Below are 40,858 nucleotides of genomic sequence, written 5' to 3' on the forward strand. Positions count from 1 at the left end.
ATTTCGGTGGCAAATAGCGTTGAAAAGGATCCCCCGTTCCTACCGTTATTTTCCTTCAACCGAACTTGTTGATATCACTCTGAATCCTGCATCTTTAACTAGTTTTGATATATATACCCAGTAAGCTCTCACTGAACTCAGACTATTGAGAAGGCTTGAAGGAAATATAACCAACCAAAAACAAACTAGCCCTTTAGTATTACCTCCAGTGCTTATCAACAAATACGCAAACAATATAATTAGCGACTCACATCTTGCAAAAAAAACCGCAGCAAAATCTGAACAACAATGAAACAAAAGCTAAATGACATTAGAGCATTACATCTATAAATCAAGCATCGAACGATATATATGCTTTAAATCACCATAACTGCAGTCAAATAAACCCTCCAACACTGCGTACTTGAGATCCAGATCACACAATCAACAGAAACAAAGAATAACTCTCCAAATGAAAAAGTATTTATTACATAATGTCTAAGTCGTCAATACGAAGGTATTTATTCATTAAGAAAGGATTTTTATGAGAAATATTACCGAATTTATTGAACAACTTGAAAGTGGAAAACACCATTTCAGCATCTGGGCATATTCCAGTAAAGGTCATTACTGTCGATTTGGCCCTCAAAGTAATAAATGGCATACACCTCAACTACTAAAAGCAATTGAACAGCATTTACAAGTTATTGTAGAAATGCATAACGATGAAATTGATGATGCTTTTCTCTTGTTACCTGAAGTACATATGGCAATACCAGTCAATTTCCATGATGGTCATATTTCCTCAATAGATATGACACAGGCAGCATAATAAGTGCGCTTCTATGCGATCTTTATTGGTTTAGGTATCAAAAACGATTAAGAAAAAACTATGGCTAGGTTATTTCTGAATTGCCCTAATCAATAAATATGTAAAAAACAGACCTCTTGGGTCTGTTTTTTTACAAGCATTTTATATAAACCTTATTAACAAGGTGTTAAACAGCAACCTGAACGTTACTTATTATCACATATAAAACACGTTTTATATGGGTGAGGGTTTTAGATTTTATAATATTTTACATGCATTTGTTCTATCATTTTAAAATGATGAGTTATTATTGTTTTTTATCACCGAGACGATGAAAACAATATTGGGTAACTATTGAGTTCTCAAAAAAAGCTTACCGATGTCACATATTTTGAATAACGATAATGAATTAAAATTGTAATATATTCCTATCCTTCCATAATAGTAATACGTCAATACAAAGATATTGATTTAATAAAAAGGACTTTTTATGAAAAATATTACTGATTTTATCGAGCAGCTTGAAAGTGGAAAACACCATTTCAGCATCTGGGTATATTCTAGTAAAGGTCATTATAGTCAGTTTGGCACTCAAGTAAGTAAACAATGTACAACCCAACTACAAGAAGCAATTGTTCAGCGCTTGCAAGTCATTGTAAAAATGCATAATGATAGCGCTTTTCTTTTGTTACCTGAAGTACAGATGGTAGTACCAGTAAATTTTCATGATAGTCAAATTTTCTCAATGGATATGATACAAGCCGCATAATCAATATGCTCGCTTTCTTTATATTTTTAGGTATCAATAACGATTAAGAAAAAAACAGGCTAGGTTTTTTCTGAGTTTCCTAATAATAGAGATTATAAATAAACAGACCCTTCGGGGTCTGTTTTTATTAACAAGCAATTTACATATTCTCATTCGAGAGCAATTTATAAATAATCAATTGTCATTATATTGGTAATTAGTTTTCACATATTCATTCACTTTTCATTATGAGAAATTTAATTCGCCAAATTGAAAACTATTTCCTAAGATTCATATAACTTCTTACAGTGGATATGCACGCTTACGCACAGCCACTGAATTTATATAGCCAGGCAAAAAAGCTACCATTCAGGTAGCTTGATTTGATTCCAATATTTCCAGTTGTATTCACACCAAACGGCATTATCCATCGTTCATTTTGCTAGTAACGACTGAAACTGAGTATCTAACTGTCTGAGTTTGAGGGTTGCAAAATGTATATCACGCTGCGAACACCTTCTTTGCAAGCTTTATTTCCTGCATCCCAGCCTTCGTTAAATCGGGTGTCACTGCCATCGAACGTCTCATCTTTCAGGAAATCCATTCCCGCCTGCCCTTTGGCGTTCAAGGCACTTTCACAGCCCTGGTTATAACCGTAATGATAGATACTGTCATATTCCACATTACTCACATATTCTCTAGGGAAGAAACGGTAGTCTTCATAATCCGCACTGGTACAACTGATGGCCGACAATGAGAGCATTGCGATAATGGTCAATCTTGCCTTCATAGTTATTCCTACTCCTGAGTTCTAATTATTATTGTTCGTCTTTAAGTCTAGACAAAGCTGCACCAGTTGTTTGAATCCTTCATGAAAACCCACCACACATTGTAGCTAACCAATTAAAAATAAACACATTTTACCTTATTATGTTCAACTAAAGCGGTTTGCTATATTAATACCGATTTTTGAATTCATTCAGGCATATACCCAAACCACCTCAAGATGCAGAGTTCAGCGAGAATTCATGGGCTTTTAGGCAAGGCAGCCATTTGAGTGAATAGTGGTTCTATTTAGAGAATGGCCAACACAGAATAAAAGCCAATGAAACTCGCCCTTTGGGAGCTCCTCTGGAAAATCACTTCTTCACAAAATGTGTTTGAAAGGGAATGCCATTCCTGCATACATTTCATTCGAATTGAGTTCCCAGAGGAAGCTCTGAATCTCGCATCTTGAGGTAGTTTGGGTATAGACTTGAGCCAGTCACTTAAGTCCAGCAAAATACAATTTTAATGATTGGTTTCCTGAGGAACATGTAACGAATGGAACGTATCGAGCAGTATTTAAAAGAATACGTACAACAGATGATGACAACCGATCCCGCTCATGATCTTAGCCACATTGAGCGGGTTGTACTGGCCGCTAAGCAATTTGCCCATCAGGAAAGTGCCAAGCTTGAAGTTATCATTCCTGCAGCCTGGTTACACGATTGTGTTTCACTGGCAAAGGATCACCCTCAGCGTCATTGTGCATCACGCTTAGCGGCAAAAGAAGCCATCCGATTTTTGCGCTCTGTGGATTATCCAGAACAGTACTATGCTGAGATCGAACACGCCATAGAGGCACATAGCTACAGTGCAAACATTTCGGTAAGAACGTTAGAAGCCGCCATAGTGCAAGATGCTGATCGTATTGATGCCTTAGGAGCGATAGGTATTGCGCGCTGTATTCAGGTCGGTACTTCTTTTAAGGCAAGCCTGTATTCGGATGAGGACCCTTTTTGTGAAACACGTACTTATAACGATAAGCTATTCACGGTTGATCACTTCTACACCAAGCTGTTTAAATTGCAGGATACGATGAACACCCCAGCGGCAAGACAAGAGGCGCTTAAACGAACTGAGTATATGAAAGGCTTTTTGACGCAGTTACGTCATGAAATCCAAGGCTAGAAAAGATAAAGGCCGCAGATACGGCCTCTCTTAACACGAAAACAGTTAATACGAAAACAGCGGCTGTGAAGACATCCTGATTAGTTGTCTAGTACAGCGTTAAAACGCTCGAAGCCTTTTTCAAGATCGCGGATCAGATCTTCAGCGTCTTCTAAACCGATATGAAGACGCAGCATCGGGCCTGCAAAGTCTTTCTTCTTCGCTGTACGCAACGAATTGATATTCTCATTCGCCAGGATCAGGCTTTCAAATCCACCCCATGAGTAACCCATGCTGAAATGTTCCATTCCATCAAGCAAAGCCGTTAAGGCTTGGGTATTTCCTCGTTTTAAAACCAAAGAAAATAGCCCGTTGCAACCTTTGAAGTCACGCTTGTAGAACTCATGCCCTTCACAGCTTTCAAAAGCCGGGTGACGTACGTGATCAACTTCTTCACGTTCTGACAGCCACTGAGCAATCTTAAGACTATTTTGCTCATGTTGCCTCAAGCGTACTCCAAGCGTGCGCAATCCGCGCATGGCGAGATACACGTCATCCGGAGAAGTACACTGCCCCATAAGGTAACTGCCTTCACGCAGCTGATCCCAGCAACGTTCATTGGCAGTCGCTGTACCCAGCATGACATCTGAATGGCCAACGATGTATTTCGTTGCCGCTTGAATTGAAATATCGACACCATGCTCAAAAGGCTGAAAGTTAATTGGAGATGCCCAGGTATTGTCCAACATGACAACCAGATCCTGCTCATGGGCAATGCGTGCAAGCGTCGGTACATCTTGCACTTCCATCGTAATAGAGCAAGGGGATTCAAGAAAGAGTACAGTGGTATTCGGGCGGATCAGATCTCGAATACCTTCGCCGATCATTGGGTCATAATAGGTGGTTTCCACCCCCATTTTATCCAGGATCTTGTCGCAAAAATCACGCGTTGGCTCGTAGGCACCGTCAACCATCAGAATATGATCGCCGGTTTTCACAAATGACAGAATCGCGTTAGAAATCGCCGCGGTACCACATGGATACAAAGCACAACCAACACCACCTTCCAGTTCAACCATCGCATCTTGAAAAGCGAAATGGGTATTGGTGCCCCGGCGACCATAAAACAATTCTTTATTGGCGCGATTGGCCGTTGCATGCTTCATCTCTTTGACAGAATCAAAAACAATCGTCGATGCACGGCTTACGGGGGGGTTGACCAAATGCTGAGTCCACTTCTTCGAGCGCCCAGCGGTGACAATTTTTGTATCTAGTTTTTTTTTATCCATGATAAACCCAAATATCCTTTTAAGTTTTACTTGTACTGCAAAGCATTGCTATGACTGCGACGTTAACATACTTAACCAGCTATTGGGTATATAACCATGTTCTATTTTACTGCGACAAAACTTGTTCTAAATTCACGAGATGTGGCCCCTTCACTCATTGCTTCATAGTCTAACTGAATGGTTTGAGGGTCGATCATCTCTAAATGAGCACGATAATTCAGACAAGCTCGCATGATCTCAGTATCACTGGCTACCTTAGCCGTTAACATGGTGAGTAATAACGCCTTATAGGCATAGTGACGGTGTAACATAAAAGCGAGTTCCACTGAACATGGCTTGCCACCATGCGGCCTTAGTACCTGCAAAGCCTGCTTTTTGGGGTAGAGCTGAAAAACATTATGATTAATACTATTTGCTCGTTTTATCATATTCCGGATCTCACACCGTGAAATCGGGCTATAACACGTACGGCAATCATCACCTGCGACACCTTTAAGATACTCTTTATGCAATGGGGTCAACTGTCCATCCTGACTGGGCAGACTCAAAAAGATGATGTCTTCATAATCATCACCAAGGGTCTGAAAGATGCCTCGGGTCTGCGCGGTAAACCCTTTGCTTAACAGACAATCAATTGCCTTTAAGCCCGCAAGGTATTGGGCCAGTATTGGCATCATGACCAAATGCATATTTTGCTCAGTCATCATGGAGGGTGATTGAAGCGATGTTTGGGACGGTAACAGAAGATGTAATTGTGTTTCGACAAACTGAACAATTTGATGATTTAACTTCATTTCTGCGTCATACATAATGCCGCCCTCATAAGTTATCAATTATATAGTTTTTCCCTACACACAATGAACGCAAGCAATAATAATGCCCATATTTTCAGACCTGCACTGCTGCATTTACGGATAACAAAGCCTTAACCGTCTCATTTTGCGAATACATATGCAAAGCAAATTAAACATCCGCTGATGCCAGTCTTCGTTAATACAAATAAAGACCACCTTAATAGCGGTCCTTTTATGCCGATTATAGACATTCACAACGGGAAGCCGAGCCAATAACAACCAAGGTCATAATGGCAATTAGCTATATTCAGTGGAAGACATGCTTTATCGCATGACTCCCACTGACTGATCGCCTTATGGCTCTTCTGATATCGGTTTTGGCAGGTAATGTTCTGGTCGCAGACCAAACAGTTCAGGTAACGTCGTACCCACGGAAATCGATGACCAGGTACCTGTAACAATTCCGATGAACATAGCAATCGCGAACCCCTCTAACGGCCCGCCACCAAGAAGCCATAATGCACCGACTGTCATTAGTGTTGTCCCCGAGGTCACCATGGTGCGGGAGAATGTTGCCTTAATGGCATGGTTATTAATTTCCTCAATAGAACACTTCGGTTTAGCAATCAGCAATTCGCGAATACGGTCGGCAATGATGATCGAGTCATTCAGCGAATAGCCAAGAATGGCTAATACGGCCGCGAGTACGGTGAGGTTAAACTCCATTTGGGTTGCGGCAAAAAAGCCCAGTACAAACAACACATCATGAGCCAACGCAAACAATGAACCTGAAGCCAGACGCCACTCAAAACGATAACTCAGATAACCTAAAATACACAGCATAGAGACGAGCAAAGCTAAACCGCCCTGCTCTGCCAGTTCTTGACCAACCTGCGGACCCACGATACTGGTATTCAATACCTGGATATCGCTTACTAATGGCGACAGCATCTGCGGGATCGGAGGTAACTCTGCCCCAACGGCGGGAACGGCATAACGCAGCACCCATCGACCGGGTTCGCCTGCCGCAATCACGGTGACATCTTGTTTCAATCCTGCCTTTAACAGCGGCTCGATTTCACTACTGGTAATGTTACTATTCAGCTGAATTTCACTGACCACCCCACCGGTAAAATCAAGGCCCCAGTTCAACCCTTTGCTGGCGATAAGAAAGATAGAAATAACCATAAGCAGTACTGAGACGACACTGGTGAAATGGCGCCATGTTGTTGCGTTTTTCATATTAATAATCATGGCTCTATACCCTAACGTTTCGACGAAGATCACGGCCCCACACCAGATTGATCATGGCGCGAGAAGCAAAAATACCGGTAAACATACTGGTTAACAGACCCAAACCTAAAGTCAACGCAAACCCCTGAATCGGACCGTTACCAATGGCGTAAAGCACGACAGCGGTGATCATGGTCGTAAAATTCGCATCGAAAATTGTGCCGATAGCACTGCTAAAGCCACGGTCAATTGCCTGAGCAAAACTGCGCCCTTCTTTCAACTTATCTTTAATACGTTCAAAAATGAGCACGTTGGTATCAACCGCCATACCGACAGTAAGTACTAACCCCGCGATACCGGGTAAAGTCAGCACTGCGCCTGGGATCAAAGCGAGTAAGCCGAACAACATGATCATATTGGTGATCAACGCCACATTCGCCACCCAACCTAAGCGGCGATACCACACAGCCATAAACAAAAGTGTCACACCTAGCCCCAGCCCCAGAGCAGCAAAGCCATTCTCGATATTTTCAGCACCTAATGTCGGGCCTATGGTACGTTCTTCAACAACCGTAACAGGCGCAGTTAACGAGCCAGCACGAAGTAGCAATGCCAATTCCTGCGCATCTGCCATTGAACCGGCCCCGGTAATACGAAAACGCATACCTAACTGTGACTGAATCGTCGCAACACTGATAATTTCATGGGATTGAGAAGTCTCTCCCTTGCTGTCACGGCTGTATTCACTGTATGACGTCGCCATCGGCTTGCCGATATTATGGCGGGAAAAGTCAGACATTATCTTGCCACCCGAACTATCGAGGGTGATGTTCACCTCAGCCATTCCCATCTCGCCGAAACTAGCACGGGCGTCAATGATATGGTCGCCAGCCAGAATAGGGTTACGTCCCACTCGAACGGGTTGCCCCTGCTGGTTTTTCAGTTCCATGGTACTGCCACTACCTTGCTCTTTCACGGCATAGAACGCCAGACTGGCAGTTGCACCTATCACGTTTTTAGCTGCAGCTGGATCTTGTACACCCGGCAACTCGATACGAATACGGTGCTCACCCTGTCGCTGTACTAACGCTTCGGTGATCCCCAACTCTTCGATACGGCTTCGCATAATTTGCAGGTTCTGTTGAACCGTCAGGTTGCGCAGCGCTGTTTTTTCCGAATCTTTTAGCGACAGATCAATATTGCCATTATTGCCTTTGGTCACTTGCCACTGAGGATATTGAGTCCTAATGAATTTACGAACCGTCTTGTTTACCTCTGAGCTGGCAGTCTCTGAAACCGGCAACCTTACCTGCAACTTTTCTGCTTTTACTTGTTCCACCCGAACGGCACGAATGCTTGCCTGACGGAATAACTGACGCAATTCATCTGTTAGCTGCTCACCTTGTGCCTTGTAGACTTGGTCGACGTCAACATCAAGCAGAAACTGCACACCTCCTCGAAGATCCAACCCCAGCTTGATCGGTTCGAATCCCATATTTTGCAGCCATAACGGTGCAGCCGGTTCCAATGCCAATGTCAAACCAGACGGATCTTGAACCATTTCAGAGAGGGTTGCTTTCGCAGCTGTCTGCTGATTTTCATCTTGCAGCACAACAACCGTTTTATCTGCGCGCTGATCAATGCGCTTAACATTGATCCCTTTTCCTTCTAACTGGTGCTGCATGGCTAAAGGTGATGGGATAACACCGCCTTTAGATCCAATCTGTATGGCAGCATCTTCGCCATACCAGGTCGGAATGGCACTCAGTAGCATTACAAATACCATCACTATCAGCACTGCATATTTCCAGGCCGAATAGTGGTTGAATATCTTGGTGTTTTTCTGTTTTCTCATTATCAAATCGCCATCTAACTCACCCGCTCAATAATGGCTACCAAGCCATTTGTGAACTCGTGATCTATGGATTTAAATACCTAAGCAACATGAACAGAAACGTTAATGCGGGGGAAATAACGTGGTTATTAATTTGCTTTCCCGCATTATTCTGATCTATGTGCCATAAAGATCTGATGATATGTGAGTGCAACATAGAGCAATGCTATATATAAGCAGAGCAGTACAGGGCACAGTCACAGATTTTCAGAGCAGTGATCGATTAGGCGTGAGAAAGCTGATGCTGGTATCGCGTATGGACGAGATTACTCTCTTTCCAGCCGGATATTCGTGAAGAGGGAGGATTCGTGTTCAACATCCAGTTAAGAGACTCACTGAAGCGCTCCGTATAACCAATCATCATAATGGGTGCAGGAGGAACAGGCAGTTCGATTGCTAACTGATAACAAGGCTGTACTTCTTCAGGATCATGACGGCTAAGACTGGCCTGTCTGGAAGAATTTGTCAGTCCTAGATGATAGGTATGTCCTTGTGATGAATGTTGCTCACCTTGCTTTTTTTCAACCGATTGAGAGAGATTCCAGATAAGTGCGTTATTGCCATCATCCTGGATTTTCTGACTCGTCGAAAAATGTGCTTTGGCAAAGAGAGGATGGAGGTTCAGCGATTCATTGATTTGCTGCGTTACCGTGGCAGGTAACACATCTGCTCGTTGTAAATCACCGGCTGTAGATAAAGAACTGATGTCAGCTTTCGTCAGGTGTGCGTCAGCGTGGGCAAAAGAAGCGGCCCCGAGACATATCACCATCATTAATGCACGAAATAAATTTGCCAACATAGTTATCAAATCAACACAAGGTTAAAAAACCAAAACTGAGAGCGATGCATCATAAGGTTCTCTTACAAGCGTTACAAGCGATTATTCCAATAACCTCAGATTTACTGTACTGAATCAAACACGAGACAGCGCTCTAAACCACTATTTATTCAAATGGGTACCTTGATTAAAAGCCGCTGAATTCTCGCTGAACGCTACATCTTGAGATAGATTGGGTATATATTGCTGTAATCAAAATAAATACAAAACAGGGAAGCAATTATAATGACTCAGCAAAATATCGCATTTATCGGACTAGGTACTATGGGCTTCCCAATGGCAGGTCACCTTGCCGACGCTGGCCATAATGTTACTGTCTATAACCGTACGACAGCAACAGCGGAAAAGTGGCTTAAAAGCCATAACGGCCAACTGGCACTGACTCCGGCCGAAGCGGCAAAAGAGGCTGATTTTGTTTTTACCTGTGTCGGTAATGACAGCGATGTTCGCCAGGTGTATACCAGTGAAAATGGTATTCTATCGGCAATTAAATCCGGTACGATCCTGATTGATAACACCACGGCATCCGCAGAAGTTGCACGTGAAGTGGCAGAAGCAGCCAAAGCTATTCAAGCCGATTTCCTTGATGCGCCGGTCTCTGGTGGTGAAGCTGGCGCAGTGAACGGGTGCCTGACGGTAATGATCGGTGGAAACGCTGATGTTTTTGAAAAAGCCAAGCCTGTTATTGATAGCTATGCCAAAGCCAGCACCTTAATGGGTGATGTTGGCTACGGTCAAATTACCAAGATGGCAAATCAACTTTGTATTGCTGGCATACTGCAAGGTCTGTCAGAAGCGATTACTCTGGCAAAGTCTGCCGGATTGGATATTGAAAAGATGACCGATGTACTGAAACACGGTGCGGCAGGATCATGGCAGCTGGAAAATCGTGCCGTCACGATGGCGCAGGACAAGTTTGATTTTGGTTTCGCCATTGATTGGATGCGTAAAGATCTAGGTATCTGCTTTGATGCAGCAGAGAAACTGGGTGTTGAGCTACCACTGGCTAAACAAGTCGATGAAAAGTACGCCGAGCTACAACAACGCGGTCTTAACCGCGCCGATACCTCAGTCTTGATTAAGCAGTTTGATCAACAATAAGCATGGTCAATACCATTATGTTCAAAACAAAGAGGCATTTCTTGCCTCTTTGTTTTCTACTCAGTAAAAAAAACTTGAAATAACCGATCCCAGGCCTCTTGTTTCGCTTCCCTTTCTCGCATGATCTCACTGCTGGGTTCGAACCCGGGATCAACCACTCTTGTCGCCTTATCCTGTTCAGTAGAAGCCTGTAAAATCCACTCATCCATTGTCGTTTGATTTGCCGGAAGCTCCGTAACAGGAATATCTATAGTGTCTGTTCCTGTGGATAGTAAAGGCAGTTGTGATAAAAACAGGGGGTCAGTCTCTGCCTGTAAGCCAAAAGAGCTCCACACAAAAAGCCCGAAAACGAGTATCCGCATATTTATCACTAATCTTGATTGGAGTTTACCGGAAGTATAGCAACAATCGAACACCATTCAATACAAGGGTAATAAAAAGCCGTCATTATAAACGACGGCTTAAATGGCAGTTCATGATCAATAGCTCCTCCGAAGGAGCTATAACAGATGAGTAAAATTATAGCGTAATAAAAATACCTGCTAACGCGGCACTCATTAAGTTAGCCAGGGTTGCAGCCAATACCGCTTTAAAGCCAAGGTTTGCGACATCACCACGACGCTCTGGTGCCATCACCCCGATAGAACCAATCTGAATCGCAATCGAGCCAATATTAGCAAAACCACAAAGAGCAAAAGTAATAATAATCTGGCTCTGGGATGAAAGGGTTTCTTTCACGTTAACGAAATCAAGGAATGCGACAAATTCATTCAGGATCAGTTTCTGACCAATGAACCCACCCGCTTGCAGCATTTCACTCGCAGGTACGCCAATCACGAAGGCTAATGGCGAGAAGATATAACCCAGAACACCTTGCAGTGTCAGGTTGCTCATACCAAACCATTCACCAACCATTTCAAAGCCGGCATTCGCCATTGCGATAACACTGACAAAAGCAATCAGCATAGTACCGATAGCGACCGCAACTTTCATGCCGTTCATGGCACCCGCAGCCAGTGCATCGATTGCATTACTATGATCGCTGGTTGCCATTTCAATATCTGTTTGCTCAACGGCAACGTTTTGCTCGGGAACCAGAATCTTAGCCATAAGCAAACTACCCGGTGCGGCCATGAAACTTGCAGCAATCAGATATTTTAAATCAACACCAAGGCCAGCATAACCCCCTAGCACACTGCCCGCGACGGAAGCCATACCACCCGTCATTACGGCAAAGAGTTCTGAACGGGTCATTTGAGGAAGAAAAGGTTTAACCAGAAGCGGAGATTCGCCTTGAGAAAGGAAGATATTGCCCGTAGCAACTAATGACTCTGCACGGCTGGTACCCAGAAACTTCTGGATGCCACCACCGATCACCTTAATCACCCATTGCATCACGCCAAGGTGATAAAGAAGAGAAATTAAAGCACTGATAAAGATAACAAGAGGAAGGACGCGAACTGCGAAAATGAAACCGGACGTTGCAAGATCACCAAACAGGAACTTGATCCCTTCATCGGCAAACCCCAGTACGCTGGCGATACCACGACTCATCGACCCCAGCATCTTTTGCCCAACGGGTATATACAGTACCAAAGCGGCAAAACTTGCTTGCAAGAACAAGGCTCCGCCAACGGTACGCCAGTTAATCGCTTTACGGTTCTCAGAAAATACCCAAGCGCACACTACCAGTACCAAAATACCGGCCAAACTAATTAACAACTGCATTATTTCGTCCTACTGCTTTTCTTAAATGGATGTCGAAAAATGAAGGTGTTACTGCTTGTTGCCATTGGGGAACATAAGCTTTCGGGGAAAAAGCAAAATAGGAAGGATCCAAGCAATAAAGCTTAGACAATAAGGATCTGTCCGCCCAAACAAACAACATACAAGTCACCTTGATAACAAGCTAAAAGTCATGCCGGTCCAACTCCGTGGGTCGTTCACATTTCCATGGTGACAGCTTGTAACTAAGGTGGCTGAACTCAATGGTTCTGGCCGGGAGCGGAGTATATAGAGATGTAGATCACATTAACAACCCTGATTATAGTTTTTAATGTGATCTGGATTCGAATGGATAGTTTGCAAGCAGATATAAGGCAATAAGCTCAATCTTTGACTTTTCGCATACGACGTTACTATTTCGTTTTGAAATTCCATATAGCGCAAAAAGGGAGAAAGGGATTACAGTTTGTCTAAATTTGGGTATAGCTTTGATTCTGAATATAAAAAACAACATAGTGTCGAAAAGTCTACGGTTAAAATTGACAGTTCACAGTAGCAAGGCATTATTGTACACAACATCATAAATAGCCGATTTTGCTGAAGTCATTCTCGCTGATGCTGAATGTGCTGTTATGTAAGCAGTAATAATTGAAGATAATCGCTATTATTCCAGTTAAGGGCATTTTTACTATGGCAGGAATCCACTTCCCCACCACTTTGCTTACCGGTATCAAAATCACCGGGGTAAGTGCTGCTATCATGTTCACCAGCTTGAATACAATCAGCCTCGCACACGCCAATCAGTATGTATCAGAGCTCAAGCTACTGAACTACACCGACTCCTATGGCAATGTCACGCTCCGTAATACCACAAATATTGAGCTGCCAGATCCTATGGTGGTTAATGGAAACCTGAATTTAGAGAACAGCCGTATCCAGCGCCTGCCCAAAAAACTCATCGTAAAAGGAAACCTCAACCTGGCTTACAGCTCAGTGACTCGGCTTCCCCTGTCATTGAAAGTTGGCGGCTTTATTAATCTTGCCCATTCCCAGGTTGCCTATCTGAACAATGGGTTACAGGTCAAAGGAGATTTGAGCCTGATGGGAACGAAACTGACACAACTTCCCCCTTATATCTACGTCGGGGGGGATTTATATCTGGCAAATACACCAATCACTGAACTGCCAAAATTTCTGGTTGTGCAAGGGAATGTCTATTTGGGCGGAACGCGGATAGTATCCGTGCCGGAAAAAGCCTCGATAGGGGGTAAAATCTATCAATAGTTTCATTATCAATAAGCTCAAATAATTATGCTTATTGATAATAGACAAATAGATATTGAAACTTCATGATACGCCAAAAAAAGCAAACGTTTGCCTTTCCGATAAAACGTTATGTGTTTTAATTTAATGTATCGGGGAGAACTATATTGATGTGGGTGTTTTTAGTTAGCCAGAAACACCGATTTGGTTCAGCGTGTTCCTGGCTACTGGGATACTAAAGGTCTCTCAGATAAGGGCCTTCAGTTGATTGGCCTAAGACACAATCATAGCGCTTCAGCGCACTTTCTATTAGTTAGATTTTGTTTTAGTTGTTTGATTTTTGTAGTAAAACCACTTTCTACGGTTCTGACTTTTCATATAACACCTCTCATTTTAATCAATGAGCAAGCTTGATATCACAAATTTAATACCGTTCTCACTCTCTTATTTGTTCTACTATAACCAAGTAATTATGACGAACATATTACAACTAGGTGAAAGTAAAACGATCTCTAAATTCCTGTCTAAATTAAACTGCTTAAAAACAAACATGAATGCATCAACAATGTTCTGAAGCACAAGCTCAGGAATGAATGATCAATGAGATATTTTTCGTGGAAGTGATGCTAAGAAGTTACCTATTTGAATGGACTAAGGTTAACCATATTCTCTAATAAATTTCACCGAACGATTTATATCTTCCAAACCAATATAAAAGCCTTCATGCTCTTTTACAAGTATCATCTGCATTTTTTTTGTGACTTATCTCCATGTTTTATGCACTAATGCTGTCGAGTTATATATATTTTTGTAGATAACACCATGCCCTATCATGCATATCAATAAGTTACCTTTTCTTCAACATATTTTAGATCACATGCAGTCACAACCTGTTGATAACACGTGAAATCAAGTAGCCTTTACTACAAAACAATAGTCTAACTAATTCTCTGATTTTAAAAATAATTCCCAGAACGTCTTTTTTACAAAACCTTGACACGGATCTACATTTTGTTAGCATTCCCGTTACAGTATGAATGGAGGTTGGGACAAATGGGCATTCACACCATCACATTAGAGCAAACAGCTAATGCACCGAAAAACATTCTGTTCCACCTGCTCTCTGACCATGAAAACTTAGGCCGCTTTTTTAATGCTGAATTTTCATTAGTTAGACAAGGAAAGCCTGAGGCCAATGGAATTGGCGCTGTCAGAGAAGTCACAACTGGGCCATTTACTTTTCAAGAACAAATTATTGATTACAAAGAAAACGAGCACCTTCACTATAAAATTATTCAAGGCGGTCCTGTCAAAGAGCATGGCGGTTGGATCCGATTTCAAAATATCAACGCGAACCAAAGCCTGATCCATTATCGGATAAATTTTTCGCCGAAGATCAAAGGTACAGGTTGGCTTATCAAATATTTATTAGAAAAAGACATCAGAAAAGCTTTATCGCACATTGCCCAACTTGGAGAGTCTGAATGGAAACGCTGACCCTGCCGACCAACAGCCGTAACCTCACACTGACGGGCTGACATCAAGATTGTCGACCTCTGCCTATATTCTACTGATTTCACCACGTTTCACCTTAAAACAATAGGAAAGTCATACTTTTGGGTTAAATTACTTGAGTACATTTTTGATCTGGTCGATATTATTGTGTCTATGATATCGAATTCATAGTCATAGCGTATTAATTTACAAATTTGCATTCAGGGATGAACTCATGGGACAGCAACCCCTTTTGACAACAGAAAGGCTCATTTTACGACCACTTCAGCTTTCCGATGCCAATAAAGTGCAGCTCTTAGCTGGGGATCAAAGTATTGCCAATGGCACGATCAATATTCCTCATCCTTATGATGATGGCATGGCTGGCCAATGGATTGGTAAACATCTGGCGGGTTGGCAAAGTCAGGAATCCGCCATTTATGCCATTACACTCAAGTCGAGCTATCAGCTTATTGGCTGCGTTGGCTTGCACAATATTTATGAGCAAAAAGCCCAACTCGGCTACTGGATTGGCGTACCATTCTGGGGGCTTGGCTATTGTACGGAAGCTGCTGAACGAGTCACAGAATTTGGCTTCAATCGACTCAATATAGCGGTCATCTACGCCCAGCATTTAAGTCGTGATCCTGCACCTGGAAAAGTAATGCAGAAAATAGGTATGGAGCATATCACCACAAAAATCGATGCAACAAGGGTGAATATGATCACTGAAAATTTGGAATATTATGAACTAAATATGATGACAGAAGCGTAATACCATCAATATTAAACTGGATTGGTATTCGCTCTGTTACAAAAATGTGTAGGTGTAACACTGAATGCCATTCAGCCCTTCTTCAGTCTCGCCATGTGGTACACATTGACGTACTGGCCGTTTCGATAAGCGAAATTAACCGCTTCGCCTTCAATGACAAAACCATGCTTCTCATAAAGCGCAATCGCAGAATGGTTATCAACAAAAACCGACAATTCAACACGGCTGATATTCAACCAATTCTCTGCAAGATCAATTGCTGCAGTAAGCAGTTTAGTACCCACCCCAAGCCCCTGATGATCATCATGTACGGCCATCCCGAAAGAACCAACATGCTTGCGCCTTGCACGTTGTATTGCTTCAAAACCCAATTGCCCAACAATCATCCCGTCTTTTTCAGCAACTAAGCTATATACCCCTTCAGGCAGGTTATTCAAACGTTTTTCCCACATAGAGAGTGACGGGAATGGAAGTTGCAGCGTTCCGCTCAAAGCATTTTTACCCGCGTACAGGTTGTTGATTGGCTCAATGTCTTTATCTTCACTATGTCGAACAATCACTTCCATCAATATTCCCTTTATTACATCACTATCACTAGAGGTGATTTACATTTATTCAATCAATAATCAACATAAAACATACCATTGTTTTTATGTCTCGACATCACTAATCTATTGTTTTTCCAGCCATAGCACAGTTCTCATCGAAGACATCGACTAGGATTATTGCTATCAATATTCTTCACCATAGGTGCTTACATGATCCATTGTGACTATTTAGTCATTGGCGCAGGTATTATCGGTTTGAGTACCGCCTATGAGCTGCAGAAACGCCAGCCAGAATGCCATGTCGTTGTAGTCGAGAAAGAAATGGCCCCGGGCTTTCATCAAACAGGCCATAATAGTGGTGTCATTCACGCCGGGATTTATTACACACCTGGCAGTTTAAAGGCTCAGTTCTGTCGACAGGGTAACGTAGCCATCAAACAATTCTGTCAGCAACACCACATTCCATTTGATGAGTGTGGCAAGCTCTTAGTCGCAACGACTCAAACCGAACTGGAACGAATGCAGGATCTGGCCGAACGAGCAGTGCTGAATGATATTGAATTTGAGATCCTCGATCATGCGGCATTGGCACAAAGAGAGCCAAATATTACGGGGCTTGGTGCACTGCTGATCCCTTCCACTGGCATTGTCGACTATCGACAAATATGCCTGAAACTGGTTGAGTTGATCAAACAAGCTGGAGGCCAGGTACTGTTCAACCACCAAGTTACCTATATTGATGAAACGGACAATGGCGTAACCGTCGTGGCTAACGACGTGACACTGCGTTGCAATAAATTAATTGCCTGTGGCGGACTGATGGCAGATCGTATTGTCAAGCTACTCGGTGATGAACCCGAATTCCAGATCATTCCTTTCCGTGGTGATTACTATCAACTGCCTGAAATTCACAATCAGCTGATAAACCACTTAATTTATCCTATTCCTGATCCGAATTTACCTTTCTTAGGGGTTCACCTTACCCGTATGATCGATGGCAGTGTGACCGTCGGGCCCAATGCCGTTGTTAACTTCTCACGAGAAGGCTATAACAAGCATAGTTTGCACCTTAAAGACTGCACTGAAATGCTCACTTTCCCCGGTTTCAGGAAAGTTATTCGTCAGCACTTTCGCTCTGCTGTAACAGAATTAACAAATAGCTTCTGGAAACCCGCGTATTTAAAGCGGGTACAAAAGTATTGTCCTCAGCTGAAACTGAATGATTTACAACCTTACCCGCCAGGTATTCGTGCTCAGGCAGTCGATAAAAAAGGACAATTAATTGATGATTTTCTCTTCCACCACACTGACCGCGCTTTAGTTGTTTGTAATGCCCCTTCACCGGCCGCAACCTCATGCTTTCCGATTGCTGGCTATATTGTTGATCAACTGGATATGTAATTGGAGTTCTGCTTATTTTTTCTTTAACCGATAATTATACCCAAACCACCTCAAGATGCAGAGTTCAGCGAGAATGCATTGGCTTTTAGTCAAGGCGGCCATTTGAGTGATAGTGGTTCTATTTAGATAATGGCTAACACAGAATAAAAGCCAATGAAACTCGCCCTTTGGGAGATCCTCTTGAGGTGGTTTGGGGATATAACAATAGCCGGACATCGATGCCTTATTCTCTCAACTATTAGAACTTGCATTTTATAAAACAAACTTTCATTACGATCTTTTTATAAGAAATAATATTAAACAAAAATCATAACCGATATTTTATCATCAGCACTATTATCCACATAATAATTAGGTATATATATAAAATAGTCTTTATTTCCAAACAATTAATTACCTTAGAAATAATACAAAATTTCCTGATAGAAAAAACTTACCGTATTACTATCGATATGACTATACTCATATCGATAGTGATGTAATAAGCAACAGGCATGATTAAGCAAAATTTTAGAATTGCTTTATATGCACATAGATGACCAAGCTTATTTTAAAATCACAGTTTTTGGTCTAACCGTTTGTTATCAAAGCATCTTTAATTTTTTAGGCTTTTTTGAAATATATTTGTCAACGATAGGTCTTATAAAGTGATTGTGGACAAAATATACTTATAACAAATTGGTATTTACTGCCAAACGATGAGGTGAAGATTATGTCTAGCTTGAAAGTACTAACAGCCACCGCTGTAATTCTAATGTCTTCTTCAGCATTTGCGGACATCAGAGTTGCAGATACTCATAACGGCGCTTGGGTTACTATCACTGAAAATGGTAAACCAGCAGCCAATGCTTCAGTTTCTGTAGCGAATGTTCCCCAACAAAAGAAAAGCTACCAAACTGATGAAAATGGTCGAGTTTTCATTCCATTGACACTTGAAAATTCGCGTTCTGTTAAATACAAAGCAAAAACTGAAACTGGTAAGGAATCATCTCGTTTTGCATTCCACTCTACCAACAAATAATTACTAATCCCAAGCCCCAGAATATTCTGGGGCTTACTTTTTCTTACCAATGTAATCATGACGACTCAGATCTCTTGATAGTACCAACCCCAAACCTACTATCTGCAAAAATAAGGCTAGATTCCTAAGCCGGGAAATATATTTCATTTCATCTGAATACAAGTCAATTAAATCCAAGTTTTTCAGATAGAGATGATTTATTTTATCTCTCTGTTCAACTTGCACCTCATTTAATTCAACCATTAATGGAGAAACCCCGTTTAATGATAGTGTTGAAATTTCATTTTTTATCCAATAGTTTAAATCACTTATCACTTGCTGCGTAATTTCAGGTGCTAACGGCTTATTCATCAAGTCACTATTCGCCATCAGCCCTAATACATGCTCGCGTTTACGTTCAACAGTTTCAACTTGTTGCCAGGTAAGTGTAATTAATTTGTCATTATTAGCTTGCTGCTGGATAAGGGAGTTAGCCTGACGAGTTGCATCATCAATATAAAAATTGGTCATCAACGCTGATACCACATTTAACAGCAAGCCAATGCCCACTAAAGTCCACGTCGGTATGATTAAAGACTTTTTCAATCTTATCTTCCTGTACCAATGACAGAGTACTTCAAGTATGGCAAAAAAATCTTAAGCTATTCGCCAAATCATCATCAACGGTCATATTCCAACTAACACATATGGCAAAAGCGTTAGTGTATACCCAAGTGACCTCAAGATGCAGGATTCAGAGTGATACCAGCCAGTTCAATTCAAGGAAAATGTACGAAGGAATGGCAGGTCCTTTCGAGTGCATTTGACACAGGAGTGGGCTGGCTGGATCACTCCCGAAGGGCGAGTTTTCCTGGCACTCATGTTGCGTTGCTGATTTTTGATGTAGAGCGACTATATCTACAAATCAGCGCCTGACCTTAGCGCCAGGAAATTCTCGCTGAAACGAGCATCTTGAGGTTACTTGGGTATAGGTCATCGACACAAGAACAAGAAACAGATACATTACGCCTCCGTTGTATTTTGTCATCGTGTAGAAACAATGAAAACACCTTGTGTTGCAAAATGTAAGAACAATGAAGGGATTTGCAGTGGTTGTTTCCGTACGATGGCCGAAATTGGAGAATGGCGTCATATGTCAGATAAACAACACAGTAACAAGATAGGTCAAATCAAGGGTATTCGGTCAACGCATACCTGTAGCCAATGTGGTAAGCCAGCCTACTGTGACATTAGCGCGGGAAAATCAACCTGCTGGTGTTTTGAATTATCCAAACGTAATACTTCAACAATCAAGCCTGGGGCCTGTCTGTGCCGCGAATGTTTATCAGCCCTGCCACTTCTTGATTAGCCCGCCAGTATTGAGACAGAAATGTCTCAATACTATATACAATATGCATGATTCAGAGCTTCCTCTGGGAATTCAATTCTCGCTGAACAATGCATCTTGAAGTGCTTTGGGTATAAGTAAGTACTTTGTTTTTTCAAATTATTTCCCCTCTTGCATTGAAATAATGAACAATGTTCATATAATGGTATTTATTATTAAGATTGCAGTGCACCGTCGACACATTAAACTCATGCTTAAACTCAATACTACGATTATCCTCTTGATGATACCTATTTCATCACAGTTACTTGCCCAACCCGTCAATGTACTACCACATAATGAAAAGATATGTATGCAATCATTAAAACAACTGATTGTTAACCAGCAAATCATCTTTAGTGACAGAACGGTGGATCCCGACGTGCGCAGAGCGGCTGAACGAACCATCGATATCACGAGAGATGCATACAACGAAAATGAGAGTTACTGTGAAGCCCAGCACGTTCTACAATCTTATACTCCAGATAAAAATCAGGGATTTCACTTTCGTTCGGGGGAAGTTAACTTCTTCGGTCGTAGCTAGTCTTGATATGCTAAAATTAGTACTAATCCTCTGATGAATAAGGCTAAAACGATGAATAAGTGGTTGCTGGCAGTTATAGTTACATCATTATCGCTACTGGGTTGCGATAACAATCCACCCAGCGGTTTTTCAGCCAAAAAAATTCAGCAGAGTTGGGTACTTACTAAAGTGGACGGGAAAGAGATCAACATCACTGAACCCCGGATCACCCCGAATATCGCAATTGATTCCGATTTAAAAGTAGCGGGGTTCGGTGGCTGTAACCGTTTCTTTGGCCAAGCTGAAATTGATGGGAATAAGTTCAGAGTAAAAGCGATGGGATCCACTAAAATGGCTTGTATTCAAGACGATCAAGCGACCATTGAATCGGTAATGACAAAATCTCTCCAGCAATGGAGCAATGCCGCGCTTGAAAACGATATTCTAACGTTGACGTCTGAACAACATATTCTGACCTTCATGCCTGGAGAGGTTGTCGCTGACGATAATGAGAAGTAAGAATAACTTACATGAAATTAAATAAAAGAAAAGCTCAGGTACTCAAATCAGCGATTGATACCTGGGAGCAAGAAAAGAGTTTAACCAAAGATCAAGCAGATCAACTCAGGCAGAGTTACCAGGTTGTTGGTTTAGACTGGAAGCTACTCGCCGTCTATTCATTTTGGATTGCCATCACCTGCTTCATTATTTCGATCGGGGTATTACTTGCCGATGATTACTTACTGGATCTGTTAGCCAAAATCGTTGATGCACCCGCTGGAGTGTTGTCCATACTTTCCGCAGCTATTGCGATCCTACTCTATGCGGCGGGTATTCGTCGCCGGCAGAAGTACCCGAGTAAAACCATCAGTAATGAAGCGACCTTCTTTTTTGGCGTACTGATAACAGCCGTATCGGTGTTTTTTTTCGGCGAAACCACCTTATACGGCAGTACCCATGACGCATTACTGCTCTTACTGCTCACACTCATTTATGGAGGATTGGGTTTAAGGCTATCTTCTGTGCTTATCTGGTTATTTGCTCTGTTTGCCTTCGGCTGTTGGGTACTGGCAGAGACATCTTACTTATCTGACACAGGCAATTATTTTTTAGGCATGAATCATCCCCTGCGATTTGTATTTGTTGGTATTGGCATAACTGCACTAAGCCTTGCGTTTCAACATTATCAGAAGCAGCAACACCTCCAGGAGCCCACCCGCTTTGTCGGTTTACTCTACCTGTTCCTGTCACTTTGGTTACTGTCTGTTTTCGGCAACTTTGGCGACATCAATGCGTGGTCACAAATCAGACAGATTGAGCTGCTGCATTGGTCAGCTTTGGCCGTGGTATGTTGTATAGTTGCGATTTACATTGGCATTAAGTTTAATGACACATTAAGCCGCAGTTTTGGTATCACCTTCTTACTAATCAACTTTTATACCCGATACTTTGAGTACTTCTGGAACTCTACCCATAAGACCATTTTCTTTGCCTTATTGGCGCTAAGTTTCTGGGGTCTCGGGTCCCATGCTGAAAAGCTATGGCGGGTCGGTAACACCCATTCAGCCGGCCCGAAATAGATTCTGATAAGCAAAAATGAAAAACCGCTGCATTGTGGCAGCGGCGTTCAGTTAGAAATGTCCATAATTGTCATGTTCTAATTGCTGATGCTGATTATCTGATTGATTACGCTTGCTGCTCTAATTGATAAAGCTGAATTTCGTGAAGTACCCGCTCCGTCAGCAATTCGCCCATCGCATCTTTGATGTTATCTTCCATTTGTGAAATTGCAGGGAATACAGATTTACGCATTTCTTCTACACACTCTTTTGATACCTTCATGCTCATGCCAAACTCAAATGAAGCAAGTGATAAAAATTTTTCCATTCGTTCAATGATCACTCTTGACATTTGGTGGTCGGCACCGATATCCAGCAGCTCCTGTTCGACAATTTGTTCGAGTGGCGTTAGCTCTCTTGGCTGCTCTTTTACTGGAAAAGCTACGATATTTGACATCTTATCCTCCAGATTCTATTTATGTGTAAAAATTCTCCGCTAAACGTCGCCTTTAAAACGTGCTGTAATTATTATCCTATGTGTATTTTTTGTTAAAGAAAAGTTTAAATGACTATTTTTCTCAATAAAAATTTCGTTTCCATTCAGCTTAAACATTCTCAGTTATGTTTCACATTATAATAAGTGCTTTTTTTCAGATACTTACGATAACATGGTAATGATACTTTCCTTGATAACAGCATATAGTGCCAGATTATGAAACCACTATAATCACACTTGGTACTAATAGTCAGTCAATTGACCATGGCAGAGCAATGAGTATCAGAACCGGCTAATCTGGATGAATCCTAATGCTTCCCCCTTTTTTTGTTGAAAATAGTATAAGCTAATGAATGCTCAAACGTTTTAGAGTGTAACTAGATATGACGGAATTGGAGAATCAAATGAAAAAAGCGCCATTATTAGTGGGATTACTGGCTGCAACAGCCCTATTAGCTGGCTGCTCAGATGATGAAGTGGGCGATGTCAGCTTAGGCATGTTCACCACCAAAGATATTAAAATCCAGACGTTCACCGATCCGGAAATCACGGGGGTAACCTGTCATATCAGCCATGTTCAGGGAAACCTCGATTTAGCAGATCCTTCTGATATGGGAATTGCCTGCCGACAAACCGGCTTTATCACCATGGACATGATGAAAGACATCGATACCTCGAAAAACGGTGAAGTGGTTTTTAAAGCTTCGAAGAGTATCTTGTTTAAGACCCTGAAAATCCGCCGTATCTACGATAAAGATAGCAAGACTTTGATGTACCTGTCTTACTCTACTAAGGAAACTCAGGGTAGCTATAAGCATTCACTGTCAACGGTTCCACTATATGGCTCAGAAGCCTGGACAGATTTGATGGCAGCCGAGCAGGCTGCGAAGCAACAATAATTATCTGCAATACCAACGTAGCCATAAAGGCCTGACGAACAAAAAGCGCCAATATCTCTAATTAAAGAGATTGGCGCTTTTTTTAGCTGTTTGTTAAAAAACCGCTTCTGACTTACGCTGAGTTCGGCACATCAAGCCCGTTGCGATAGATCCGTAGATCAAGACCTGCAGCCATAGCTGCCCCCACCAATTGATCACTTGCTCAAAGCTGGCTCCCATCTGATTTAGCCTCAGGAAACCATTAATTGCAGGCGTTGACGGCACAAGCTGAGCCAAGGCGTTTATGGGAGCCGGGATCGCTGATGCCGGCCAGATAAACCCGGCAGAGAAAATCAACGGGAAAGAGCTGAGCAAGACGATCAAGGTTGCCAGTTCACGCCGCGGGATCAATTGACCAATGATCATTCCAAGGAAAATCACTGCCAGTAAGAAGGGAATTGTCATTGCGATCAGATCTGATATCGATGCCAGGCGGTTAATTTGGTTGCTCGAAAAACTGTAACCAAAGTAATAGGCCACCAGCGGAAGATACATCAGCAAAAACAATGCTGCCCGCACGACCATAACCTGCCATGCAGGATAGCGTAGCCAGTATCCCGTTAGCCCCTGCAGACGGTATTCATTCTGTCCGCCCCCGAGTAAGGCAACGGCGATCAATAGCGTCTGATGCAATATCAAAACGAACACTGCAGGTACAACGTAATTGATGTAGCCCATGGTCGGGTTAAATACCGGGCGCATATTCAGCGCAATTGCTGAAGACTGCTCTGAGGCCAAGGCAATATTGTCCCCTGACATGACCATTCTCGACACTTTCGCTTTAGCTGCCAGCGTACCTCCTGCTGTCGCTAATCCTTCCACAATGGTGCCATAGACCAGAAAATATGCCGCATCACCGGCATAAGCCAAGGTCGGACTTTTATCCAACAATATATCGCGGTAAAAGTTATCCGGGATCACCAATAAACCTTGCACTTTACCGTTAATAAGTAAGGTCTTAGCCTGATCAATGCTATATGCATGCTGGGTGATCTTCACCTGTGGCGTCGCATCGACCATGCGTTCCAGTTCCCGGCTCAACTGGCTGTTATCCAGATTGACGACTGCCACAGTCTGCTCCCGCGGCAGTTGCTGAGAGTATGGTAGCGGATACAAAAACGAATAGATGATCACCCCGCCAAACACCGTAAATAACAGTGCCGGGTTGGTGAAAACAGCATTCAGCTCGAACTTAAATAATGCTCGCCAATTCATGCCTGACCTCCAGTTCCCAGTTCAGAGCTTCCAGGTTCAGATCGCATTCTGTTTCCAGCTTCAGAGCGTGCAAGTTTCTGCACTTTAAACATCACCGGGACAAGTGCCAGAGTGAAGCACATCAGTGCCGCCAAATTTGGCATTACTGCCTGTAACGACGCGCCGTAGTTCACTTGCTGAACCTGAATTTCAATATAATGACTCACCGGTAACATCGCTCGCCATAATTGCGCCAGAAACGGCATATCATTGACTGGAAATGTGATCCCCATAAACGCAAAAGCCGGGGCCGTAAAACCGGCCACTAAACTCATTGCACGAGTTGCATCCAGTGGAAGCAGGAAGAAAAGCGCTCCCATACTTTGGCAGGCAATCACCGTCGTTAACTGGGCAAACACTAAAATCAACCAGCTACCCCGCATTGGCCATTCCAGTAAGCCATACAAGCCCCAGAGGAAAAGCCCCCCTTGCAACAAAAATATGACCGTATAAGGTGCTAATTTTGCGAGCAGATTTCGTACCGGATGAGCAGCCAGCCAAGGTTGGATCCCCTGCCGGCGGAACTCTGCGGCCATGGAAAGTACAGTGGTCGCCACTATCAAAATCTGCCAGATAGCCGGTATCGCTGCCGATGCCAAAAACTGGCCATAATGGCTATTACTGTTAAACAACGGCGTGATCTGACTGCGAACCGGCACCGCTTGCCCCAGAGCCTGGCGCGGAACCGGGACACCATCAGCCATATTTTTAACGGTATCAATGGCTGCCGTATAGGTTCCTTGAGCCTGATTCATTGCAGAATTTATCAACTTACCAATCAAGAGGAACTGACTGTTGTAAAACGCAGTCACGTCCGGAACACGCCCTAGTATGGTCTCTTTTTCTAACTCATGAGGGATCACCACTAACGCGTAAATATCGCCGTTTCGTAATGCCTGACTGCCCTGTGCAACCGAGTTAAACTGCTGTGTCACCTCAAGCGTCGGGCTGGCATCATAGTAACGCACCAGTCCGCGAGACATCCGGCTATGGTCAAGATCAACGACACCAATCGCCAGATCCCGGGCGATACCCGCAGAAAAAATGGCCCAAATCGTGACAAACAAGACAACAGGGAGCCAAAACAGTAATGCTTTCAACCAGCCATCAGATGTCAGTATTCGCCACTCACGTTGGATCTGTGAAGTTAAAGCCATGGGATCTCTACTCTACTATCACACTCATGCCGACTCGCAAGCCGTCAATTGGCAGCGAAGGACGAGCTTCAACTTCAAAGGTTCGCATATCAAAGCCTTGCGCTGCATCAGTAGCACGCCAGGTAGCAAAATCACCCATCACAGAAACATGACTCACTTTGAATGAATAGCTATCATCACCCAGCGCCGGAATAGAGACGCTCAGTTCTACCCCCTGGTTATAGGCTTTTAGCTTATCTTCCCGTACATGGAAAACCGCCCACGCATCTTTCATGTCAATAACACTGACAACCGGAAAGCCTTGAGGCGCCAATTCGCCATCATGCATCAAGATCTGAGTCACTTCGCCGTTGTGCCAACTTTCAACTTTGGTATCAGCCGCGTAAGCTTCGACCTCAGCAACCGCCCCGGCCGCCATACGCACTTTTTCATTCGCGGCACGCTTAGTTTCCACTCGGGCACCTTCTTGTGCCATTCCGAACATCTGATACGCAGCACGTTCGGTATAGCGAGCTGCTTGCCACTGAGTGTAAGCTTCATCGCGTTTCTGCTCAGCAAGAACACCATCTTTGTAGAGGTTATCCACCCGTTTGTACGTTTTCTCCATCAAAGAAGAAGCCGCTTTGGCCTTTTGCCATTGGTCGCGCGCGGCTTCAATTTCCTGTCTTCGAGCGCCTTTTTCCGCTTGTGCCGCCATGGCCCCGGCCGCTTGTTCGCCTGCTTTAGCCTGTTCCAGTTTGGCATCCAGTTCGGGGCTTAGCAGAGTGAAAATCAGTTGGCCACGCTCGACCTGCTCGCCTTTTCGCACCAGTACCTGATCGATACGGCCCGGTACTTTCGACGATATATTGTATTGCTGAGCTTCAATTTGACCTTGCATACGCTCAGGCTGAGGCTGGTAAGCCTGCCAGAAGGTATAACCTACCCAACCGACTAGCGCTGCCGCAGGAATAGCAACAGCGAGTGACTTAAACTTACTCATTATTTAACCTCTAGACCTTGATATTGTTGATACTGATTGAAACTGTTCATCTCACCGCTTACTGCCAGCAAACGGGACAGTGAAATCACATATTTGTAGGCAGCCGCCAGCCGCTGCGTTTTGACACCCGCCTGAAACATTTCAGCATCAACGACATCAAGTGATGTAGACAACCCCTGGCTAAAGGCTTTTTCACGCAAGCGAACATTTTCTTGTGCCAAGTTCAGGCTTGAGGCCAGCCCTTCGTACTCTTCCAGTGCCTGACGAGCTTCACGATAGGTTTTCTCAACCAGTACCGATAAATCCTGCTCGGCCTGGGCACGCAGGTAGTTCACCTGTTTGACCGCACTATGAGCAGCCTGTACTTTGCCTGAACGGCCTGAACGGTCTAACAGCGGAATGCTGATGCCGACACCCACCGCCCAGTCAGGGGCGGTTTTCGCGGCAAGGGTATCGTCTTCATGAAGGCTGTAATTACCGTACAGATACACTTCCGGGTAATACTTGCCCTGCTCGACATCAATCAAACCATTCGCTTGTTTTTTCTTAGCATCGAGAATATGCAAACCAGGATAGTCGGCCAGCGTCTTATCAATAAATGCTGTCATTGGCGGCAAGGATCCATTGGTAAACAGACCAGAAGAGGGCATTGCAGGGGTAGTCAGTTTTAATAATTTGGTTAACGCGACTTGAGCAATTTCCAGATCACGCGCCGATTTCTGACGCTCTACACGGGCTTTATCATAAGAGGCTTCAGCCTGAAGGCGCTCAACTTTGGCAATCTGCCCTTGCTGCTCCAGCTTCCTTGCATGATCTAAATGCTTTTGCAGCCCTTGCTCAACATCGATACGGGTTTGCAGTACCTGCTCGGTTAATACAACACCGAAGTAGAATTTGGTTAGATCTTCAAACTTCGCCTGCTGCTTCATTGCCAGTAAGTACTTCGCTTCTTCCGTCTGTCCTTTGGCGATATCTTGCGCCGCATTAATTCTGCCACCGGTAAAAATTGGCCATATCGCACGAATAGAGCTGGTGAAAATATCACGGTCAGTCAGTTGCGAGGTAAATAATTGATCTATTTGAGCTGGACTCTTATGCAATAGACCCGACAACATTTGCTGCATCATGTCGCCTGCAGGCATGCTGCCAAATAGATCTGAAGGGGCGACCTCTATTGGTTTATCCAAGCGCGTATAGTTAGCGGAAACACTAAGCTGCGGCAGATAGAGATCGCTGGCGGCATCTTGCAGGTTCCCAGCTCGTTCAACATTGGCACGTTCTGCAGCTAATGCATCGTTACCCGTAACTACCGTCTGCCATGCTTCAGCGAAACTCACCGGTGCAGCATGAAGCCCCGGCGATAACACTAAAACAGCAGCAAGAAACGGCTTTGCCACTCGTGGCTTTATTCTCATTGTTAAACCCTTATAAGCCTTTGTCTTTGGCTGATTTACGGCCATTCTAGAGTAATAACTCTAGAATTCAACTTAACACTAGAGCAGAAATAGTACTAAGCCGCATATCCATCATATTAATCGTCGTGTTGAAATTTGAATGAGACAATTTTTGCATGTATTTCAGAAGCTTATAAATCTTTAGATAGGCAAGTGAGGGCAAAAGGTATTTTTTATAAACAAGTGACTACCCTGCCGGTAGAAAATAGTTTGAGTCAATCAAGCAACAATCTATGACAGAAAATTCAAAGCGCAATGGTTTTGAAACGACAAAAAACGGCCTGCAATAATACAGGCCGCTTTTATATTGTTCTTCTGCTAACTTAACAAGCAAGGCTTATTAACGATTTACCGAACAACCACTCAAGCTCTTTTGCGCTGCCATTACCGAAACGCTCCTGGCAGAGACTGTACAGGCGATCAATACCACGCGATGCAAATTCATGGGACGCTTCTGCTGTCACAATATGGTGGAACAACAAGCGTAATATGGCACAGAACTTATCATCTTTCAGAGCTTCAACCCAGCTGGTTACAAATGCTTCAAGTCCCTGTTCCAGTTCTAACTTTTCAACAAACAGAGAGAAAATACGTCCATCTAACGCATTAGAGAAATCCTGTTTTTTCGGGAAATGGTGGCTGATACCGGTACGTGAAATTCCTGTCTGGTTACTTAACGTGGTGTATGACATTTTGTCATAACCCAATGTTAATAGTTGGTCGACGACCGCATCCATGATTGTCTGAATTGTTATCTCTGTATCTTCTTTACTACGCTTTGGCATAATTAGTTGACTCTAGTCTTTAATTTTTTTTATCAACAATGTCACTTTCGAGCGAATAGCTCGAACAGTTAATGTAACGGTTTTATTGTCAGTCTGGTCTGACTAGTATCACAAAATGCGATTCCGTTAACTAGTTTATTATCACCTTTCCCATACGCCGGACTTAATAAAATACAAAAGAAAACAAAATCTTCGCCTCAGATCATGCTTTCAAGAAATTAATTATACCCAAAGCATCTCAAACTGCGTGATTCAGAGCTTCCTCTGAGATTTCGATTTAAGCGAAATGAGTATAGGAATGGTGCTCCCTTTCAATCGCTTTATTTCAGCCCCAGTCGTTTTGCTAATCGGTGCAAGTTACCGCTATCAATACTAAGCTGGCGCGCAGTGGCCGCCCAGTTCCAGGGTAAACACACAAACCTTGCGATAGCTGAACACTGGCGTTGGTGGGTAGTGCACCTGTAGGTTGAAGGCTTCTTTGAAACATTCGCTACCTCAGTGATTGCGTTAATGTTCGTTCGCCTGGGTCTGGCCGGAGACACGAAAGTCTGGGATGACAAATGGCTGAAATGGGCATTCTGGACCCTTAACATCAGCCTGGCAGCTATGCTGTTTATGTCCCTGTTGCCTGACTTGCTTTATCAACTGTCACTTGAACTGGGGTGGGGGTAACGCCCCCCTTTTTTCCCGTATCACTCTGAGGACAGCCATGTATCTCGCGTTCAAGAGCTTTCACGTAATTACCGTCTGTATCAGCCTTTCTCTGTTTGTATTACGCTTCATTTTGATCAGCAGAAAATCGGGCTGGGCGCAACACCCTGTGCTCAAGGTTCTGCCGCACATCAATGATTCAATGCTACTGATGAGTGGTATGGCATTAATAGGGATCACCCGTTTTATACCTTTCACCCCGGCCGCTCCCTGGCTGACAGTCAAGCTGGGATGTGTCATCGGGTATATCTTTACCGGTTCATTCGCTCTTAAACCTTCTACATCTCAGTGGCAACGCTCGGTATTTTTTATCGGTGCCCTGGGCTGGGTAATTTTTATTCTTAAACTGGCTATCAGCAAACAGGTATAGAACTGCTGGTTGATATAACGTCCTTCTCCCGCTTAATACAGACATCACCTCCGGTTTAACTGCCAACGTCTGCTTTAGCACTGGCATCATCTGACACACCTCTGCAGGCTCGTCACTGGCGGCCTTTTGATGTTTCCCAGTACAAAAACAAGACACAAAAGATAAAAAACAACATTTCTTTCGCGAAAAGTACGATTGTATCCCAGAATCATTAATGAGATAGGTGTACTAAATGGCCAGAACACGAACATCATAACAAACCAGTAGCACATTTACCTTCAACTCATATGCAACAAAATAATAACATATGCAATTATTTCAAAAGCTAGCCATTAGGCACAAAAAATAATACGAGCGTTTAAATTTCCCCTTATATTTCATGAGGATGCTATAACACCAGCAACATAAGTGAGGTTTTTTTTCCGCTAACAGTAGGAGAGCTGGTCAAAATTTAAACTTGACGGGCTAGTTCTTAGAGCCTTTACTTTAACAGCATCATAACACCACAAGGATGGGACTAATATGACTTTACCTCTGCCCACGGAACGCTTAAGAGAAACACTTATGGCTCAACCCTTACCGCATGAGATGATTTTAAAATGGGCCGAAGAACGTCCGAATGAAGTCTATCTGCGACAGATTATTGATAGAAAATTCGTTGATTTCACTTATGCAGACGTAGCCGATAAAGCACTTCGTCTTGTTAGCGCTCTACGCAGTATGGGTATCCAGCCCGGCGATCGGGTAGCATTAATGTCAAAAAACTGTGCCGAATGGTTTATTACAGATTTTGCACTAATGCTGGGTAGTTACATCAGTGTCCCCATCTTTCCTACAGCAGGCCCTGATACAATCGAACACTGCGCCACGCATAGTGAATCCAAAGTGCTCATTATAGGTAAGCTTGACGACTCGAAAGCGGTTGAGTCCGTCTTGGCCAAATATCCCGGCCTCCCAACGATTGCTTTCTCCTATCCCGGTACCCCGGAGTGTACGCACAAATTTAATACCCTCGTCACTGAAACGCCCCCAAGTGAAGAGCGTCCAAAACATACTCAAGACGAACTGATGTCCATTGTTTATACATCAGGTACATCGGGCTTGCCTAAAGGGGCAATGCTGACTTACGGTTCATTTGCCTGGACGACACAACGCCTGGTTGACCATATCGGCATGCAAGAGGGCGAACGACTATTTTCTTACCTGCCTTTAGCCCATATTACTGAACGTGTTTATATCTTCGGTACATCAGTGATGGCGGGAATTCAGGTTGCCTTCCCTGAATCGCTCGATACCTTTATCGAAGATGTCAAAATGTACCGACCCACCCTCTTTATCTCAGTCCCTCGACTGTGGACCCTGTTCCAGCAGCGTATCTTAGATAAGCTGCCTCAAGGCAGACTGAATTTTCTGCTTAAGATCCCGTTCATTTCCGGCGTTATCAAGCGCAAGCTCGCTGATGGTTTAGGCTTGAATAAAGCACGTATGCTGGGTTGTGGCTCGGCCCCTGTATCGTCAGCCCTATTACGCTGGTATGAAACCATCGGCCTGAATATCACCGAAGCCTGGGGACTTACCGAGAATTTTGCTTACAGCACCATAAACCACCCATTCCGCAGTGACAAAATTGGCACAGTCGGTAATGCAGGCCCTGGTGTAGAGATCAAAATCGCCTCTAATGACGAGATCCTTGTTCGCAGTCTCGGCCTGTTTTCTGGCTATTACAAAAATGAAGACGCGACCAAGGAAATCATCGATGAAGACGGCTGGTTGCATACCGGTGATATTGGTTCCATTGACGAAGATGGCTACCTCACCATTCAAGGTCGTATCAATGACAACTTCAAGACGGCGAAAGGTAAGTTTGTCGCCCCCGTACCCATTGAAAAACGCTTATTTGAGCTGAGCAACATTGAAACAATGTGTGTGATAGGCTCGGGTATGCCTTTCCCAATTTTATTGGCGATCCCACATGAGTTCCCTCACTTTGACCCAGCCCGTTATGAACATAAGGTCCACCGAGTGATCGAAACCATTAATAGCGAACTGGAATCTCATGCGAAGATCAAAGGGGTACTGATGGTGAAAGAACCATGGAGTGTCGAGAATGGCATACTCACCCCGACCCTTAAGATCAAGCGTCATATCTTAGAGAAAAAATACCATGACCTAGGCGCCAACTGGCCGAAAGACAAGCTGATCCAGTGGGAGGAGTGATTTTCTAAGCTCCCCTGTAATACCCCGCCCAACCATAAAGCCACCGAAAGGTGGCTTTATGATTTACGGTATTCAGCAAGGCAAATATCAACCATCAGAACAAAGACTGAATCATCCCTACTCCCTTCTGCCTAAACCAAGTCAAACAATCAATACCGCCGCCACAGTTATCCAAATTCGTTTCTTCTTGTCATATATCCCATGGGTAGATCCACCAATACAGTGTTCGTGCTGACCATCAACACACTGAGTAGGTTCAAGTATAAGCCTATTTGAAAGTTATGCTTTTAGTTCTTTCAGTATGGTTTTGCCCGAACTATCCTCACTGGTTTGATCAATGTCATATGCATTGTGAACAGTAATAAACTTACAGTACATTTATGTATGATTACTCATACATAGGAGCGTAGAATGTACCGATATGTACGTTATGAGACTGAAATATACATTTTCTTATGCTAATTCAGTCATTTAACATAATTGATATAATCTGCCCTAATTTTTATCATCGGATTAAAGGTACTGTCAGAAATGCATGACCCTGCTCAAACAGAATTAGCTCATCGAATTTTATCTAACTGGGAAGAGCTTCTAACAAAATATGCTGATGATAAAAAAGGTTGGAATGAAGTTTATAAAGAATATTTTGTTTTTGACAAAGCAAGAAATCTTAATAATTACTTATATTGGCATGTTTGTGAATTCTCTCATAAATATCCTCTTTCACATTATTATTTATGTTCTGTTAAATCATCAGTTGAAGGCGGATTATCAGTTTCCGCTCCTAATAAAGTTCAAGAAACATTATATGAATTACGAAAGATTGCACTTGAAATATATTTACACAATAGAGAAGAAGATAAGGTTAAATATATTTCACTTTCAAGATCTTTACACTGTGCATCTCATGTAATTCGTTACTACCGTGAAGCTGAAGCTGAAGCTGCGCATAAAAAGTTTTCTGATTATCTTCTTTATGGTGAGAAAAATGAATCTTTCTTTAAGAAAACTTGCTATTTAGTTGCGGGCATTGGTAATAATCCAGCTACGGCCAATAATGAGTTACGTAAGTTCCAAGAACTGAACATTTCAATAAAACTCCCATTAGAACAGAGGATTGATTTGCTCATTCAAGATGGTGAATCATCGATAGCTGAGTTTAAAGCGGCTTATTTTCATAACTCAATTAGAATTTATGATAAAGAAAAGATAGCTCTTCAGCGCGTTGCCACTGTTGTTTCATTTCTTAATTCTCAAGGTGGAACTTTATTGATTGGTGTTGATGATGATGGGCAAATTCATGGCATTGATGAAGAAGTTATTCATCATTTTCAAGGGAGTTTAGACCTTTTTCAGCAGCACTGGGAAACATTATTACGTGATAAAATTGCTGGCTCTAAAGATATAGAAAGTGAGAAGATTACTCAAATTGCTTTACCTCCAATTGTAACTAGTGAACCAGTTATGCTTAATGGGAAAACAATTTATGTTGTTCGTTGTAAGTATAACCAGAATTTTCTTTTCTATTATAAAAATAAAAAACAATACAGCTACTATATAAGAAATAATGTTTCAAAGAAGAAAATGACGGAAGAACAACTAAAAGTTTATTTGGATTTAATGGCACATTGTGATAGTGAGTAGTTTTTCTGGTTTTGTTCACCCCGTCTAGTAATACGGGGGGAAAGGTTTTTGTGTGCACCATGCCTTACAGCGCGGTCATGAACTCCCGAAATGTATCATGGGGCAAATTTAATCTGTTCTCTTAGTTTTTCTATGTTGTTTCTGCTCTAGCTACCTCCGACCTTTCTATCTGTTCTGGCTCGAAGATCATGTTACGGTGTCACGCTCTATCATCATCCCCTCTTTGATCTCATAACAAATTAGTATTCCATTTCTGATGGTTTAATATTAAACATATATTATATGCAACTGGTATGACTTGTTGTTGCTGAGTATACCTCAGAAGAATATGAGAAGTGCCTTAGTACAATTTGCTGTTAGGAGATCGATATGGATATCATTAAAAATGAGACACAAAGCTTCGATGCTGATGTCATTCAGTTGTACTTAAGAGAAATCGCACATAAACCCCTCCTGACGAAAAAAGAAGAGATCTTGTATAGCCGTAAGAGCCTTACTGGTGATATGGCGGCTAAAAAGGTAATGATTGAGAGTAACTTACGCCTTGTCGTGAGTATTGCTAAGAAATACCGCCGTAGTGGCATGCAACTCAGTGATCTGATTGATGAAGGAAACATAGGCCTGATAACAGCTGTTGATAAATATGACCCTGAGCGGGGCTTTCGTTTTTCAACCTACTCCACATGTTGGATTAAGCAGACCATTGACCGCTTCATTCATAACCATGCCCGTACTATTCGTTTACCTGTGCACGTTTCTAAAGAAATCAACACTATTTTTAGAACGCATAAACGGTTGATGAAGAATACCAGTCATGACCCTAGTCATGAAGAAGTTGCTAAAGAGCTTGAACGTAGTGTCGACGATATTACTTCCGTGCTTGCTTATGATGTGCCGGTGGTGTCTCTCGATAAAACGATTGGTGATAACGCTAATTCTCATTCGATTTCAGTCTTCATCACTGATGATTCATCAACGAGCCCTGAAACGCATGTTGATAAACAGGATGTTCGTAAGCTGGTTATGGCAATGCTAGAGAGCTTGAATCAACGAGATCGCGAGATTCTTTGCCGTCGATTTGGTTTACTGGGTTATGAAACCCAGACACTTCAACAAGTTGCCGATGCAGTTGGTCTAACTCGTGAACGTATTCGTCAACGACAGTTGAGCTCTTTAGAGAAACTTAAAGAAATCCTGCTTCGTGATAATTGCGATATGGAAACTCTTTTTGTCGAAACTGTGTAACATAATGGCTTGTGGCTAGCATGCTCAACTATGTATGAAGTGAATCATAATGTAATTTACGTTTAAATTCATAAAATTACATGGTACATGCTAGGTGTCTGCCCCATTGGTTTTTTAGGGGCCGCGGAGGTAGATTTAATATTTCCGCTGTAATTTTTTTATCCATACACCTACCCTAATCGTGAATTTTTTGTCTGACTCAGTCTAAACTTTAGTTATGCATCCACTAAGAATGGGTATTTGGATGAAGTATTTAATTGCATTGATTGTTTCGGTGGTGTTGTTTTCAACATTTATGAGCGTGCTTGGGTTTGATTACAACATTTTGACAAAACCATTAGATGAGATAAAGATTATGGCAAACCTTGCTGTCTTTTTTGTCATCTACTCCTTGGTGAGGTGGTTAATAGATAAAATTTTCCAGTAAGTTAACGTCAACGGTCATGAATGATTTCCGGTAAGCTGGAAAGCCGGATGTTTCTAGCCACCATCCCCAACACCATTTCTTGTAATTTATCCGTAAACGCTCTAAATCTAAACGCGTTAACTAACTGCCAACGCGCTTGTTTGTATCTATGGCCTTGATAGTATCAGCGTCTGCTTGGTAGGTTTTTAAGACGGCGTGCTGTTTGAATGATGGTAGCTTTGTTCTTACTGTCCTGCTCTGCCCCAATCTCTAGCAGAGCGTTTCCAGTGATGATTCTGTCAGGTGTCAAACTCCATCCCCCAGGGATAATTAGTTTCTCTTTGTTAATTCTCCACCCTTCCCATCGTTCATGAAATACACCTAATTCTCTGCCAGAATACATTTTCATTAGGCGTCTACATTCTGGTGGGATATCTTGTCCCGAATCCCATCGCGTGACCGTCCTCACAGTTTTAAAACAAAGATTAGCGGCTTCAATCTTTGATAAACCGCATATGAATTTCCTAAATATATAATTTTCACTGTGTTTTTTGGTCATGATGTCCATTTTATGAGCCCACTTATACTTCAAGTGGTTTCATAATATCCAGTGAATACGGGGCTATCTTATAAAATCACTAGTAATTTGTATTTACCATAATCTGTTCATAATACGCACTAAACAAAACTAACACTCAGAAATAAAATAAAAAGAACACATATAGGAAGGGTTATTAATCTCAGGCAATAAAAGCTAACCAAATGCGCAGCTAAAGGGAGGTATAAAAATAGTTAGCAGTGCTTATCAATAACCATTAGCTATGAGCTAAACTTGGCCTCCTGAATATCAGCTGAATGCGAGATAAATAAGTGTAATATAGCGCACATAAGTAGCATCAGATGATTCATCATATTATTCGAACTTAAAATACATTTATAAACATATAGTTAAGCATGAAATCAACTAATAAAATCCATTCTATGCTCAAACTTATTAGATGATTACTTGTTGTGGCTTATCAAATTTAATATCAGACAGCAGTTGTTCAGTAACTGTACCGTAATATCAGATTTGTTTAGTTGTTATTTCAATCGGGTTTACTAAAGAGAGAACAGTATAACCTGAACTGAAAGATGTTATGAATCATTAATCGCTATTTTTAGTTTAGGTGCTTGTTTTGCAATGTGATTCGTCACTTAAGCATAAACAAACCCAAGTTGCTTCAACAAGTTTTTTGAAAGACTAATTCTAATTTTCAGCTTTTTTTGAAAAAATTACACTTTATTATTTATATAAATCGAAACGAAGTCTGAACTGAGAAGAGAAAGGGATCACTTCCTAGATGGAATGACAAGTTTTCAACACATAGCAAATCTTTAATATTAAGATAGTGGAAATAAACATGAAAAATCCTATACTTACAGTAACCCTATTAGGCCTAATGTCTTTTGGTGCTTCCGCTGCTCAATATAATCACCATGATGATAATGTCAGTGATCGCTATTCGAATGAACTTCGCCTGAAAGCATTTAAAGGTAAGCCAACTTATCAAGTAAAAGTTAATCCACAGCTGTTAGTAGACCGTGACGAACCAGTATCAACACGACATGCCACTGAACTTCGTAAGCAAGCATTGGGCGAACCTGTACGTAATGTTGAGTCATTCGCACAACGTGACCGTGACGAACCAGTATCAACACAGCATGCCACTGAGTTACGCTTGAAAGCCTTTGAAGGTAATTCTTTTGCTATGGCGCAAGTTGGTCGAACTGGTGGTTATGATTTCTCTTATGACTCTGTAATCGATGATGCTAAAAACAATCACCGCTAATCTTTAAATGGCGGGGTTTCGAGGTCGCATATTGCGGCCTTTTCGTACTTTACAGGCAAAAAAAAACTGAGCATCCGGCTCAGTTAAAAAAAACAATTTGAAGTTAGGTAATGGTTATCATGAAACCATTGGCTACGAGTATAACTTGAATGACTGAATCTCCGCTTAATGCGAGAGGCATCACTTATTAAATGATCGCGTATGTTCAGTACTGATTTTACGTAACGCCCGTAAAGCGTCTCTGCTTGTTTGGGTAATGTTTGTTTGGGTAAAATCAATGTCGCATCGGCGGCCTTTTTTGTCTATAGGCATTACACGACTGCGTTAATTTTAACTTAATGTCACAGGTATTTCGACAACATTAATAAGTAGAGAGTTAGTATTAGAAATTTCGCTCAATTGATTGTGACATAGCAAAAAGTAATTTTACTTTTAAGGCTTTTTGCTTTTTTAATTGTTTTTCTTCTTTAGTCATTACACCGCAAATCTTTCTTAAAAACGTCATACCAAGAACCTATATAGAGCGGCCATTCATTGCCACAACATTGATTAAAGCAATACTCACGCCATATTTACCATGCCCCTCAGTAAAGCGATCTTCAGGGTTCTGAGGGGGCAAGAGCATTGAGGATCAGGATCGGGACGTTTCAATGCTCTTGCTTAAATTTGGATTAGTTAGCAGCTATCTTGCCGCTTTGGGTTTTGTGACTTCTAAACGTTGTATCTGTTGGTAATCTAACTACAACTGTGAGCATAGCTTTATAACATTGAACCTGTGCTGAATGTTGCAATGTTTAACACATTTAACATGTGTGGTTGGTGGTACAACGTGTCATGATTTCACGTCACCTATAAGGCTTGGCCTCGCGGTAGTTATTAACCACTAATTCTGAATCCCAGGCAAAAAAAAGCTGAGCATCCTGCTCAGCTAAAGGAATAAATAATAAATACACAAAATTAGCAGTGGTTCAGCAATGAAACTATTGGCTATGACCATAACTTGAATGACTGAATCTCCGCTTAATGCGAGAGGCATCATCCATTAAATGATCGCGAATGTTCAGTACTGATTTTACGTAACGCCCGTAAACCGAATCACGGAACGGAAAGGTCGTCTCTGCCAGCCTTTCCGAAGTCGGTCTGAAAATTAAGCTGTACAAAAAGTGTACAACTGTTATTATTTCGCTCGCTCTGTTGTTCAGAGAGTTATTAAATGCAACATCAAGTACAAGTTAAACCTTAAGCTACATCTACGTTATCGTTTTGTACCTCAGTGTTTCCCTTATATTTACCGTAACATTAAATAATTCAACCGCTTAGCACGTCGCATTTTGGCGATTTATTAATGAATTTTTATAAGGGGAAACATATGTCTAATTCAAGTACTGGTATCGTAAAATGGTTCAACGAAGATAAAGGTTTTGGTTTTATCACTCAGGATAACGGCGGCGCTGACGTATTCGTTCATTTCCGCGCTATTGCTTCTGAAGGTTTTAAAACTCTAGCTGAAGGTCAAAAAGTTTCTTTTGACGTAGAGCAAGGTCAAAAAGGCCTTCAAGCAGCGAACGTAGTTGCTTTATAAGTCGAAGACTTATCTTCTGAAAAAGTGCTGGCTATGGCCGGCATTTTTTATGCGTGTCGTTTAAGCATTGGTTCGATACCTACTCAACATAACAGCCAAACAATGAAATGATAGGTCGTCCTATGGGTGCTCTTTAAAAGATCTCTCTGAGATACATTTCTTTTGCTATGTCGATGAGATCCGTATTTTTAGATATAGGTAATGATGCGATCAGGCCACTAAAGACCAGCTCTGCTTTCATTGCTTTAAGTTGAGCATCATCAATATGATGTTGGACTAGCATTTCTGTGATCAGGTTAACTCTGTCTTGTTTGTACTGGGTGCAAATTGACGCTATACCCTTGTCTTTATTGCAAAATTCACTATAAGCAAGCTGGAAGTAACAACCATAAAACTGCTTATTCATCACCAGTTGGCGGAGGCTTTCAAATCGCATCTCTATTTTTTGTTCTAGTGACAGTTCCGGGTTGTTAATCAGCTCTATCAGTGAATCRGTGTGTTTCTTGGCATAATRGCTGAGTGTTTCTGATATCAGGCACTCTTTTGAATTGAAATACCGGTAAATGGTCGCTTTAGAAAACCCTGTTTCCGCAGTGAGCTCATCCACGCTGGTTCCTTGATAACCATTTCTAATGCAGAGATCTGCCGTCACTTCAATTATCTTGAGTCTCTTCTCTTCTTTCTTGCTCATCTTCAATCTCCCAACAACAACTCAACAATCTAAAAGTAAACTAAACTGTTTCGTATTAAAAGTCTTGACTTATTATTTCTGTGAGCTAACCTCTATTACAAGCAAAAACAAAACGAAACAGTTTAGTTCACCCACGGGAGTTATAATATGTCTATTAAAACAATTGCACTATCTACATTCTTGTTGGTTTCAGCCTCTACTGTGATGGCCGCACCAGGATATGATCATGATGATAATGTCAGCGATCGCCAGGCGAATCTAGTTATCAGGTAAACGTTAATCCACAGCTGTCAGTAGACCGTGACGAGAACGTATCAACACGACATGCCACTAAATTACGTAAGCAAGCATTGAGCAAGTCCGTGCGTAACGTTGAGCCATTCGTACAACGTGATCGTGACGAGCAGATATCAACACAGCATGCCACGGAGTTACGCTTAAAAGCCTTTGAAGATAATTCCTTTGCTATGACGCAAGTTGGTCAAACAGGTGGCTATGATTTCTCCTCTGGCGCTGGAATTGATAGTAATTATCGCAATCACCGCTGATTTTCAAAGAACAGAGTTTGAAGGTCGCCACTTGACGGCCTTTTTTGATATCAACAAATTTTCTGACTAACTTGTTCTATTTTTCCTGCTTTTTTTGAAACACATCACACTTTACTATTTGTATAAATCGAAACGAAGTCTGAACCGTAAAGGTAAAGGGATTACTCCTAAAAGGGAATGACAAGTTTTCAACACTGCAAAAATATTTAACATTAAGATAGTGGGGATAAACATGAAAAATTCTGTACTTAC

The 40,858-nt window shown here is 42.2% G+C and carries 42 protein-coding genes; 24 read left to right on the plus strand and 18 right to left on the minus strand.

The window, feature by feature from the left end; genetic code table 11:
- The first annotated feature begins 523 nt into the window (after positions 1–523).
- Together L4D76_RS15070 and L4D76_RS15075 are read left to right on the plus strand one after the other, a co-directional pair.
- Entirely contained in the window at positions 524–811 is a 288-nt protein-coding gene (locus tag L4D76_RS15070) for a hypothetical protein (protein ID WP_428441715.1), read from the plus strand.
- Between the two features lie 469 nt (positions 812–1,280).
- A complete protein-coding gene (locus L4D76_RS15075; RefSeq protein WP_428441716.1) occupies positions 1,281–1,559 on the plus strand; it encodes a hypothetical protein in 279 nt (92 codons plus the stop codon).
- A 445-nt stretch (positions 1,560–2,004) separates the two neighbouring features.
- On the opposite strand, the gene L4D76_RS15080 is transcribed toward L4D76_RS15075, so the two are convergent.
- Positions 2,005–2,328 carry a hypothetical protein gene (locus L4D76_RS15080; protein ID WP_428441717.1) on the minus strand — a complete coding sequence of 108 codons (324 nt, stop codon included), beginning with the start codon at positions 2,326–2,328 and terminating at the stop codon, positions 2,005–2,007.
- Positions 2,329–2,861: 533 nt separating this feature from the next.
- Between L4D76_RS15080 and L4D76_RS15085 the strand changes: the two genes are divergently transcribed.
- On the plus strand, positions 2,862–3,491 hold the full coding sequence (locus L4D76_RS15085) for an HD domain-containing protein (protein ID WP_428441718.1): 630 nt from the start codon (positions 2,862–2,864) through the stop codon (positions 3,489–3,491).
- A gap of 80 nt (positions 3,492–3,571) precedes the next feature.
- On the opposite strand, the gene L4D76_RS15090 is transcribed toward L4D76_RS15085, so the two are convergent.
- The 5 genes from L4D76_RS15090 to L4D76_RS15110 all read right to left on the minus strand — a co-directional run bounded on the left by L4D76_RS15090 (position 3,572) and on the right by L4D76_RS15110 (position 9,479).
- Positions 3,572–4,759: a cystathionine beta-lyase gene (locus L4D76_RS15090; protein ID WP_428441719.1), complete on the minus strand. Its 1,188-nt coding sequence runs from the start codon at positions 4,757–4,759 to the stop codon at positions 3,572–3,574.
- Positions 4,760–4,860: 101 nt separating this feature from the next.
- The gene (locus L4D76_RS15095) at positions 4,861–5,568 is read right to left on the minus strand and encodes a hypothetical protein (RefSeq protein ID WP_428441720.1); all 708 of its coding nucleotides are present in this window, start codon (positions 5,566–5,568) and stop codon (positions 4,861–4,863) included.
- Between the two features lie 339 nt (positions 5,569–5,907).
- Positions 5,908–6,807, minus strand: coding sequence for a protein translocase subunit SecF (gene secF / locus L4D76_RS15100; RefSeq protein WP_428441721.1), 900 nt, complete (start codon positions 6,805–6,807; stop codon positions 5,908–5,910).
- Between the two features lie 4 nt (positions 6,808–6,811).
- On the minus strand, positions 6,812–8,641 hold the full coding sequence (gene secD, locus L4D76_RS15105; RefSeq protein ID WP_428441722.1) for a protein translocase subunit SecD: 1,830 nt from the start codon (positions 8,639–8,641) through the stop codon (positions 6,812–6,814).
- Between the two features lie 262 nt (positions 8,642–8,903).
- The gene (locus tag L4D76_RS15110; RefSeq protein ID WP_428441723.1) at positions 8,904–9,479 is read right to left on the minus strand and encodes a hypothetical protein; all 576 of its coding nucleotides are present in this window, start codon (positions 9,477–9,479) and stop codon (positions 8,904–8,906) included.
- 264 nt (positions 9,480–9,743) lie between these two features.
- Between L4D76_RS15110 and L4D76_RS15115 the strand changes: the two genes are divergently transcribed.
- On the plus strand, positions 9,744–10,619 hold the full coding sequence (locus L4D76_RS15115; RefSeq protein ID WP_428441724.1) for an NAD(P)-dependent oxidoreductase: 876 nt from the start codon (positions 9,744–9,746) through the stop codon (positions 10,617–10,619).
- A gap of 519 nt (positions 10,620–11,138) precedes the next feature.
- Here L4D76_RS15115 and L4D76_RS15120 read toward each other — a convergent pair.
- A complete protein-coding gene (locus tag L4D76_RS15120) occupies positions 11,139–12,347 on the minus strand; it encodes a NupC/NupG family nucleoside CNT transporter (RefSeq protein ID WP_428441725.1) in 1,209 nt (402 codons plus the stop codon).
- Positions 12,348–13,034: 687 nt separating this feature from the next.
- Here L4D76_RS15120 and L4D76_RS15125 point away from each other — a divergent pair.
- From L4D76_RS15125 to L4D76_RS15135, 3 genes are all read left to right on the plus strand, one after another.
- Positions 13,035–13,628, plus strand: coding sequence for a hypothetical protein (locus tag L4D76_RS15125; RefSeq protein WP_428441726.1), 594 nt, complete (start codon positions 13,035–13,037; stop codon positions 13,626–13,628).
- A 1,032-nt stretch (positions 13,629–14,660) separates the two neighbouring features.
- Positions 14,661–15,104: an SRPBCC family protein gene (locus tag L4D76_RS15130; protein WP_428441727.1), complete on the plus strand. Its 444-nt coding sequence runs from the start codon at positions 14,661–14,663 to the stop codon at positions 15,102–15,104.
- 232 nt (positions 15,105–15,336) lie between these two features.
- On the plus strand, positions 15,337–15,876 hold the full coding sequence (locus L4D76_RS15135) for a GNAT family N-acetyltransferase (protein ID WP_428441728.1): 540 nt from the start codon (positions 15,337–15,339) through the stop codon (positions 15,874–15,876).
- A 71-nt stretch (positions 15,877–15,947) separates the two neighbouring features.
- Here the strand turns inward: L4D76_RS15135 and L4D76_RS15140 are convergent, their stop codons facing one another.
- Positions 15,948–16,442 carry a GNAT family N-acetyltransferase gene (locus L4D76_RS15140; protein ID WP_428441729.1) on the minus strand — a complete coding sequence of 165 codons (495 nt, stop codon included), beginning with the start codon at positions 16,440–16,442 and terminating at the stop codon, positions 15,948–15,950.
- A gap of 192 nt (positions 16,443–16,634) precedes the next feature.
- Between L4D76_RS15140 and lhgO the strand changes: the two genes are divergently transcribed.
- Positions 16,635–17,825 carry an L-2-hydroxyglutarate oxidase gene (lhgO, locus tag L4D76_RS15145; RefSeq protein ID WP_428441730.1) on the plus strand — a complete coding sequence of 397 codons (1,191 nt, stop codon included), beginning with the start codon at positions 16,635–16,637 and terminating at the stop codon, positions 17,823–17,825.
- Positions 17,826–18,537: 712 nt separating this feature from the next.
- A complete protein-coding gene (locus L4D76_RS15150) occupies positions 18,538–18,846 on the plus strand; it encodes a hypothetical protein (protein ID WP_428441731.1) in 309 nt (102 codons plus the stop codon).
- Positions 18,847–18,879: 33 nt separating this feature from the next.
- On the opposite strand, the gene L4D76_RS15155 is transcribed toward L4D76_RS15150, so the two are convergent.
- Positions 18,880–19,431 carry a hypothetical protein gene (locus tag L4D76_RS15155; protein ID WP_428441732.1) on the minus strand — a complete coding sequence of 184 codons (552 nt, stop codon included), beginning with the start codon at positions 19,429–19,431 and terminating at the stop codon, positions 18,880–18,882.
- Between the two features lie 454 nt (positions 19,432–19,885).
- On the opposite strand from L4D76_RS15155, the gene L4D76_RS15160 reads away from it, so the two are divergent.
- The 4 genes from L4D76_RS15160 (at position 19,886) to L4D76_RS15175 (ending at position 22,315) form a co-directional block, all read left to right on the plus strand.
- Positions 19,886–20,194, plus strand: coding sequence for a DUF1289 domain-containing protein (locus L4D76_RS15160; protein ID WP_428441733.1), 309 nt, complete (start codon positions 19,886–19,888; stop codon positions 20,192–20,194).
- 331 nt (positions 20,195–20,525) lie between these two features.
- Positions 20,526–20,756, plus strand: a complete 231-nt coding sequence (locus L4D76_RS15165) for a hypothetical protein (protein ID WP_428441734.1) — start codon at positions 20,526–20,528, stop codon at positions 20,754–20,756.
- Between the two features lie 51 nt (positions 20,757–20,807).
- Entirely contained in the window at positions 20,808–21,254 is a 447-nt protein-coding gene (locus L4D76_RS15170) for an META domain-containing protein (RefSeq protein WP_428441735.1), read from the plus strand.
- Positions 21,255–21,265: 11 nt separating this feature from the next.
- The gene (locus L4D76_RS15175) at positions 21,266–22,315 is read left to right on the plus strand and encodes a hypothetical protein (RefSeq protein ID WP_428441736.1); all 1,050 of its coding nucleotides are present in this window, start codon (positions 21,266–21,268) and stop codon (positions 22,313–22,315) included.
- Positions 22,316–22,421: 106 nt separating this feature from the next.
- On the opposite strand, the gene L4D76_RS15180 is transcribed toward L4D76_RS15175, so the two are convergent.
- On the minus strand, positions 22,422–22,751 hold the full coding sequence (locus L4D76_RS15180) for a hypothetical protein (RefSeq protein WP_428441737.1): 330 nt from the start codon (positions 22,749–22,751) through the stop codon (positions 22,422–22,424).
- Positions 22,752–23,194: 443 nt separating this feature from the next.
- Between L4D76_RS15180 and L4D76_RS15185 the strand changes: the two genes are divergently transcribed.
- Positions 23,195–23,689, plus strand: coding sequence for a CreA family protein (locus L4D76_RS15185; protein WP_428441738.1), 495 nt, complete (start codon positions 23,195–23,197; stop codon positions 23,687–23,689).
- A 93-nt stretch (positions 23,690–23,782) separates the two neighbouring features.
- Here L4D76_RS15185 and L4D76_RS15190 read toward each other — a convergent pair whose 3' ends face one another.
- From L4D76_RS15190 to L4D76_RS15210, 5 genes are all read right to left on the minus strand, one after another.
- Positions 23,783–24,943, minus strand: a complete 1,161-nt coding sequence (locus tag L4D76_RS15190; protein ID WP_428441739.1) for an ABC transporter permease — start codon at positions 24,941–24,943, stop codon at positions 23,783–23,785.
- Positions 24,940–26,139: an ABC transporter permease gene (locus L4D76_RS15195; RefSeq protein ID WP_428441740.1), complete on the minus strand. Its 1,200-nt coding sequence runs from the start codon at positions 26,137–26,139 to the stop codon at positions 24,940–24,942. Before L4D76_RS15195 ends, L4D76_RS15190 begins: the two co-directional genes overlap by 4 nt.
- A gap of 7 nt (positions 26,140–26,146) precedes the next feature.
- Positions 26,147–27,121, minus strand: a complete 975-nt coding sequence (locus L4D76_RS15200; protein WP_428441741.1) for an HlyD family secretion protein — start codon at positions 27,119–27,121, stop codon at positions 26,147–26,149.
- Positions 27,121–28,536: a TolC family protein gene (locus tag L4D76_RS15205; protein ID WP_428441742.1), complete on the minus strand. Its 1,416-nt coding sequence runs from the start codon at positions 28,534–28,536 to the stop codon at positions 27,121–27,123. The genes L4D76_RS15200 and L4D76_RS15205 overlap by 1 nt, the downstream gene beginning before the upstream one ends.
- A 362-nt stretch (positions 28,537–28,898) precedes the next feature.
- On the minus strand, positions 28,899–29,360 hold the full coding sequence (locus L4D76_RS15210) for a TetR/AcrR family transcriptional regulator (RefSeq protein ID WP_428441743.1): 462 nt from the start codon (positions 29,358–29,360) through the stop codon (positions 28,899–28,901).
- A 510-nt stretch (positions 29,361–29,870) separates the two neighbouring features.
- Here L4D76_RS15210 and L4D76_RS15215 point away from each other — a divergent pair.
- The 6 genes from L4D76_RS15215 to L4D76_RS15240 all read left to right on the plus strand — a co-directional run bounded on the left by L4D76_RS15215 (position 29,871) and on the right by L4D76_RS15240 (position 35,974).
- Entirely contained in the window at positions 29,871–30,032 is a 162-nt protein-coding gene (locus L4D76_RS15215; protein WP_428441744.1) for a hypothetical protein, read from the plus strand.
- Positions 30,033–30,069: 37 nt separating this feature from the next.
- Positions 30,070–30,441 carry a SirB2 family protein gene (locus L4D76_RS15220; protein ID WP_428441745.1) on the plus strand — a complete coding sequence of 124 codons (372 nt, stop codon included), beginning with the start codon at positions 30,070–30,072 and terminating at the stop codon, positions 30,439–30,441.
- A 588-nt stretch (positions 30,442–31,029) separates the two neighbouring features.
- The gene (locus L4D76_RS15225; RefSeq protein WP_428441759.1) at positions 31,030–32,658 is read left to right on the plus strand and encodes an AMP-binding protein; all 1,629 of its coding nucleotides are present in this window, start codon (positions 31,030–31,032) and stop codon (positions 32,656–32,658) included.
- A gap of 531 nt (positions 32,659–33,189) precedes the next feature.
- Positions 33,190–34,302, plus strand: coding sequence for an AlbA family DNA-binding domain-containing protein (locus L4D76_RS15230; protein WP_428441746.1), 1,113 nt, complete (start codon positions 33,190–33,192; stop codon positions 34,300–34,302).
- A 369-nt stretch (positions 34,303–34,671) separates the two neighbouring features.
- Positions 34,672–35,547: an RNA polymerase sigma factor RpoS gene (rpoS, locus tag L4D76_RS15235; protein ID WP_428441747.1), complete on the plus strand. Its 876-nt coding sequence runs from the start codon at positions 34,672–34,674 to the stop codon at positions 35,545–35,547.
- Between the two features lie 244 nt (positions 35,548–35,791).
- Positions 35,792–35,974, plus strand: a complete 183-nt coding sequence (locus L4D76_RS15240; protein ID WP_428441748.1) for a hypothetical protein — start codon at positions 35,792–35,794, stop codon at positions 35,972–35,974.
- A gap of 163 nt (positions 35,975–36,137) precedes the next feature.
- Here L4D76_RS15240 and L4D76_RS15245 read toward each other — a convergent pair whose 3' ends face one another.
- Positions 36,138–36,521 carry a DUF3653 domain-containing protein gene (locus tag L4D76_RS15245; RefSeq protein ID WP_428441749.1) on the minus strand — a complete coding sequence of 128 codons (384 nt, stop codon included), beginning with the start codon at positions 36,519–36,521 and terminating at the stop codon, positions 36,138–36,140.
- 835 nt (positions 36,522–37,356) lie between these two features.
- Here L4D76_RS15245 and L4D76_RS15250 point away from each other — a divergent pair.
- A complete protein-coding gene (locus L4D76_RS15250) occupies positions 37,357–37,785 on the plus strand; it encodes a hypothetical protein (RefSeq protein ID WP_428441750.1) in 429 nt (142 codons plus the stop codon).
- A 382-nt stretch (positions 37,786–38,167) separates the two neighbouring features.
- Here L4D76_RS15250 and L4D76_RS15255 read toward each other — a convergent pair whose 3' ends face one another.
- Positions 38,168–38,290, minus strand: coding sequence for a hypothetical protein (locus tag L4D76_RS15255; RefSeq protein WP_428441751.1), 123 nt, complete (start codon positions 38,288–38,290; stop codon positions 38,168–38,170).
- An 864-nt stretch (positions 38,291–39,154) separates the two neighbouring features.
- Here L4D76_RS15255 and cspE point away from each other — a divergent pair.
- Complete coding sequence (gene cspE / locus L4D76_RS15260; protein WP_428441752.1) at positions 39,155–39,367, plus strand: transcription antiterminator/RNA stability regulator CspE; 213 nt, start codon at positions 39,155–39,157, stop codon at positions 39,365–39,367.
- Positions 39,368–39,500: 133 nt separating this feature from the next.
- Here the strand turns inward: cspE and L4D76_RS15265 are convergent, their stop codons facing one another.
- Positions 39,501–40,058: a TetR/AcrR family transcriptional regulator gene (locus tag L4D76_RS15265; RefSeq protein WP_428441753.1), complete on the minus strand. Its 558-nt coding sequence runs from the start codon at positions 40,056–40,058 to the stop codon at positions 39,501–39,503.
- A gap of 147 nt (positions 40,059–40,205) precedes the next feature.
- On the opposite strand from L4D76_RS15265, the gene L4D76_RS15270 reads away from it, so the two are divergent.
- Positions 40,206–40,331 (plus strand): hypothetical protein, encoded by a 126-nt coding sequence (locus tag L4D76_RS15270; protein WP_428441754.1) that lies wholly within the window; start codon positions 40,206–40,208, stop codon positions 40,329–40,331.
- A 77-nt stretch (positions 40,332–40,408) separates the two neighbouring features.
- Positions 40,409–40,606 (plus strand): hypothetical protein, encoded by a 198-nt coding sequence (locus L4D76_RS15275; protein ID WP_428441755.1) that lies wholly within the window; start codon positions 40,409–40,411, stop codon positions 40,604–40,606.
- Positions 40,607–40,858: the final 252 nt, after the last annotated feature.

This window comes from Photobacterium sagamiensis (genome assembly GCF_050337085.1).
GTDB classification, from domain to species: Bacteria; Pseudomonadota; Gammaproteobacteria; order Enterobacterales; family Vibrionaceae; genus Photobacterium; species Photobacterium sagamiensis.

Bases quoted from the DNA above. Each gene is read 5' to 3' on its own strand.
- L4D76_RS15085 (WP_428441718.1), top strand. From the start codon at position 2,862: ATGGAACGTATCGAGCAGTATTTAAAAGAATACGTACAACAGATGATG.
- L4D76_RS15130 (WP_428441727.1), top strand. From the start codon at position 14,661: ATGGGCATTCACACCATCACATTAGAGCAAACAGCTAATGCACCGAAA.
- L4D76_RS15190 (WP_428441739.1), bottom strand. From the start codon at position 24,943: ATGAATTGGCGAGCATTATTTAAGTTCGAGCTGAATGCTGTTTTCACC.
- L4D76_RS15215 (WP_428441744.1), top strand. From the start codon at position 29,871: ATGTTCGTTCGCCTGGGTCTGGCCGGAGACACGAAAGTCTGGGATGAC.
- L4D76_RS15245 (WP_428441749.1), bottom strand. From the start codon at position 36,521: ATGGACATCATGACCAAAAAACACAGTGAAAATTATATATTTAGGAAA.
- L4D76_RS15080 (WP_428441717.1), bottom strand. From the start codon at position 2,328: ATGAAGGCAAGATTGACCATTATCGCAATGCTCTCATTGTCGGCCATC.
- L4D76_RS15250 (WP_428441750.1), top strand. From the start codon at position 37,357: ATGAAAAATCCTATACTTACAGTAACCCTATTAGGCCTAATGTCTTTT.
- L4D76_RS15240 (WP_428441748.1), top strand. From the start codon at position 35,792: ATGAAGTATTTAATTGCATTGATTGTTTCGGTGGTGTTGTTTTCAACA.
- L4D76_RS15270 (WP_428441754.1), top strand. From the start codon at position 40,206: ATGTCTATTAAAACAATTGCACTATCTACATTCTTGTTGGTTTCAGCC.
- L4D76_RS15185 (WP_428441738.1), top strand. From the start codon at position 23,195: ATGAAAAAAGCGCCATTATTAGTGGGATTACTGGCTGCAACAGCCCTA.
- L4D76_RS15230 (WP_428441746.1), top strand. From the start codon at position 33,190: ATGCATGACCCTGCTCAAACAGAATTAGCTCATCGAATTTTATCTAAC.
- L4D76_RS15090 (WP_428441719.1), bottom strand. From the start codon at position 4,759: ATGGATAAAAAAAAACTAGATACAAAAATTGTCACCGCTGGGCGCTCG.
- L4D76_RS15140 (WP_428441729.1), bottom strand. From the start codon at position 16,442: ATGGAAGTGATTGTTCGACATAGTGAAGATAAAGACATTGAGCCAATC.
- L4D76_RS15180 (WP_428441737.1), bottom strand. From the start codon at position 22,751: ATGTCAAATATCGTAGCTTTTCCAGTAAAAGAGCAGCCAAGAGAGCTA.
- L4D76_RS15175 (WP_428441736.1), top strand. From the start codon at position 21,266: ATGAAATTAAATAAAAGAAAAGCTCAGGTACTCAAATCAGCGATTGAT.
- cspE (WP_428441752.1), top strand. From the start codon at position 39,155: ATGTCTAATTCAAGTACTGGTATCGTAAAATGGTTCAACGAAGATAAA.
- rpoS (WP_428441747.1), top strand. From the start codon at position 34,672: ATGGATATCATTAAAAATGAGACACAAAGCTTCGATGCTGATGTCATT.
- L4D76_RS15225 (WP_428441759.1), top strand. From the start codon at position 31,030: ATGATTTTAAAATGGGCCGAAGAACGTCCGAATGAAGTCTATCTGCGA.
- L4D76_RS15210 (WP_428441743.1), bottom strand. From the start codon at position 29,360: ATGCCAAAGCGTAGTAAAGAAGATACAGAGATAACAATTCAGACAATC.
- secD (WP_428441722.1), bottom strand. From the start codon at position 8,641: ATGAGAAAACAGAAAAACACCAAGATATTCAACCACTATTCGGCCTGG.
- L4D76_RS15135 (WP_428441728.1), top strand. From the start codon at position 15,337: ATGGGACAGCAACCCCTTTTGACAACAGAAAGGCTCATTTTACGACCA.
- L4D76_RS15170 (WP_428441735.1), top strand. From the start codon at position 20,808: ATGAATAAGTGGTTGCTGGCAGTTATAGTTACATCATTATCGCTACTG.
- L4D76_RS15095 (WP_428441720.1), bottom strand. From the start codon at position 5,568: ATGTATGACGCAGAAATGAAGTTAAATCATCAAATTGTTCAGTTTGTC.
- L4D76_RS15150 (WP_428441731.1), top strand. From the start codon at position 18,538: ATGTCTAGCTTGAAAGTACTAACAGCCACCGCTGTAATTCTAATGTCT.
- L4D76_RS15220 (WP_428441745.1), top strand. From the start codon at position 30,070: ATGTATCTCGCGTTCAAGAGCTTTCACGTAATTACCGTCTGTATCAGC.
- L4D76_RS15110 (WP_428441723.1), bottom strand. From the start codon at position 9,479: ATGTTGGCAAATTTATTTCGTGCATTAATGATGGTGATATGTCTCGGG.
- lhgO (WP_428441730.1), top strand. From the start codon at position 16,635: ATGATCCATTGTGACTATTTAGTCATTGGCGCAGGTATTATCGGTTTG.
- L4D76_RS15075 (WP_428441716.1), top strand. From the start codon at position 1,281: ATGAAAAATATTACTGATTTTATCGAGCAGCTTGAAAGTGGAAAACAC.
- secF (WP_428441721.1), bottom strand. From the start codon at position 6,807: ATGATTATTAATATGAAAAACGCAACAACATGGCGCCATTTCACCAGT.
- L4D76_RS15165 (WP_428441734.1), top strand. From the start codon at position 20,526: ATGCAATCATTAAAACAACTGATTGTTAACCAGCAAATCATCTTTAGT.
- L4D76_RS15120 (WP_428441725.1), bottom strand. From the start codon at position 12,347: ATGCAGTTGTTAATTAGTTTGGCCGGTATTTTGGTACTGGTAGTGTGC.
- L4D76_RS15205 (WP_428441742.1), bottom strand. From the start codon at position 28,536: ATGAGAATAAAGCCACGAGTGGCAAAGCCGTTTCTTGCTGCTGTTTTA.
- L4D76_RS15070 (WP_428441715.1), top strand. From the start codon at position 524: ATGAGAAATATTACCGAATTTATTGAACAACTTGAAAGTGGAAAACAC.
- L4D76_RS15195 (WP_428441740.1), bottom strand. From the start codon at position 26,139: ATGGCTTTAACTTCACAGATCCAACGTGAGTGGCGAATACTGACATCT.
- L4D76_RS15255 (WP_428441751.1), bottom strand. From the start codon at position 38,290: ATGACGTTTTTAAGAAAGATTTGCGGTGTAATGACTAAAGAAGAAAAA.
- L4D76_RS15160 (WP_428441733.1), top strand. From the start codon at position 19,886: ATGAAAACACCTTGTGTTGCAAAATGTAAGAACAATGAAGGGATTTGC.
- L4D76_RS15115 (WP_428441724.1), top strand. From the start codon at position 9,744: ATGACTCAGCAAAATATCGCATTTATCGGACTAGGTACTATGGGCTTC.
- L4D76_RS15200 (WP_428441741.1), bottom strand. From the start codon at position 27,121: ATGAGTAAGTTTAAGTCACTCGCTGTTGCTATTCCTGCGGCAGCGCTA.
- L4D76_RS15125 (WP_428441726.1), top strand. From the start codon at position 13,035: ATGGCAGGAATCCACTTCCCCACCACTTTGCTTACCGGTATCAAAATC.